This is a genomic window from Algorimicrobium algoritergicola (genome assembly GCF_008086165.1).
Classification (GTDB): domain Bacteria; phylum Bacteroidota; class Bacteroidia; order Flavobacteriales; family Flavobacteriaceae; genus Algorimicrobium; species Algorimicrobium algoritergicola.
The window spans coordinates 115,343-173,013 of the sequence record NZ_VSKL01000005.1; the positions used below are offsets into that span (position 1 = coordinate 115,343).

55 protein-coding genes and 1 tRNA gene (2 of these 56 running past the window's edge) are annotated in these 57,671 nt (G+C 33.6%); 19 read left to right on the forward strand and 37 right to left on the reverse strand.

The window, feature by feature from the left end:
* The 16 genes from ES675_RS12470 to ES675_RS12550 all read right to left on the reverse strand — a co-directional run.
* Positions 1 to 716 carry the 5' portion of an endonuclease gene (locus ES675_RS12470; RefSeq protein ID WP_066253067.1) on the reverse strand. 349 nt of this gene lie to the left of the window's left edge, so 716 of the gene's 1,065 nt are visible here — the first part of the coding sequence; its start codon is at positions 714 to 716; its stop codon lies beyond the left edge, outside the window.
* Between the two features lie 78 nt (positions 717 to 794).
* Positions 795 to 2,447, reverse strand: a complete 1,653-nt coding sequence (locus ES675_RS12475) for a type I restriction-modification system subunit M (protein WP_066253070.1) — start codon at positions 2,445 to 2,447, stop codon at positions 795 to 797.
* A gap of 2 nt (positions 2,448 to 2,449) precedes the next feature.
* Positions 2,450 to 3,616, reverse strand: a complete 1,167-nt coding sequence (locus ES675_RS12480) for an AAA family ATPase (RefSeq protein WP_066253073.1) — start codon at positions 3,614 to 3,616, stop codon at positions 2,450 to 2,452.
* Positions 3,613 to 4,809 carry a restriction endonuclease subunit S gene (locus ES675_RS12485; protein WP_066253076.1) on the reverse strand — a complete coding sequence of 399 codons (1,197 nt, stop codon included), beginning with the start codon at positions 4,807 to 4,809 and terminating at the stop codon, positions 3,613 to 3,615. The genes ES675_RS12480 and ES675_RS12485 overlap by 4 nt, the downstream gene beginning before the upstream one ends.
* Complete coding sequence (locus ES675_RS12490; protein WP_066253079.1) at positions 4,802 to 7,762, reverse strand: type I restriction endonuclease subunit R; 2,961 nt, start codon at positions 7,760 to 7,762, stop codon at positions 4,802 to 4,804. The genes ES675_RS12485 and ES675_RS12490 overlap by 8 nt, the downstream gene beginning before the upstream one ends.
* Positions 7,763 to 7,988: 226 nt before the next feature.
* A complete protein-coding gene (locus tag ES675_RS12495) occupies positions 7,989 to 8,486 on the reverse strand; it encodes a hypothetical protein (protein WP_066253083.1) in 498 nt (165 codons plus the stop codon).
* A gap of 331 nt (positions 8,487 to 8,817) precedes the next feature.
* Positions 8,818 to 10,233 (reverse strand): hypothetical protein, encoded by a 1,416-nt coding sequence (locus tag ES675_RS12505; RefSeq protein ID WP_066253087.1) that lies wholly within the window; start codon positions 10,231 to 10,233, stop codon positions 8,818 to 8,820.
* A 164-nt stretch (positions 10,234 to 10,397) separates the two neighbouring features.
* On the reverse strand, positions 10,398 to 11,072 hold the full coding sequence (locus tag ES675_RS12510) for a hypothetical protein (protein WP_066253091.1): 675 nt from the start codon (positions 11,070 to 11,072) through the stop codon (positions 10,398 to 10,400).
* 154 nt (positions 11,073 to 11,226) lie between these two features.
* A complete protein-coding gene (locus ES675_RS12515; RefSeq protein ID WP_066253093.1) occupies positions 11,227 to 11,886 on the reverse strand; it encodes a hypothetical protein in 660 nt (219 codons plus the stop codon).
* 23 nt (positions 11,887 to 11,909) lie between these two features.
* Entirely contained in the window at positions 11,910 to 12,635 is a 726-nt protein-coding gene (locus ES675_RS12520; RefSeq protein WP_066253097.1) for an ATPase, read from the reverse strand.
* 11 nt (positions 12,636 to 12,646) lie between these two features.
* Positions 12,647 to 13,462 (reverse strand): hypothetical protein, encoded by an 816-nt coding sequence (locus tag ES675_RS12525; RefSeq protein ID WP_066253102.1) that lies wholly within the window; start codon positions 13,460 to 13,462, stop codon positions 12,647 to 12,649.
* A gap of 57 nt (positions 13,463 to 13,519) precedes the next feature.
* A complete protein-coding gene (locus tag ES675_RS12530) occupies positions 13,520 to 13,795 on the reverse strand; it encodes a helix-turn-helix domain-containing protein (protein ID WP_066253104.1) in 276 nt (91 codons plus the stop codon).
* A 218-nt stretch (positions 13,796 to 14,013) separates the two neighbouring features.
* Complete coding sequence (locus ES675_RS12535) at positions 14,014 to 14,859, reverse strand: RteC domain-containing protein (RefSeq protein WP_066253107.1); 846 nt, start codon at positions 14,857 to 14,859, stop codon at positions 14,014 to 14,016.
* 61 nt (positions 14,860 to 14,920) lie between these two features.
* A complete protein-coding gene (locus tag ES675_RS12540) occupies positions 14,921 to 16,219 on the reverse strand; it encodes a site-specific integrase (RefSeq protein WP_066253110.1) in 1,299 nt (432 codons plus the stop codon).
* 223 nt (positions 16,220 to 16,442) lie between these two features.
* Positions 16,443 to 16,516: transfer RNA gene (locus ES675_RS12545), tRNA-Arg, on the reverse strand.
* Between the two features lie 56 nt (positions 16,517 to 16,572).
* Positions 16,573 to 16,725: an SsrA-binding protein gene (locus ES675_RS12550; protein ID WP_066253112.1), complete on the reverse strand. Its 153-nt coding sequence runs from the start codon at positions 16,723 to 16,725 to the stop codon at positions 16,573 to 16,575.
* Between the two features lie 110 nt (positions 16,726 to 16,835).
* Between ES675_RS12550 and ES675_RS12555 the strand changes: the two genes are divergently transcribed.
* Positions 16,836 to 18,800, forward strand: coding sequence for an endonuclease (locus tag ES675_RS12555; RefSeq protein ID WP_066253114.1), 1,965 nt, complete (start codon positions 16,836 to 16,838; stop codon positions 18,798 to 18,800).
* Positions 18,801 to 18,875: 75 nt separating this feature from the next.
* On the opposite strand, the gene ES675_RS12560 is transcribed toward ES675_RS12555, so the two are convergent.
* Together ES675_RS12560 and ES675_RS12565 are read right to left on the reverse strand one after the other, a co-directional pair.
* Positions 18,876 to 20,708: a M56 family metallopeptidase gene (locus ES675_RS12560; protein ID WP_066253117.1), complete on the reverse strand. Its 1,833-nt coding sequence runs from the start codon at positions 20,706 to 20,708 to the stop codon at positions 18,876 to 18,878.
* Positions 20,709 to 20,710: 2 nt separating this feature from the next.
* Positions 20,711 to 21,070, reverse strand: a complete 360-nt coding sequence (locus ES675_RS12565; protein ID WP_066253119.1) for a BlaI/MecI/CopY family transcriptional regulator — start codon at positions 21,068 to 21,070, stop codon at positions 20,711 to 20,713.
* A gap of 195 nt (positions 21,071 to 21,265) precedes the next feature.
* On the opposite strand from ES675_RS12565, the gene ES675_RS12570 reads away from it, so the two are divergent.
* From ES675_RS12570 to ES675_RS12595, 6 genes are all read left to right on the forward strand, one after another.
* Positions 21,266 to 22,225, forward strand: coding sequence for a calcium/sodium antiporter (locus ES675_RS12570; RefSeq protein ID WP_066253122.1), 960 nt, complete (start codon positions 21,266 to 21,268; stop codon positions 22,223 to 22,225).
* 122 nt (positions 22,226 to 22,347) lie between these two features.
* Positions 22,348 to 24,534 carry a glutamine synthetase III family protein gene (locus ES675_RS12575; RefSeq protein WP_066253125.1) on the forward strand — a complete coding sequence of 729 codons (2,187 nt, stop codon included), beginning with the start codon at positions 22,348 to 22,350 and terminating at the stop codon, positions 24,532 to 24,534.
* Positions 24,535 to 25,014: 480 nt separating this feature from the next.
* Positions 25,015 to 25,719 (forward strand): Curli production assembly/transport component CsgG, encoded by a 705-nt coding sequence (locus ES675_RS12580; protein ID WP_231931300.1) that lies wholly within the window; start codon positions 25,015 to 25,017, stop codon positions 25,717 to 25,719.
* Between the two features lie 36 nt (positions 25,720 to 25,755).
* Positions 25,756 to 26,937, forward strand: a complete 1,182-nt coding sequence (locus ES675_RS12585) for an AIR synthase related protein (protein ID WP_066253134.1) — start codon at positions 25,756 to 25,758, stop codon at positions 26,935 to 26,937.
* A 29-nt stretch (positions 26,938 to 26,966) separates the two neighbouring features.
* A complete protein-coding gene (locus tag ES675_RS12590) occupies positions 26,967 to 27,935 on the forward strand; it encodes a DUF3078 domain-containing protein (RefSeq protein ID WP_066253137.1) in 969 nt (322 codons plus the stop codon).
* A 175-nt stretch (positions 27,936 to 28,110) separates the two neighbouring features.
* Positions 28,111 to 30,669, forward strand: coding sequence for an adenosylcobalamin-dependent ribonucleoside-diphosphate reductase (locus ES675_RS12595; protein WP_066253140.1), 2,559 nt, complete (start codon positions 28,111 to 28,113; stop codon positions 30,667 to 30,669).
* 291 nt (positions 30,670 to 30,960) lie between these two features.
* Here the strand turns inward: ES675_RS12595 and ES675_RS12600 are convergent, their stop codons facing one another.
* From ES675_RS12600 to ES675_RS12610, 3 genes are all read right to left on the reverse strand, one after another.
* Positions 30,961 to 31,263 (reverse strand): type II toxin-antitoxin system RelE/ParE family toxin, encoded by a 303-nt coding sequence (locus ES675_RS12600; RefSeq protein ID WP_066253144.1) that lies wholly within the window; start codon positions 31,261 to 31,263, stop codon positions 30,961 to 30,963.
* Positions 31,264 to 31,485, reverse strand: a complete 222-nt coding sequence (locus ES675_RS12605; RefSeq protein ID WP_066253147.1) for a hypothetical protein — start codon at positions 31,483 to 31,485, stop codon at positions 31,264 to 31,266.
* 163 nt (positions 31,486 to 31,648) lie between these two features.
* A complete protein-coding gene (locus ES675_RS12610) occupies positions 31,649 to 32,308 on the reverse strand; it encodes an ATP-binding cassette domain-containing protein (protein WP_066253151.1) in 660 nt (219 codons plus the stop codon).
* A gap of 390 nt (positions 32,309 to 32,698) precedes the next feature.
* On the opposite strand from ES675_RS12610, the gene prfA reads away from it, so the two are divergent.
* From prfA to ES675_RS12630, 4 genes are all read left to right on the forward strand, one after another.
* On the forward strand, positions 32,699 to 33,775 hold the full coding sequence (gene prfA, locus ES675_RS12615; protein WP_066253158.1) for a peptide chain release factor 1: 1,077 nt from the start codon (positions 32,699 to 32,701) through the stop codon (positions 33,773 to 33,775).
* A gap of 60 nt (positions 33,776 to 33,835) precedes the next feature.
* Positions 33,836 to 34,294 (forward strand): SMI1/KNR4 family protein, encoded by a 459-nt coding sequence (locus ES675_RS12620; protein WP_066253162.1) that lies wholly within the window; start codon positions 33,836 to 33,838, stop codon positions 34,292 to 34,294.
* A gap of 105 nt (positions 34,295 to 34,399) precedes the next feature.
* Entirely contained in the window at positions 34,400 to 35,221 is an 822-nt protein-coding gene (gene pyrF, locus ES675_RS12625) for an orotidine-5'-phosphate decarboxylase (protein ID WP_066253165.1), read from the forward strand.
* The gene (locus ES675_RS12630) at positions 35,211 to 36,008 is read left to right on the forward strand and encodes an ABC transporter substrate-binding protein (RefSeq protein ID WP_066253167.1); all 798 of its coding nucleotides are present in this window, start codon (positions 35,211 to 35,213) and stop codon (positions 36,006 to 36,008) included. The genes pyrF and ES675_RS12630 overlap by 11 nt, the downstream gene beginning before the upstream one ends.
* Here ES675_RS12630 and ES675_RS12635 read toward each other — a convergent pair.
* The 3 genes from ES675_RS12635 to ES675_RS12645 all read right to left on the reverse strand — a co-directional run bounded on the left by ES675_RS12635 (position 35,971) and on the right by ES675_RS12645 (position 37,344).
* Positions 35,971 to 36,183, reverse strand: a complete 213-nt coding sequence (locus tag ES675_RS12635) for a Lacal_2735 family protein (protein WP_148367483.1) — start codon at positions 36,181 to 36,183, stop codon at positions 35,971 to 35,973. The two genes, ES675_RS12630 and ES675_RS12635, sit on opposite strands and share 38 nt — an antisense overlap.
* A gap of 75 nt (positions 36,184 to 36,258) precedes the next feature.
* The gene (locus ES675_RS12640) at positions 36,259 to 36,462 is read right to left on the reverse strand and encodes a Lacal_2735 family protein (protein WP_066253249.1); all 204 of its coding nucleotides are present in this window, start codon (positions 36,460 to 36,462) and stop codon (positions 36,259 to 36,261) included.
* Between the two features lie 174 nt (positions 36,463 to 36,636).
* A complete protein-coding gene (locus ES675_RS12645) occupies positions 36,637 to 37,344 on the reverse strand; it encodes a DUF4197 domain-containing protein (RefSeq protein WP_066253170.1) in 708 nt (235 codons plus the stop codon).
* Positions 37,345 to 37,575: 231 nt separating this feature from the next.
* Here ES675_RS12645 and ES675_RS12650 point away from each other — a divergent pair, with 231 nt between their 5' ends.
* On the forward strand, positions 37,576 to 40,992 hold the full coding sequence (locus ES675_RS12650) for a methylmalonyl-CoA mutase family protein (protein WP_066253172.1): 3,417 nt from the start codon (positions 37,576 to 37,578) through the stop codon (positions 40,990 to 40,992).
* A gap of 161 nt (positions 40,993 to 41,153) precedes the next feature.
* On the opposite strand, the gene ES675_RS12655 is transcribed toward ES675_RS12650, so the two are convergent.
* The 4 genes from ES675_RS12655 to ES675_RS12670 all read right to left on the reverse strand — a co-directional run bounded on the left by ES675_RS12655 (position 41,154) and on the right by ES675_RS12670 (position 44,404).
* Positions 41,154 to 42,077: a hypothetical protein gene (locus ES675_RS12655; RefSeq protein WP_066253175.1), complete on the reverse strand. Its 924-nt coding sequence runs from the start codon at positions 42,075 to 42,077 to the stop codon at positions 41,154 to 41,156.
* 405 nt (positions 42,078 to 42,482) lie between these two features.
* Positions 42,483 to 42,965, reverse strand: coding sequence for a hypothetical protein (locus ES675_RS12660; protein WP_066253177.1), 483 nt, complete (start codon positions 42,963 to 42,965; stop codon positions 42,483 to 42,485).
* A gap of 153 nt (positions 42,966 to 43,118) precedes the next feature.
* Complete coding sequence (locus tag ES675_RS12665) at positions 43,119 to 43,877, reverse strand: COG4705 family protein (protein ID WP_066253180.1); 759 nt, start codon at positions 43,875 to 43,877, stop codon at positions 43,119 to 43,121.
* Complete coding sequence (locus ES675_RS12670; protein ID WP_066253182.1) at positions 43,874 to 44,404, reverse strand: DUF1003 domain-containing protein; 531 nt, start codon at positions 44,402 to 44,404, stop codon at positions 43,874 to 43,876. Before ES675_RS12670 ends, ES675_RS12665 begins: the two co-directional genes overlap by 4 nt.
* 398 nt (positions 44,405 to 44,802) lie before the next feature.
* Between ES675_RS12670 and ES675_RS12675 the strand changes: the two genes are divergently transcribed.
* The 3 genes from ES675_RS12675 (at position 44,803) to ES675_RS12685 (ending at position 46,884) form a co-directional block, all read left to right on the forward strand.
* Positions 44,803 to 45,342 (forward strand): sigma-70 family RNA polymerase sigma factor, encoded by a 540-nt coding sequence (locus tag ES675_RS12675; protein ID WP_066253185.1) that lies wholly within the window; start codon positions 44,803 to 44,805, stop codon positions 45,340 to 45,342.
* Positions 45,343 to 45,449: 107 nt separating this feature from the next.
* Positions 45,450 to 46,115 carry an outer membrane beta-barrel protein gene (locus tag ES675_RS12680; protein WP_066253189.1) on the forward strand — a complete coding sequence of 222 codons (666 nt, stop codon included), beginning with the start codon at positions 45,450 to 45,452 and terminating at the stop codon, positions 46,113 to 46,115.
* A 157-nt stretch (positions 46,116 to 46,272) separates the two neighbouring features.
* Positions 46,273 to 46,884 carry a DEAD/DEAH box helicase gene (locus ES675_RS12685; RefSeq protein ID WP_066253192.1) on the forward strand — a complete coding sequence of 204 codons (612 nt, stop codon included), beginning with the start codon at positions 46,273 to 46,275 and terminating at the stop codon, positions 46,882 to 46,884.
* A gap of 5 nt (positions 46,885 to 46,889) precedes the next feature.
* Here ES675_RS12685 and ES675_RS12690 read toward each other — a convergent pair whose 3' ends face one another.
* A complete protein-coding gene (locus ES675_RS12690; protein ID WP_066253197.1) occupies positions 46,890 to 47,285 on the reverse strand; it encodes a hypothetical protein in 396 nt (131 codons plus the stop codon).
* A 117-nt stretch (positions 47,286 to 47,402) separates the two neighbouring features.
* Between ES675_RS12690 and ES675_RS12695 the strand changes: the two genes are divergently transcribed.
* Complete coding sequence (locus tag ES675_RS12695) at positions 47,403 to 47,846, forward strand: Lrp/AsnC family transcriptional regulator (RefSeq protein ID WP_066253200.1); 444 nt, start codon at positions 47,403 to 47,405, stop codon at positions 47,844 to 47,846.
* A 39-nt stretch (positions 47,847 to 47,885) separates the two neighbouring features.
* Here ES675_RS12695 and ES675_RS12700 read toward each other — a convergent pair whose 3' ends face one another.
* A complete protein-coding gene (locus tag ES675_RS12700; RefSeq protein WP_066253203.1) occupies positions 47,886 to 49,097 on the reverse strand; it encodes an MDR family MFS transporter in 1,212 nt (403 codons plus the stop codon).
* 236 nt (positions 49,098 to 49,333) lie between these two features.
* Between ES675_RS12700 and ES675_RS12705 the strand changes: the two genes are divergently transcribed.
* Positions 49,334 to 49,936 (forward strand): DUF1684 domain-containing protein, encoded by a 603-nt coding sequence (locus ES675_RS12705; RefSeq protein WP_066253206.1) that lies wholly within the window; start codon positions 49,334 to 49,336, stop codon positions 49,934 to 49,936.
* 84 nt (positions 49,937 to 50,020) lie between these two features.
* Here the strand turns inward: ES675_RS12705 and ES675_RS16455 are convergent, their stop codons facing one another.
* From ES675_RS16455 to ES675_RS12720, 4 genes are all read right to left on the reverse strand, one after another.
* Positions 50,021 to 50,170, reverse strand: coding sequence for a hypothetical protein (locus tag ES675_RS16455; RefSeq protein WP_157448683.1), 150 nt, complete (start codon positions 50,168 to 50,170; stop codon positions 50,021 to 50,023).
* A gap of 52 nt (positions 50,171 to 50,222) precedes the next feature.
* Positions 50,223 to 50,579: a hypothetical protein gene (locus ES675_RS12710; protein WP_066253210.1), complete on the reverse strand. Its 357-nt coding sequence runs from the start codon at positions 50,577 to 50,579 to the stop codon at positions 50,223 to 50,225.
* Positions 50,580 to 50,977: 398 nt separating this feature from the next.
* Positions 50,978 to 51,343, reverse strand: coding sequence for a fluoride efflux transporter CrcB (crcB, locus tag ES675_RS12715; RefSeq protein ID WP_066253212.1), 366 nt, complete (start codon positions 51,341 to 51,343; stop codon positions 50,978 to 50,980).
* Positions 51,344 to 51,371: 28 nt separating this feature from the next.
* Complete coding sequence (locus tag ES675_RS12720) at positions 51,372 to 52,391, reverse strand: SRPBCC family protein (RefSeq protein WP_066253217.1); 1,020 nt, start codon at positions 52,389 to 52,391, stop codon at positions 51,372 to 51,374.
* 87 nt (positions 52,392 to 52,478) lie between these two features.
* Between ES675_RS12720 and ES675_RS12725 the strand changes: the two genes are divergently transcribed.
* Complete coding sequence (locus ES675_RS12725; protein ID WP_066253221.1) at positions 52,479 to 54,524, forward strand: dipeptidyl-peptidase 3 family protein; 2,046 nt, start codon at positions 52,479 to 52,481, stop codon at positions 54,522 to 54,524.
* A 98-nt stretch (positions 54,525 to 54,622) separates the two neighbouring features.
* On the opposite strand, the gene ES675_RS12730 is transcribed toward ES675_RS12725, so the two are convergent.
* Positions 54,623 to 54,808, reverse strand: coding sequence for a hypothetical protein (locus ES675_RS12730; protein WP_066253224.1), 186 nt, complete (start codon positions 54,806 to 54,808; stop codon positions 54,623 to 54,625).
* Positions 54,809 to 54,939: 131 nt separating this feature from the next.
* Between ES675_RS12730 and ES675_RS12735 the strand changes: the two genes are divergently transcribed.
* Entirely contained in the window at positions 54,940 to 55,329 is a 390-nt protein-coding gene (locus ES675_RS12735; RefSeq protein WP_066253227.1) for a pyrophosphohydrolase domain-containing protein, read from the forward strand.
* A 48-nt stretch (positions 55,330 to 55,377) separates the two neighbouring features.
* Here ES675_RS12735 and ES675_RS12740 read toward each other — a convergent pair whose 3' ends face one another.
* The gene (locus tag ES675_RS12740) at positions 55,378 to 57,036 is read right to left on the reverse strand and encodes a T9SS type A sorting domain-containing protein (RefSeq protein ID WP_066253230.1); all 1,659 of its coding nucleotides are present in this window, start codon (positions 57,034 to 57,036) and stop codon (positions 55,378 to 55,380) included.
* A 232-nt stretch (positions 57,037 to 57,268) separates the two neighbouring features.
* On the reverse strand, positions 57,269 to 57,671 hold the 3' portion of the coding sequence (locus ES675_RS12745; RefSeq protein ID WP_066253233.1) for a branched-chain amino acid aminotransferase. 665 nt of this gene lie beyond the right edge of the window; the window shows 403 of its 1,068 coding nt (coding positions 666–1,068); its start codon lies off the right edge, out of view; the stop codon is at positions 57,269 to 57,271.

Sequence of the window (57,671 nt, forward strand, 5' to 3'; positions counted from 1 at the left end):
TATATGATTTCGTTTCTATCGATTTCGAATTGTGATACGGGGTCTTCGGCATTCCATTTTAAAAACACATCGGGCATATCGCTATAATACGAATGGTTAGCTGTTCCGTGGCCTATATTGACAGCTTCGCATTGATTTGGGTATCTTGTGTACATATACATTATAATGCGCGCTACATCGCCTTTATGTTCGTCGCCGGGATAGAAGTTTCCTAATGATGTTATGTGCGCATTGCCAGTATCATCTTGAAATATGCGATTGCTTCTGGAGGAATTCATTTGACTGTCGCAGCTGCGTAAATTGTGTACGTCTGTTCCGGGGCCTATATAGGATACGTCTAAATTTGGATTTGCTAGTGATCTTGCAAATACGTGTTCGCGATTCCAGAGGCCAATGCAGGAAGAGGTGTGACAGGATAAATCTTTATTTCTTAATCTATCGTTATTGGTTGGGGTGTCATTATCCTCATAGCCATAAATTAGAAGTACCTCATCGCTTGATTGGTTTACTAAATCTGATTGCTTTATGACATCCCATGTGTCTGTATTGTTAGAGGTGTAGGGGAGTGGATTGGTATGGGTGTTGGTAATTAATGTTGTTAGCTGTGATTTTATATTTTCTCCTGATTGTGAGAAATCAATATTGGCGTAATAGGCTGGCGTTTGTGCCAGGATTACAAACGGAAATAAAAAAGCTAAAAGTAGTTTTGCTTTCATAATTGCATACCTTAAGTATTAAAGGTATGCAATTTTATTTATATGGGTTTGGGTTGGTTTGTTAGATGCGTTTAGATTTTAGATTGTATCTAAACCTAATTCTTTTAAAAATGCATTATGCTCTTTTAAGGCTTTAGAAGCTTCCTTTTCTATATCAACTAATTTCTCATTTACTTCTTTTAAATTAATTATAGCTTCAGGTTTTGCAGTGCTTACATACCTTGATATATTTAGGTTAAAATCGTTTTTCTCAATTTCAGCCATTGAAACTCTACGTGCATATCTTTCTATTTTTTCTGGACGCTCGATATAGGTATCTATAATTTTCTTAATATCATTAGGTTCTTTGTCATTCGGCTCGCCATCTATTGTGCCATCACGTAAAACATTTTGACGTTTTTCTTTTTTATAATGCTCACTTGCATTAATAAATAGCACATCATCATCCTTTTTGCATTTCTTTAATACCAATATGCAAACAGGAATTCCGGTAGAAAAGAATAAGTTTGAAGGTAAACCTATAACCGTATCGATGTTACCATCTTTTAGTAATTTTTCTCTAATACGTTGCTCTGCGCCGCCTCTAAACAATACGCCATGTGGTAGAATAATAGCCATTGTGCCTTCATCACTTAAAAAGTGAAAGCCGTGTAGAAGAAACGCAAAATCTGCTGCTGATTTAGGTGCTAAACCATAATTTTTAAAGCGGAAACTTTCGCCCATGGCTTCTGATGCATCCCAACGTAAACTAAATGGTGGGTTTGCGACTATAGCATCAAACACTACTTTTTTAGCTGGGTTCATTTCATTTAAAATATCCCAGTCATTTTTTAGTGTGTCTCCATGAAATATTTCGAATTCTGAACTTTTAACACCATGTAAAAGCATGTTCATTCGCGCCAAGTTGTACGTTGTTACATTTAATTCTTGGCCATATATTCTACTGATTGTACCACCTCCTTTTTCAATTTTATTTTTTACGTTTAACAGTAAGGAACCAGAACCACAAGCGAAATCGAGGACTTTATTAATTTTATTCTTTTTACCTGCTTTTGGGTTTTGACTATCTAAAGTTACTATTTCGGATAGAATGGTAGATAATTGTTGTGGGGTATAAAACTCACCTGCTTTTTTACCTGAACCCGCTGCGAACTGCCCAATTAAATACTCATAAGCATCACCTAACGTATCACTATCAGTAGAAAAGCCAGCAATACCTTCTGCAATTTTTTGAATTATGGTACACAGTTTCTTGTTTCTATCGTCATAGTTTTTGCCTAGCTTTTCAGAGTCTAGATTGATTTCGGAGAATAGGCCTTTAAAAGAACTCTCAAATGATTCATTTTCTATGTACTTAAACCCTTTTTGAAGAGTCAGTAATAAATCGTTATTCTGTGTGCGTGCTAATTCTGAAATACTTCCCCATAAGTAATTTGGTTTTATAACATAATGCACTTTTCTGCGCATTTGTTTTTCAAAAGGTTCAATATCATCTGGATTATCTTCATACCATACAGAAAGTGGTGTGCGTTTGTCTGTTTCCTTTAGTTTTGGATAGTCTGAACCTAATTCTTTTTTTACAGACGTTTCGTAATTGTCTGATAGGTAGCGTAAAAAAAGGAATGAAAGCATATAATCGCGAAAGTCATCCGCATTCATTGCACCTCTTAAATCGTTTGCTATATCCCAAAGGGTTTTACCTAATTCTTCTTGTTTTTGTTTTGCTGTCATTTCTATGCGTGTAAAACGAATTTATACTTATTTTGTATGGCGTCAAATATTTCTAATATTAGTTTTTTGTTATCTGGAACAGGTTCTATAAGTTTATATCTGAATACAGAATTGTGTGCCATAATATTCACTATTTGTGCTAGTTTTTCTGCATTTGAAAAGCCTATTTCTTTTAAAACGTGAGAAAAATTTCTAACGCCAAGAAAAGAGCTAATATTTTCTAATATTTGTCTTAATAAAGCAAAGTGATAAACATATATTTGGTCTTTATCTTTAGCTTCTTGTATGACCCTTAATAATTCTAAATGGTATAAAAACACCTCTTTTCTTGGGCCAACTAATTCAATAGTGCCATTATTGTTTTTTAGTTTATAAATATCAACTTGTTGTTGATAACGTGATGCTTTTTCGCCCCTGGTTAACCAATCTGCTAAAACAGAAAAGAAACCAATATGGTGGGTCGTTATTATTATTTTTCTTTTTTTGAAATGTTTGTCTATTAAATCTATTAAAGATGAAACAGTAACAAATATATTATGGTCGTCAAGACTTGAAACAGGATCGTCTATAAAAAAATGTGTTGATTGCTTCTCGTCTCCAGTCCAACCTTCAACTTCAAATAAAGCTAGGAAGAAACTCCAAACAAATATTTGTTCTTCACCTCTTGAGATTTTTATAGGTATGTCTATTTCTTCATTTTTATTTTCTGTTTTTTGTTCTTCACTTTCTGGTTGCTCGACATCACCTTTATCATCATCTTCATCTTCTTTTTTATTATAAAACCTAATACACTTTATACCATCATTTAAATCTTCAAAGTACTCGAACCGATAATCAAATTTAGGTTGGTAAGAAGCTAGTTTGTTTTGTAGGTTAATTTCATCTAACAAGGGATGGTACTGATTAAGATTACTTTTTGTAAGTTTTAGATTTATATCTGAACCATTGTTTTCTTCATCGTTATCCCAATTGAATAAATCTTCACTATAGGCATTGTAATATACGCCTGAATGACTACCTCCGTTATTGGTTTTAGTAGCATTCTTATACGCTACGGACAATCTTGTTTTACCAGTACCATTAAAAGCATATATAAGGTTTATGTTTTTTTCTAAACCAACTAACTTGTTGGCAATATCACTTATATTTTTATCAAATTTTTTACTCATGCTTCAACATCATTTACATCTGGGAATAATTGCTGAAGTAAGCCTTTTTTGTGTTTTTTTAAAGCTTTTATGTTTTCAGCTTGTGCGGTAATTAATTCATCTAATGAAAATAGACATTGAGCAATCTTTAGCTGCTCTTCAATTTCTGGAATATAAATATTAAAGCTTGTTAAAACTTCTTTTGTAATTGTCTTTATTATACCTCCTGGTGCTTTCTGTTTTTCTATTTCAAATAATATTTGAATAACATAAGCAAAAAACAATTTGTCAATTTGCGTATAGAACTCTTCAAATAAAAGTAAAGTTCTATCAATATAAGCATCATATTGTGTTATTGCAACTCTACCAATGGAACCTTGGATCGTTATTATTACAGTGCCTTTTTTTATATAAACACTTTGTTTAGCTGCTATATCACTAATTTTTCTTTTAGTTTTTGGCTTTAATTTAAGGTTCGTATCAACATCATAAACTTGAACAAAAGGTATTCCATTTTCATCATCATACCATTCAGACCTTCCATAAGGTTGAGGGAAGCTACCTCTTCTGAATTTAGCTACATTACCTAAAGTAGTTTCTTTCCAATCTCCATCATTTTTAAATTTAGGAAAACGATATTGTGGTGTGGTTTCTCCATTGATTGGAAATAGTTGTTGTAATAAGCCTTTTTTGTGGGCTTTTAAATGGGCTAGTTTTGCGGTTTCTGCAGTTATTAGATTATCTATAGATGATATGAAATTAACAATTTTTTCTTGTTCCTCTAATTTAGGAATATATACTTCTATTTTGTCTATTATAATTCGCGACAAACTTGGTACGCCGCCAGCTTCATTGTAGGTAAGCCAATTAATATTTTGAAACAGTAGATAAACAAATTCCGGGGAACAATCTTTAAATGAATGAGTATAAAAAAGAGTGTCTACAGTCCAAAATTTTCCAGAAAGAAGCATAGGTTTATTTATTGTACCTTTTCTACCAATACAAGCACTTTTGCCATCATATAAAAAATCATTTACGGAAAGCATATAACCGCCAGTTCCATATACCGGGATATCACCATTACCTAAATGTTTGTAATCGCGCCCGCATCCAATTTTAAAAAGTTTTGCAAATTGTTTTTTTTTCCATTCTTCTAAATTTTTAAATTCATGAAAACGCAATTCAGGTACTGTCTTTGTTTTCTTGTTATTCATAAGCGTTTAATCCTGATATTTCCCGCCCTTGGGCTAGTTTATTTAATAAAGGCACTAGATCTTCCATTAAAGCCAATTCTTTTATTCTACGGTCTTTCCAGCCTAATTCTAGAGGTGCTAATAAATCTGTAAGCTTTTCGCCGTCAAAAATCATACGGTTCATAATACTATCGATAAAAGCTTTTAAGTTATCTAATTCAATCGTGTGTTTTTGCGCTATTTCACGTAATTCATTTGCTGCTTTTTCTGCTTTAAATATTTCATAGCCTTCACGTATATCTTTTTCGTTTAAACCACTACCCATTTCTAACGTGTTTATATAGGCAATAATATCATCGCGTTCCTCTAATAAATTGGCACTAGAGCTTAATAAGTTTATTAGCTCTTGACGTGTCATTTTATGTTTAGACGGTTTGTCTTGGGTGTATTTAGCAATTAAACCAATAATATAGTCGTAATCTATTATTGCGGAAGAAAATAGTACAAACTCAAAGTCTAATTGCTGTACGTTTTCTGGGGCTTTATCTCCTTTTTTGTTTTGCTGTGCTTGTAAACGTTTTGCTGTATCTAAATAGACCGATTTGAATGAACGTAAATCATCATCGGGTAATAGCGCTTCAATAGTTTCGGTTTGCGTTTCTTGTAGGTCTGTATATTGATCTAGTTGGGTTTTATACCGTTGTACTTCTTTGAATGCATTGATAAAACCTGCGCGTGCCTCATCTCCTTTTAGGTTACTAACCTCGGAAGGCTTACAATTTAAACCTTTGGCCTCCATGAACTGATTTAAATTTGCTACTGCCTCTTTGTATTTTTCGATTACTTTAGGAGCTGCATCTACTAGCCAAATTTCTTTTGCCTTTTCTATTTTAGCGCCAGAGAAGCGTATCATTGCTTTATCTACTTCCTCTTCCTGGTCTCTAAAAACTAAAATGTTTCCGTAAGGCTTGGTATCGTTTATTACACGATTAGTACGTGAATATGCTTGAATTAACCCATGGTATTTTAAATTTTTATCTACGTATAATGTGTTGAGGTATTTAGAGTCGAAGCCTGTTAAAAGCATATCTACTACTATTAAAACGTCTATTTTGTTTTTATGGGGATAATCTGCGTTTGTATATTTTTGGTCCTTTACGCGTTGTTGTACGTCTTGATAGTATAAATCGAATTCGACAATACGGTGGTTTGTTTCGTATTGCTTATTGTAGTCTGAAATGATTGCTGTTAAGGCTTCTTTCTTTTTATTTGGCTCTACCTCATTGTCTGCTTTTTCTTGTGCTAAATCGTCTTGTAGTTGCTGGATGTCTTTATTTCCTTCTGCAGGAGGCGAAAACACGCATGCAATATGTAAGGGTTGATAATCTTCATCTTCGTTTAATTTCTCTGCTTGTAACTTTTTAAACAATTCGTAATACTGAATTGCATCATTTATAGACGATGTTGCTAAAACACCATTGAAACGTTTAGAGTGTGTTGCTTTTAGGTGTTTGCTTAATATTGCGTTGGTAACAGCTAATTTATGTAAATCGTCTCCGACGGTTGCCTTTCCATCGGGCTTAAAATAGTCGATATGGAAACGCAATACATTTTTATCATCTATGGCATTGGTAATCGTGTATGCATGCAATTCTTTTTGAAAAACGTCCTCTGTGGTTTTGTAGGTTGCTTGTTTTCCTTCGATTGTTTTATAGGTTGCATTTTCTTCAAAAATTGGTGTTCCAGTAAAACCAAAGAGTTGTGCTTTAGGAAAAAACTCTACAATGGCCTTATGATTTTCACCAAATTGGGAACGGTGACATTCATCAAAAATAAAGACAACGCGTTTGTTACTTAATGGCTCCAATTGTTCTTTATAATTTCTGTCATTTTTAGAATCTAAAGCTAGTCCTAATTTTTGAATGGTTGTGACGATTACCTTATCGGCATAATCAGCAGATAACATGCGATTAACCAATGTTTTCGTATTGGTGTTTTCCTCTACACTTCCTTCTTGAAATTTATTGAATTCCTCCCTTGTTTGTCTGTCTAAATCTTTTCTATCTACAACGAATAGGCATTTTTCAATATCGTCATTATCTTTTAAAAGTGTTGAAGCTTTAAAAGAGGTTAGTGTTTTTCCACTTCCGGTTGTGTGCCATATATATCCATTTCCGCGATCTTGCTCTATACAATCGACAATGGCTTTAACGGCATACACTTGATATGGCCGCATGACTAATATTTTTTGTTCGGTTTCTACTAAAACCATATAGCGACTAATCATTTCACCTAGCGTGCATTTAGCTAAAAACTTATCGGTGAAATCGTCTAGGTGGTCTATTTTAGAGTTGTCCTCTTTGGCTAACGTGTAGACAGGTAAAAACTGCTCGTCTGCATTAAAAGCAAAGTGCTTATTGTTGTTATTAGAGAAGTAAAAAGTTCTTGTTTTATTACTGACTATAAATAACTGCATAAAACACATTAACGAATTGGTATAGCCGTTACCTGGGTCTTTTTTATAGTCTACAATTTGTTGCATGGCACGATTAGGGCTAATCTGCAAGGTTTTTAATTCTATTTGTACTACGGGTACGCCGTTAATAAGCAAGATAACATCATATCGGTGGTTGCTACTTTCCGTATTCATCCGAAGTTGATTGATAACTTCAAAGTCATTTTTGCACCAATCTTTTATATTTACTAACGTATAGTGTAGGGGTGTGCCATCTTCTCTAGTAAAAGTATTTGTTTTTCTTAAATAATTAGAGGCTTTAAAAACATCTGGATTTATTATTTCCGTTAGTAGTTTTTCAAATTCGGCATCGGTTAATTTCACTCTATTGAGTGCTTCAAACTTTTGTCTGAAATTTAATTCTAGCGCTTCTCTAGATCTTATATCTGTACGATAAGTATATTTTAGGTCTGATAATCTTTCGATTAATTCGTCTTCTATTTGTTGTTCTTTGGTCATTAATTTTTCTTTATCAATGCTTATGCTTTGGTTGGTGTGAATTTAATAATTGACTTGTGGCTATGATATATTTACTAGTTAAGTTGAATTTTAATTCCAATTTACTAAAGTAAAGAACATTTTGGATATAGGGGGTGAAAATGGGTTAAAATGGGGGTAAATGTGAGTGCTTGGAGGGTAGATGCGTTATTTGTTGTGGTTTTTATGTTGGTAAAAAAGTGTTTGGTTAGGTTGGTATTAGTACTGACGTAACCCTTTTTAATAGTTCTAGGTATTCGTTGAAGTCACTTTCTTGAATCAAAGATGGTCTATATTGTTCTGGAGGGAAATGAGAAAGCGCATTTCTTATCTTTCCCCATTCAAGCAATTCATTATAATCCTCTGGCTTTATTTTTCTCGAAACTTTCCTAGTGTAATCAAGTTTTGATTTTAATCCATGCATGTTTTTATTAGGAAAAAACTCCTGCTTTAGAATGCCCTCAAATATTCCTTGTAAACGCCAAATTCCAAAATGCCAAATAAATAAATTGTCGACATAAGCATAGTAATTTAAGTCCGCAATTGCTTCAGAGTCAATTTTTTGAATTTCCAGTTCTTTAGCTTTAATTTCAATTTGTTTATTCCTGTCCTTAATTATTTCATTGATTAGCCTCTTTGTATAGTCATAGTCTGTAATAGATAAGCCGTATATATGCCAATTAGTGTTCTTCAGTTCTTCTCTCACTACATGTCTTATTTTTTAAAAGTTGTGTTAAAATATTTTATATACATAGTTCGAAGCCATCGTTATCCTAGTTTTTTTACACTTTCGACATCAAAATCTTCTTCTGATAATTGGGGAAGGACTGAACGCAATCCTTTCGGAAATTAGATAAGGAACGGAAATATCTGTAGCCTTTTCTTAAAGTACGAAATAGTTCCAATTGTTGTAAAGAGCGATTGGAAAGATGGGTTGCGAACCGCCGTATACGAGACCCGTACGTACGGTGGTGTGAGAGGCGCACCGTGGGCTTATTACTCACGGCCGTCTACTCGATTGTAAACAGTGCTTTCTTTCAGTTAATGGCAATCAATATACTCAATTTTCCAGAACCTTTATTGGTCTCTATTTTAAATGTATAACTCTTAAAATCCCATTCTCGTCCATTCCAATTATTGGATTGTATTAAATCTTTTTCTTTTTCCCATTCAAACTTTTCCTTGAAATATTTATCAGCTCCGAATATTTCTACAGCATTATTAGTTACTAACTCATATTCTCTTATAAAAGTGAAACTGGAATAGTTCTTCGTTTTTCTGTAAAAGTATAAATAGCTTTTACCATCTTCTTGAATGTTATCAATTCTATTGAAAAAGCCTAAATAATTATGAAAGGGTTTAATTGTATTGGTATTTCGATTTATATCGATTGATTTATAAGAATCCACAATAAGACCATTTTTTAAATCATTTAATAATAGTTCAGAAAAAGAATTTTGGTCTTTTTCAACTTTTTCCACAATGAAGTCAAATGAACTTATAAAATCATCAACGTGCATAACTTTTGTGTCAATTTCTAAAAGTTTGTAAAGTGCTCTTGTTTTTTTAAGAAAACCAGCATCATCAGATACTACACAATCGCAGTAAGCTCCATAATAACTATGAATTCCATCATTAAGCATATTATTAAATCTTACGCTTTTTGATGGTTCTTTGCTGATGCCCAATAAGTCAAGTGTAAAATATGCGTTAGTGAAAAAATCATATTTTGATATTTCCTTGTCGCCATTTGGATTAAGGTTACTATTCACATATTCAATAAATGTTTTTTGAAGATATGAATCTTTTAAGTCTTCGTTAAAATTGATTTCGTCATAATCGATTGTGAATTTTCCGTTGTTGAAATGCTTGTCCGTTACGTTTCTTAAACCTTTATATACAGTTTTATCTTCCTGCATATTTTTAAGCATACCCATAAAATGTTCACTCCATTGCATTAAAGACATAGGTTCTTGTCCAAATGGTATTAATTTGGTTAAAGGGTCAGTGATTTCAGAATCAACATCTTTTAATTCGGGAAAATTGAAATCCAATTTAGTATCAGTAAATATTTTCTTTGCAGATTCAATTTTCTCTTTATCTTCAACACTTAAATCGCTTGTGTCGAAATTTAGAATGCTTGAAAAGTCAATTTCGTCAGAATCTTCTTCGACATCGGCAAATGCTTCAAGTGGTCTTGCTAAATAACAAGATGTCTTCTTCTCGATTGCGTGATATGATAAGTAGTTATCATTAACAATAGTATCAATAAATTCTAATTCGGAATATTTAATATTTGTTTTGTCATTTTTTAAATCAAGAAGATGTGCGTGTGAATAACAAAACAAGCTGGCTTTTTGAGTTCTAATTTTATCTAATAATTTGACATATTGACTCTTTTCTCTTTTAAAAAGATGACTGAAAATTTGTTTGTCAAAATATATTCTTACCATTCGGGCAGTTTTTTCAGCATTGTTTACAACGGTTTCGTATAAGAATAGTTGCGGTTTTGTACGCGAGGATTTTCCGAAGGAAAATCAGACGTAACAAAATTGCAACGACCTTTGGTTAAGCACTAATGTAGCAATTATTTTTATACGGTGTTGGGCGTAGTTTTTTAATTCATTATTCCCCAAACTATTCCGATTATTGTGGCAATTCCGACTATCAAAGTTATTATTACGGTGGCTTTACTCCAACTCGATTCTTTAGTCTCTTTCTGATTTCCAATCGATTGATTCTTTATTTTACTCTTTTTATTTATAATTACGTTCTCCGCATTGAATATACTCTTTTTTTGTTCCTTAACTTTCATTTTTTCATTTATCCAATCGATTAATATTTGCTCCAAACTTTCATAGTCAAAGTTCTTCTTTTTTGATTCCTTGCGTTTTTTGACTACAGATAAAATTTGGTATTTAATGTGTTTGTAAAATTCCGTTTTTTCTCCTTTGAAATAGTAAAGATGGTATTCAATGAAACTTGTGCATTTATATAATGGATTAAATCTCTCTAAAAAATCAACAAATTGATTATCTAAAAAATTATTGATTGTTCTGAACTTTTCATTTTCTGAATAGTTTAGTTTATTCGTAGCGTAGAGAATAGATGGATAAAGACTTATTTCAAATTGGTCAGTTTTTGGGTTTTTAGCAGTATAGTTTTTAGTCCATTTTCCATTAGAAACCAAGTGAGCTTCTTCCATCAAAATTTCAGCTAATTCGTCTTCATTTTCTCCGTTATATTGTTTGTTCGGTAAGTGAACTTTATAATAATTATGATGCTTTATCATTCTTATACGATTTTTCTCAAATTACGCCCAACGTGTTATATAAGCACTAATATAATCGTTTTAACCAATTATAGATGGGATATCGATAATTTTGTACCATATTATTCATTTTTCAAAAATTAATTATTTGAATATGAGGAAAGCTTCTAGTTAGTTATTGTGTAATACTAAAAGTTTCAAAATACGATTTCATGTCGTAAGCATTAATTAGGTTGGTGTTTTTTGGATATTGTTTTATTGTTAGGTGATTAATTTTTGAATAGGCTAGATGCTCACCTAAAAGATCTTCTAGCATTATGGTGATAGCTTGTTGTAGAAGTTGTTGTGGGTGCTTCCAGTATTCTGTTAGATAAACTGTGATATCAAACTTTTGAGTTATTGAGCAGTAATTGGTTGGCAGGAAATAGAGGTCGCTAATTTTTATTTTTAGGTTTTGAAACTCGTATAGAGAATCATTTCCGGAGACAATTTTATCGAGGTTTTGTCTTGGTTTTATGGATGCTGTAAATTTCCAACCCGGAAGCTTGGGTGCTTTGCAAATAAGATTTGCTGCATAAAGGATTAGGCTTTTATTGCCATTGGTTGTGATTATTAGTTGCTGTATAGATTTTTTAGCGGAAGGACCGATAAGAACAAAGCTTAAATTGTTGCAGTAGTTGTTGAGGTTTGTTTGGAGGTTATAATACAGTACTTCATTGTCTGTTAATTGTTGTGGTTTTAAGTGATGAGAGCTTGGGGAAATAGGTTTCTGCTGCTGCAGGAATTTGTGTTGGTTTTCTATAAACCAATTCCAGAACGTGTTTGGGTTTTTCATAGTTTTGAATGTGTTAGAATGATTTAAAGGCGCTTATCAGCTGAATTTTTATCAAAAGCCAATAGATTAAACATGGTTCGCATCCTGGAGCGGACGCGGTTTCCATAGCGTTCTTCTATTTCTATGGCGTTGAGGTTTGTGGTAGCGTGGGTTTTGAAATGGTTATGGGGTGTTGATTTTTTTGTAGTTGGGCTAGGGGATCCCCACTTTCGTGAGGATTGGTGACTACGCAGGGATATTTCATACCGGGATAACAAAATTTCGCCCATGACATTGCAATCTTTGCCGTAGTGTCTTCCGGTTGGTTCCACGCCCAGATCGTCAAAACAGTAAAAGTCGTCATTGCCATAATCTTCGATGGTTTTATAGCCCAGGTGATTGAAACTGAAAACCGCATTGCGACATGGAATTATTTTATAAGCGCGACGATGAGGTGTTAGGTGTCGTAAAAGTTTCATTAAACTTGTTTTACCACAACCTACCGGGCCGGTTAGTAAAACACCTTTGTTCGGGTCGATACCGAATTTGGCGCAATAGTCTAAATCTTGAATGGTGTAGATGCAGAGTTTAAACAGAATGGCGTGATCTTCCTTATGAATTTTGAATTGCTGGCCAAACAATAACTTTCCTTTGGCTTCCAGATAGATTAGAATTTTTTGGAAATCGTAATGGATGCAGTTTTTATCTATCTCGCCTAATTGGTAATTGATACCGCCTTCGGTTATGATATTTGGTTTTAGATTTTTCATGCTAATGTGTGTTAAAGCGGTTGGTTGTAGTTTTTATTTTTTGTGGTGTGGAGATTATCGCTTTCGCGAACATTTAGGTTGTCCTTGTTTTGGAGCCTTTCGACTGCGCTCAAGGTGACAGCTTTTTCGTTTTTGATTTCTTCGGCTTTTAGCATCCAGTTTTGAGCTGTTGCTTGCCAATTGACAATTTTAGTTTTTCCACCTAATTTCCAACCGATGCTTTGGTAGTAATTGTAAAATTTTTGGGCTTCGGTAGTGGGCCATTTTTTTGATTTAAAAAATTCAATAACTATTTTTACATTTTTTGGCTCTGTTAGTTTATAGAGTTTATTATTGTTTTCTATTTGTTTATTATGTTTATATATACGTACCAGTGCTTGTACTTGATTTGGGACAGTTAAGTCCACTGCTTGTCCTTGATTTGGGACGGTTAAGTCCACTGCTTGTTTCAGTACTTGTCTTGAATTTGAGACAATTGATTCATTAGGGTATTTCTGCGTATTTTTATCAGAAGCCGCATCAAGTACGGGGTGAAAAATTAGCATGTTAATTTGAGAGCCTTTGAATGGGTTGTGGGAGGGATTGTAAACCAGATATTTATAGTGGTTTAATTCCTTGACACATCTGTGATAGGTGGATTTAGAGCCTATTTTGGATAGATTCATTACTTCTTCCCGATTGACATGGAACTGTTCTGGAAACCGGTTGTGATTCCATAGTTGGAAAAATGCCATATACAAACTGACATGGGTTGGATTTAACCTGTTGTCTTTAGAGAACTGTTGAAATACCGCTTGTAAATGAAGTATGTAATTTACCTTCGTCATTTAGAGAGTGTGTTTTGATTCCACATAATTGCGGATAGAGCGAGAATTAAGGTGTTTTCAGGTTGATTTATTGCTGTTGAGAATGCGAATAATCTCATCGTACTCATACAGTATAATACCACCAATTTTAGTGTAGGGAATGGTTCCGTTAATTCTTAAATTTTGAATGGTACCTGGGCTAATTTGGAGTAATTCCATAACCTCTCCCGATTTGAGGTATTTTTTTATTTGGTTTGGTGTTTGAGCATTTTCATTTAGAAGTTTTTTAAGCTCATTAAATAATTCTAATTTAAAATCGTAGAGATCTTCTGTGGTAATAATTGTTGCTGCCATTGTAAAAGCGTTTTAATGATTAATATTAATCCCTTGTGAATATGGGTTTGATTAAAGGGCTATTAATTTGGTTCGTTTTTTAAATAATAGCACTTGTTTTGATTTGACTTTCGTTTTACAAAGCTGTTAATTATTATTGAGAATACTTCGGTATGCGTTCGGTACTACCGAAAGTGTTTAATGACTAGAAGCGCCTTAAGACTCTGTTTGCTATATAGTTAAAACTGTTCATCTTCTAGTTTTATTTTCTTTACTAGATTGCGCTTTAGTTTGTTTATGAATTTTGTTTGAAGGTTTGCTCTGCCTTTTATTTCGGCATAAACTTTATATGGGCTTCCCAATTTTATATTGAATGTTTTTTCTAGGGCTTGGGTTATTTTACTGATTTCTATATGACCATTACTTATAACTTTAGAGGCATGCAATGCATATATTAATTCTATTAAATCGGTTTTAGACCCCGACCAAAATAAATTAGTAAGCATGGATTGCTCTGATTGTTCAATTCCGTTAGTTTCCAGTTTGGAGAGTGTATTTTTGTAATAATCGGTTAATAAATCAAATGCCACTACTTGCGACATAAGATTGTCGTGATTAGTAGAGAAGTTTGGATTAAGGAAATAATCCGAGTCGTCGAAGTTGAGTTCTAGCTGACTGTTACTCCTTAAAAAATAAATATTGTCGAATGCCGTTTGTTTATGCCTGACGTATCGCCAAAAGTATAAGTTTTTCTTTTTTTGGCTTTCAAGATTACTTAAAGCATCTCGTAGATATTTTTTCTGTTTTCTAATATCTACTTTTGGCCTTTCAAGTTGGTAATTGTGTACTTCGATAAAAAATTTTAGTCTACCAAAAATGAAAGGTTTGGTTCTTTTGAAAAAAAGGATTTCATCTTCTGGACATAAAAAATAGCTTTCTTTTTGAATCAGAATGCAAAGCTGATACAGGGTTTTTTTTGATAAATTGATTCCTATTTTTAAATCTTCTAGGTTCGTAAGGTTTAAATAATCTAAATTTTCAATTTGTTTTACGTAGGTTTTTTTGATTTTATTAATGAATTCCATTGGGGCTGGTTTTTATTAAAATACACTAACAAATTATAGAAGTAATTTAAAATATCAAAATTTATACGTATTTATAGTTGATATTTAATGAGTTACTACTTTTGCTTGGCTCTTTTTGTTTCTCATTATGGCTCTTTGTTTCTAGAATAGATTTTAGCTGATTCATGTCTGAACTTACTTTATTTTCTAGAACACGGGCATATATTTGAGTGGTCGTAATTTTGGTATGTCCCAGTATTTTTGATACCGTTTCAATAGGTACGCCATTTGATAGGGTTATCGTTGTTGCAAAAGTATGGCGCGCCATGTGAAAGGTTAGATTTTTTTTAATTCCGACGAAGTTTGCCACTTCTTTTAAATACATATTTAGCTTTTCGTTTGATAATTTTGGCAGTAAGGATTCGGAGACTACTGTTACCGGGTGGTCTTTGTATTTCTGAATGATTTCTAGTGCTTGGGGTAGTAGTGGTACCTTTACAACAGTATCTGTTTTTTGTCGTTTGGTTATTATCCAATTATTACCATCGATACCCATTACCATATTATCTGGAGTTAATGCCATAACATCCACATAGCTAATGCCGGTATAACAGCTGAAAATGAATAGGTCGCGTACGCGATCTAGTCTATCAGAAATGAATTCTTTTTTCTCTAAATTATATAATTCGTTTTCGGAGAGGAATTCTCTATTGGTTTTTTCAAAGGACATTCTAAAGCGTACAAAAGGATCTTTATCAATCCATTCCATGTGAAAAGCCAAAGTGATCATTTTGCGTAATCGCTGAATGTGTTTCATCACGGTATTATTACCTAATGCTTTTGGGTGTCCAACTGGGTATAAATTGGAAAGATACATTTGGAAGTCAGATAAGAATTGAAAATTGAGCTGCTTTAAATAAATGTCGCTCGTATGTTTCTTTTTCTTTAAAAACTTTTTTACGTAGGACTCGGTAACACCGAAGTTTCTAATAGAACCCGGAGCGAGTGTGTTGGAAATTTTTTGATTGTGATATTCTATAATTTCAATGATGGTTTTGCCTTCATCAATATCGGTATTGGTGTAATGCGACTTTATTAATTGCGCCGTAATAAATTGACCTTTGAACTTTAAGTCCTGGTAAATTTGGAAGAGTTGCGATTTTACTTCCTCTAAATATAAATTTGTTTGTTTGGCATGCGCAGTAGTGCCTTTAACCTTTTTCTTTTTTGAATCCCAAATATTAATAGGGACTCTTTTTTTTAAGCTAAAGTTTACGCGTTTACCATCTACGGTAATTCTGATGTAAATAAGTGCTTCATTATTTACTGTTCTAGTGGTTTGTAGCCAATAGATTGTCGAAAATGTGTGTTTTGTTTGCATAGTTGTCGTCTTTTTAAGTACGAAAGTCAAATCAACCGTGCGCATTCAAGTCTGTAGGTTTTTTCTGAAAGTGTCTGCGATCGCAGACACTTTGAAACAGTGTTAACCGAATCGCAGACACTTTAGATCAAATATAGTGAATTTCTATGAATGTCTGAAAAACAAGAAACCGCGTAAATCCTAGGATTTGCGCGGTTTTGGTGCTTTTTAATAAAGCTTCTAGTGACCTCGACTGGATTCAAACCAGTAACCTCTTGAGCCGTAATCAAGTGCGCTATTCAGTTGCGCCACGAGGCCGTTTTTGTGGGTGCAAATATATTCGTTTTTATATTATATGCCAAATAAAATGTCAATTAATCTAAAGCATTTTTTGTTACATATAATTTCCAGCCAAAAATTGCCATTTGAAATTTACTGGCTTTGCTTAAATCCAAACGTTGTTTCGTGAAACTTGGTAGGATGGCCTTGTTCAATTTAGCTAAAAATTTAAAGATTTGTTTTTTCATAGGTTGGCTAAAGAAATATTATTTATTCAAGATGTTAAATTTAAGAATTTAATAATCTATATAATAATTTATCCTACAGTAGTTGCTTACATTTGCAAAAACCCTTTTTTATGAGATGTAATTTACTTTTTATTTTGCTGTTTTTTATTGGATTCCAATCCTTTAGTCAAATTGTTATTAATGAGCTGGATTGTGATACACCAGGTATTGATGATCAGGAGTTTTTAGAACTTAAATCAGACACGCCAAATTTTGATTTAGATGGTTATGTGGTTGTGTTTTTTAACGGTTCTAATTCAGGTAACAACTCGAGTTATTTTACAGTGGATTTAGATGGTTATACAACAGACGAAAATGGATTATTGCTTATAGGTAGTGATTCGGTAACGCCTTTTCCGCAACTTTTAATTGCGGCAAACACCATTCAAAATGGACCAGATGCAGTGGCCATTTATCTAGGAAGCGATTTTGATTTTCCCGAAGAAACGGTAGCAACCATTGATAATCTAATTGATGTTCTATTATATGATACATCAGATGCTGATGACGACGATATGATTGCCATTTTTAGTGCACATCCAAATTTTACAGACATTCAACAAATAAATGAAGGTCCTGGTAATAATACGAATTCCATTCAACGAAATAATGATGGCACTTACACATCAACAACACCAACACCTCGTGCTTTAAATGATGGTAGTGGAATAATTTTTAATAGTATTGCCATTTCAACGGATGCTGAACAATACCAAGAAGACAATACAATAACGATTACGTTTACAGCCCAAATTAATGTAACGGCAGATGCAACATTTTCTTTTTCTATGGATAATGGCGGATTTAATGCGGCAGATTTTACAGGGAACACTACAGTCACTATTCCTAACGGACAAAACACGGTTTCAACAATTATTTCACTGATTGATGATGGCGTGGACGAAGGTGATGAAGAGCCACTTATTAAATTTGTAAACTTACCTTCACCATACATTCCGTTTAATAATTATATCAAATTGCGGGTTATTGATAACGATTTTACACAAGCTAATTTCGGAACACCCTTAAATTCTACTTTTGGAAACGTTGCAAGTACACAGCCCAACGGTTATTATGATAGTTTAGATAATTTGTCTGATGCCAATTTAAAACAAGCCTTGCAAGATATTATTTCAGATCCTGCTGTCGTGCGTGCACAAACGTACACAGATGTTATTGATATTTTAAAAGAAGCCGATCAGAACCCTGAAAATAGCAATGAAGTGTGGTTGGTGTATAAAGAACAAGGTCGTGCTAAATTGGATTATCAATTAAGTTCAGTAAGCACCGGTAAATGGAATCGTGAGCACACGTTTCCAAGATCTAGAGCTGGTTATTATAGTATTGAAGAAGATGAAGTAGCTGACGGAAAAGACATTTTTTGGACAACTAAAGCCGATTCATTACGTCATGGAAATTCTGATGCACATGCATTACGAGCAGCGGATGGACCTGAAAATAGCTCAAGAGGAAATCAGTTTTATGGCGAGTATACAGGACCTACGGGAACTTTAGGAGGTTTTAAAGGTGATGTAGCTCGAGGTGTATTTTATTTAGCTATTCGTTATAATGGATTGGATATTGTAAATGGTTATCCTGATGGAAACGTTGGGCAATTTGGGGATTTACAAACTCTTTTAGAATGGCACCGAAATGATCCGCCAGACGATTTTGAAATGAATAGAAACAATATAATCTATACATGGCAATATAACAGAAACCCGTTTATAGATCAGCCGGATTTAGTAGAGTATCTTTGGGGAGATAATTTAGGTGAAGCATGGGTTCAGCCTTTGAGTATTGATGAAAACATGTTGGAATCTATTGTGGTTTACCCTAATCCAACTTCAGGACGCGTATATATTAAAGGACTAAATAATAGTGCTAATGCAACGGTTTATTCTATGGATGGAAGAGCATTGTTTACAAAAACAATTGCCAATTCATATCTAGACTTAAATCTATCAAGTGGTATGTATCTATTACAAATTACTTCTGAAGATAAAACAACTATCAAAAAAATTATGGTTGATTAATTATAAAATCAAGCAAAAACGCAAAGCCCAAACAATATCTGTTTGGGCTTTTTTGTGCTTTTAATAAACTCATTATTACTGATTTTTGGTCGTAACAATTATGACACCATGCTTGCCTTTTTCACCATATTTTGCTTTTGCCATTTCTGGTTTTAAAACATTTACATCTTTTATATTATCTGGAGTAATGGCTTCCATGTCTTTTCTTGTGGATTCTTTTCCGTTAATGAGTATTAATACGGTTTCGGGAATCTCCATAAGTTTCGTGTCTGTTTCTCCTGTCGAAATAATAATAACACCATCCTTACCTTTATCACCATATTTTTTAAGTTGATCTTTATTTTTAATAACATTGGTTTTAATAATCGTATTTGGGTCAATTTGATCCATTTCTTTAAGGGTTATTTCCTTGTTATTTAATAGAATGAGAGGTTTGGTTTCAGTAGTAAATGAATTGTTTTTATTAGAATTGGAATCCTTTGCCTCAAAAGTGGTTTTTCCTTCAAAAATAATAACGCCATCTTTTCCATCTTCACCGTAACGTTTTAAACCTTCTGTTTTATTAACAATCGTGACGCTTTCGGCATGATAGGTTTTTTTTATGAAATCACCTTTCTTATATTGTTTGCCATTTATAATGTAAAGCGGGTTTTTACCCAAGCCATCATCTTCGCCAATAATTTTTTTAGACCCTAATCGCGTGGTAGCAGTTTTTCCAAAGGTGATCCGGTCTTTACTCACCCGCGTTGTTTCATCATCAGAAAATTGAAACAGAATATCTTTTTCATCTTCGGAAAGTGCTATTGAAAACGGCTTAATGGTTTCGGACTTGTCAAGTCCAACTGTCATGCGTTTTATAAATTTCGTACCACCATCATGATTCGTTCGGATTGTAACTTCTTTAATGGTGTTATCAATATTTCTTGAAATCGCCGTGAATTTGATTTTTGCCGCTTTATCAGAAAAATAGCTCTCAATATCTTTTAATTCCGAATTGCTTGTGTTTGCTGAAACCGTAAAGGTTTTAAACAAGTTTGTGTTTTGGGAAGCAGTTTCGCTAACATAGACCGTTTTCGTGTTGAAACTCATAAGAAATAAGGCCAAAGCAGGAATGACTAAAGCGTATTTCCATGCTTTAAATGTGTTTGATTTTGATGTGTGTAACATAACGATTCGTTTTTTGATTAATGAATTATAAAAATTATTTGCCATCACCAATTGATGAGTTGGTATGCTTGCCTTAAGTAAAAGACGTTGATAGCTTTGTTTGCAATCGGTTTTCGACTGTATATGTTTGTCTGCAATAAATTCTAAATTTTGCTGAAGTGCTTTTTTGTAAAACCAAACGAGCGGATTAAACCAAAATGCAATACAGGAAAGCTGGGAAATAATAACATCTATAGAATGCCATTGCTTAACATGAATGCGCTCATGATTTAAAATGAGTTGCAGTTCGTCATTTTTAAATGAGTTGGGATTAAAAACAATTTTATTAAAAAATGAAAAAGGCGCAATTGTATCTTCTGTTTCTATATAATGAATACCTGCTATTTTTTTTGAAGACTTATTCCGTATTAATTGGAATAGTGACAAGATATTAATGATGAATTTTCCGAAGAAAAATAAAACACCCAAACTATAAAACCAGAACAATATGCTTTCTAAACTAAAGCTTTCTGAAACAATTTGTTCCGTAATTGGCATGTTTGAAACTAATATCGAATTGAAATTTTGTGGAGCAACTTCTGTATAAATGGGAATAACTAGTAATGGAAATAGTAAAGCGATTATTTGGCCGCTTAATAGAAACCAACGGTTAGAATTAAAGAAGGTTTCGCGTTGTAAAAACAAAGTGTAACCAAAGTAAAATATAGCTAATACAGCGGATGCTTTTAGTAAATAGTCCATGCTTATTTGTTTTTCTCAATTAACGCAATTATTTCTTTCAGCTCATCCACGCTTATTTTTTCTTCTTGGGCAAAAAAGGAAACCACGTTTTTATAAGAGCTATTAAAATAGTTGTCAATAGCCGTATTCATAAATTTCTTCTTGTATTGTTCTTTAGTAACAATAGGGAAGTACTCGTGGGTTTTTCCATACGCTTTATAGCTAACATATCCTTTTTCTTCTAAATTTCTAATAATAGTAGAAAGGGTGTTATAGTGTGGTTTTTCCGTTTCAATTTCGGCTAACACGTCTTTTACAAAGGCTTTTTTAAGCGTCCATAAAATGTGCATAATCTCTTCTTCCTTATTCGTTAATTTTTGCATCAAAAGTTTATTTTAATTTCCGCAATAATGGTCATGCATTATTAGTGAACTCAAATGTATAACTATTTTTATAGTTATACAACTGTAAATATAGTTATTTAACGAATTTTTTAGTTTTGATTATAAAATCATTGGAAATAGTATCTTCGCGTCTCAATACATCAGAAATAAAAAGCTGTTTAAATTTAAGTAAAAATGAGTATAGTTTGGATGCTATTAGGTTTAGTATTATTAGTAGTTGGTGGTGAATTTTTGGTTCGATCTTCGGTAGCACTTTCCTTTAAATTTAATATTTCAAAATTAGTAATCGGTATGACGGTTGTGTCTTTTGCAACTTCAGCTCCCGAATTATTGGTTAGTTTACAAGCTGCTTTAGATGGCTCACCAGATATTGCACTCGGGAATGTTATTGGTTCCAACATAGCAAATATTGGACTTGTGTTAGGTATAACAGCCTTTATTTCACCTTTAACGATTGATAAGGATTTCTATAAATTGAATTGGCCCATGATGATGCTGCTTTCTATAGCATTATATTTCATGTTAAGAAGTGGGTTAATCCTAGACTTTAAAGAAGGTTTAGCATTAATGATTTCGCTTGTCATCTTTTTATTTGTATTAATACGTCGTTCTAGAAAGGCAACTGATATTGCTATGGAAACAGATGAAGTGGACGAAACGTTACAAACCACATCAAACTTTAAAGTAATCGTTTGGTTGCTTATTGGAGCTGTTGCTTTATTTTTTGGGAGTGAATGGTTAGTAGTTGGCGCTAAAGATATGGCATTCAGTTTAGGTGTTAGTGAACGCGTTATTTCTGTAACTATGGTGGCTATTGGAACCAGTGTGCCAGAATTAGCAGCATCCGTTATAGCAGCTATGAAAAAGGAAAAAGCTATTTCATTAGGGAATTTAATTGGCTCTAATATTTTTAATATTGCTTCTGTTTTAGGATTAACAGCTATGATACATCCAATTCCTGTTAATAATCCAAATATATTAAGTCAAGATATTTTTTGGATGTTAGGGTTTGCAGCTGTACTTATACCATTAGCATTTCTTCCAAAACGACTGTCTATAGGTCGCTATAAAGGTGCCTTACTTTTGGGTTCTTACATTCTTTTTGTGTATTTAGCTTTTATGGGTGGTAATTAACAGGGTTGAATCCTTGTAAAGTTGATTTATTTTAATTTGACCCCTAAAAAATTAGGGGTCAATGTTGTTTTTTAAAAAAATAGTTTACTTTTGTACTCTAATTATTTAAAAAAACCACACACATGTCCACATTAAGATTTTATGCTATTAAGGAAACGTTGAGTCGTAAGCCTATTAAAATTGAAGAAAATGAACGGCGTTCCGCTATTTTTGGAGCCAACGTTTTTAATGAAGACACCATGCGTCAATACTTAACGAAAGAAGCGTTTGTTAGTGTTATGGATGCTACTCAGAACGGTTCTAAAATTGATCGTCATGTTGCGGATCATATTTCTACTGGTATGAAAGAATGGGCTATTTCTAAAGGTGCTACGCATTACACACATTGGTTTCAACCATTAACAGGAACAACTGCTGAAAAGCATGATGCGTTTTTTGAGCCAATAGGTAATGGTCGCGCTATTGAAAAATTTGGTGGTGGACAATTAGTACAACAAGAACCAGATGCTTCCAGTTTTCCAAATGGTGGAATTAGAAATACGTTTGAAGCTCGTGGTTACACAGCTTGGGATCCTACATCGCCAGCCTTTATTTATGGAACTACCTTATGTATTCCAACCGTTTTTGTATCGTATACAGGTGAAGCTTTGGATTATAAAACACCTTTATTAAGAGCTTTGCAAGCGGTGGACACAGCGGCTGTAGATGTGTGTAAATATTTTGATAAAAATGTTAAGAAAGTAAATGCATCTCTTGGTTGGGAGCAGGAATACTTTTTAGTTGATAGTGCTTTAGCAGCATCAAGACCAGATATTGTTTTAACAGGTCGGACTATGCTTGGGCATTCGCCAGCAAAAGGACAGCAGTTAGACGACCATTATTTTGGAACCATTCCAACACGCGCTATGCAATTCATGCGTGACTTGGAAACCGAGTGTATGTTATTGGGTATTCCAGCAAAAACACGACATAATGAGGTGGCGCCAAATCAGTTTGAGTTAGCACCTGTTTTTGATGAAGCTAATCTAGCCGTAGATCATAACTCCTTATTAATGGACTTAATGCATAAAGTAGGAGAGCGCCATAATTTTAAAGTACTTTTTCATGAAAAACCATACAAGGGTGTTAATGGTTCTGGAAAGCATAATAATTGGAGTTTAACTACAGATACGGGTGTCAATCTTTTTCAACCAGGTAAAACACCCATGAGTAATTTGCAGTTTTTAACCTTCTTTATCAATGCTATTAAAGCGGTTAATGATCATGAGGAAATTATCCGTGCAGCTATCGCGTCAGCAAGTAATGATCACCGCTTAGGAGCAAATGAAGCGCCTCCGGCTATTGTTTCTGTATTTATAGGTGAACAGTTAACAAACGTGTTAAGCGAGTTGCAAAACGTGACCAACGGCAAATTATCACCAGAAGAAAAAACCGACTTAAAACTAAACGTAGTTGGTAAAATCCCTGAAATTTTATTAGATAATACAGATAGAAATAGAACGTCATCATTCGCATTTACAGGTAATAAATTTGAGTTTAGAGCTGTAGGTTCAAAAGCTAATTGTGCAAATCCAATGACCGTTTTAAATACGATTATGGCTAGACAATTAATAGACTTTAAGATAGAGGTTGATGCTTTAATTAAGAAAGAAAGCCTTAAAAAAGATGAAGCTATTTTTAACGTATTGAGAGAGTATATTAAATTATCTCAAAAGGTATTATTTGAAGGAAATGGTTATGGTGAAGAATGGGAAATTGAAGCCAAAAGACGTGGATTAAGCAACCACAAAACAACACCAGAGGCATTAAAAGCTAAAATATCTGAAAAAGCTATAAAACTTTTTGAAGATCTAGGTGTTATGAATCGTGTAGAGTCTGAAGCACGTTATGAAATAGAAATGGAAGATTATGTCATGCGTATTCAAATTGAAGGACGTGTTTTAGGTGATATTGCTCGAAATCATATTGTTCCTGTTGCAGTGCGATACCAGAATATTTTGATTGAAAACGTAAAAGGCTTAAAAGAAATATACGGTAAAGACTTTAAGAAATTTGGACAAGAACAGTTAAATTTAATAGAAGATATTTCAGAACACATAGCATCCATTAATTCAAATGTAACGCTTATGATTAATGAGCGTAAAATAGCTAACAAAATTGGTGAAATTGATAAAAAAGCAGATGCATATTGCAATAAAGTGAAGCCATTCTTTGATGATATTAGGTATCACTGTGATAAGCTTGAATTATTGGTTGATGATGAAATTTGGCCATTGACGAAATACCGAGAATTATTGTTTACTAAATAACTATAAAAACCTGCTAATACCCTCTAAACGCCTTGCTTATGTAGGGCGTTTTGCATGGTCTAATGGTTCAGATATGTAGTTTGTCTGATATAATTTGTAAGTCAACGAAAATATATTTTAAGATGCAAATCTTTACAAATAAATCGTATTTTTGACATGCTATTAATCATTATAAATTACATTATGAAAAGGCTTATTATAAGTGTTCTTATGCTTATGGCTGCAACCCTGATTTTTTCTCAGGCTAAAGACTCAATCGATGACAATGCGTCAAAGCAAGAAGTAGTTAGTCAAGAATTGTCAACAACATTGGGGTGATATTTGAGTCAGTCACGTTGTTGAATTTACCATATTTAAATTTTAAGTGTTTTAAAATACTTTAAAATTTGAATATGGTTTTTTTATGGCCTTAAATTTCAGTCTGTTGGCCTTATTCTTTGGAGATATTTGTTATATTGCCGCCTTGTTAAAAAGCTAATAATGAGATATCTTATTATAAAATCATCATTTCTGACTCAAATTAGATGGTGTGTTGGTTTATTAATTCCAATCGTATTATTGACTAGTACTAGCAGTCTCGCTCAAAATAATTCGGATAGTACTGAAGATTCACAATTGCCTAAAACTGACTTCTATGATTATCGTGGTACACATGGTGTTTCTACAACGTTGGGTTCAGCTGTAATAAATGGTGATTACGCCAATCCAGAATTCGGTATTTATATGGGTTTTGGTTACAAAAAATCCATTATCCCTCACGTAAATGTTAATCTAACATTTAATAAATTCAATCTCGTATATGAAGACTTGTTCAATAAAGGATTCATGTCATTCGATGTGAATGCGGAAGTTTTAGCTTTTCCACATGAACGTTTTTCACCTTTCATCTTTTTTGGTGGTGGTGCAAATGCCTCTAATTATTTTGAAGCTGTAGACCCCAAAGTGCAAGGAGGTCTTGGTTTGGAGTATATTATTTATGAAGGGTTGAGTTTAAGGATTTTTGGTGATTATAACCACGTTTTTAGTGACGAGCTAGATGGTAAAATTTATGGCGATGCTGATGATGTTTATTGGCGAATGGGTTGTGGTCTAAATTTTTATTTTGGTGGGGCAAAGAAAAAAGCAAAACTATTAAGTACAGTGCCAACTATTATTAAAACTAACCCAATTCCTGCCGATAACTAAATAACAATTCTTATTTTTGTGGCTCAATTTCAGGATATGAGTGAAGAAGTAAGTAAACGATATGCGCAAAGAGGTGTTTCTGCCTCAAAAGAAGATGTGCACAACGCTATAAAAAACATAGATAAAGGCTTGTTCCCTAAAGCTTTTTGTAAAATAGTTCCCGATTATTTAACCAACGATTCAGAGTATTGCCTAATCATGCACGCAGATGGTGCAGGAACAAAATCATCATTAGCTTATATGTATTGGAAAGAAACAGGCGATTTGTCTGTTTGGAAAGGTATTGCACAAGATGCTTTGATTATGAATATCGATGATTTACTTTGTGTAGGTGCAACGGATAACATCATGCTATCTTCAACTATTGGTCGTAATAAAAACAATATCCCTGGGGATGTACTTTCCGCAATTATTAACGGAACTGAAGAACTTATTGCCGATTTAAAAACTTTTGGAGTTACTATTCATTCTACAGGTGGTGAAACAGCTGATGTTGGTGATTTAGTACGAACCATTATTGTCGATTCTACCGTAACTGCTAGAATGAAACGTAAAGATGTAATTGATAATGCCAACATAAAACCTGGAGATGTTATAGTGGGTCTTGAGTCTTTTGGTCAAGCTACTTATGAGAAAAATTACAATGGTGGTATGGGAAGCAATGGTCTAACATCCGCAAGACATGACGTGTTTCATAACTATTTAGCAGAAAAGTATCCAGAAAGTTTTGATGCAGCCGTTCCTAGTGAGCTGGTTTATTCTGGGACTATGAAGTTAACAGATAGTGTGCCAGATTCGCCAATTGATGCCGGCAAATTAGTGTTATCTCCCACACGAACCTATGCACCAATCATTAAAGAAATTCTTGATGAATTTTCCAGTGATACCATTCATGGAATGGTACATTGTAGTGGAGGAGCACAAACAAAAATTTTACATTTTGTTGATAGTCTTCATATTATAAAAGATAATTTATTTCCAGTACCACCGTTGTTTAAGTTGATACAAGAGCAGTCTAAAACGGATTGGAAGGAAATGTATCAAGTATTTAATTGCGGACATCGTATGGAGTTGTATGTAGATCCAAAAGTGGCAGATGCTATTATTAAAATATCTGAATCCTACAATGTTGATGCTAAAATAGTTGGTCGAGTAGAAGCGGCTTCAACGAAAAAACTAACAATAAAAAGTGAATTTGGTGAGTTTGTATATCATTAAGTTTTAAATCTTCCAAAAAAAGTATTTCAATGCATAAAAGTGTTTTTGTTATTTTTATTCTTCTAGTTCAATTTGTAAGTGCGCAACCAGATTCGCTCTATTTTAAACCAGCAACTAATCCTAATTTACCCGTTTGGTCAAACACGAATACGGCTGGATTAGATATTAATGAAGTGGCATTTGTTAACTGGAATTCTGGTGGTAGTAACTCAATTTCAGCGCTAATAGGGCTTAAAAGTATGTTGCGTTACCAATACCGAAATTTTATTTGGGACAGTAATTTGCTTGCGCGATACGGACTAAATAAACAAGAGGAGCAGGAATTTAGAAAAACCGACGATTTACTCGAAATTAGTTCCAGTTTAGGCTTTCGGAAAAATAAGTTAACCAATTGGTATTATTCAGCACGATTTAGTTTTAAAACACAGTTTGCCAAGGGATTTAGTTACCCAAATACATCCAATGAGATTTCAAAATTTATGGCACCTGGATATTTATATCTTGGTGGTGGTGTAGAATACGGTAAGAATATTGATAAATTTTCTCTGTATTTTTCGCCCTTAACCCTGAAAACAACATTTGTTTTTGATACAGCATTATCAGACGCTGGATCATTTGGTGTTAAGCCAGCCGAATATGACTCAAGCGGAAACCTTATTCGTTCGGGAGAGCGTGTTAGAAAGGAATTAGGTGTATTATTAACAAGTGCTTATGAAACCCGGTTATTTGAAAATATATCCATTCATAACCTGATGAGTTTCTATACTGATTATATCAACGATTTTGGAAATGTAGATATCGATTGGGAAATTGTTTTAGATTTTAAAGTGAATAATTTCGTTCGTGCTACTTTAGGTTCGCATTTAAAATACGATAATGATGTTAAAATTCAGGAGGAAATTGTGAATTTAGAAACTGATGAAACGGAGTTTGTTCCGGTAGGTGCGCGGGTTCAATGGAAGCAATTGCTAGGTGTTGGCGTTGTTTATGAGTTTTAGAAAAAAAATAATTATTTGTTAACTTTTTTATGTTGATAAGTAATTAGTTCGCTGACTATCAAATAATTACGTATTTTTTCTGTAAACTTCATGATTTTTATCATGGAATAAGTTTAAAATTTTTCCGTTATTTACAGTTCGTAAAAAGCAATAAAATTTTAAACAAATATAATCCATGCCAACACAAACCAAAACCCTTACAAAACCAAAAACATATACGCAAGAAGAAGCTTTTGAAGCTTCTGTTAAATATTTCAAAGGAGATGATCTTGCTGCGCGTGTTTGGATTAATAAATATGCCCTAAAAGACTCTCAAGGCAATATTTATGAATTAACACCTAACGATATGCATAAGCGTATCGCTAAAGAAATTGCGCGAGTAGAAGTACGGTATCCAAATCCAATGTCTGAACAAGAGATTTTCGATTTAATAAAAGACTTTAAATATATCGTGCCTCAAGGAAGTCCAATGGCTGGAATTGGAAACCCATACCAAACGGGTTCCTTGTCTAATTGTTTTGTAATTGGTAATGATGGCGATTCAGATTCTTATGGAGGAATCATGAAAATAGATCAGGAACAAGTGCAATTAATGAAACGTCGTGGTGGTGTTGGTCACGATTTATCACATATACGTCCAAAGGGATCTCCAGTAAAAAATTCAGCCTTAACATCTACAGGTATTGTACCGTTTATGGAGCGTTATTCTAACTCCACACGTGAGGTTGCTCAAGATGGTCGTCGTGGTGCTTTAATGTTATCAGTTTCAATAAATCATCCGGATTCAGAGGATTTTATCGATGCCAAATTAGAGCAGGGTAAAGTAACTGGTGCTAACGTATCTGTTCGTATTGATGATGCGTTTATGAATGCTGTTAAGAATAATGGTGAGTACACGCAGACCTATCCTATATTTAGTAAAAATCCAAAAGTTTCTAAAACAATTGATGCCAACGGAATTTGGAAAAAAATTGTTCATAATGCATGGAAATCAGCTGAACCAGGAATTCTGTTTTGGGATACCATTATTAATGAATCGGTTCCAGATTGTTATGCCGATTTAGGGTATAAAACGGTGTCTACAAATCCATGTGGCGAAATTCCATTATGTCCTTATGATTCGTGCCGTTTGTTAGCTATCAACTTATTATCTTATGTGGATAATCCATTTTCTAAACAAGCATCTTTTAACTTCGAATTGTTTAAAAAACACGTGGTTGTTGCACAGCGAATAATGGATGACGTTATCGATTTAGAACTCGAAAAAATTGATGCTATTTTAGCGAAAATAGATGCAGATCCAGAACAAGCTGAAATTAAAGCAACAGAGCGTAATTTATGGGTTAACATTCAGAAAAAAGCAGAAGAAGGTAGAAGAACTGGTATTGGCATCACCGCAGAAGGTGATATGTTAGCAGCTTTAGGTATTCAATATGGTAGTGAAACTGGAAATGAATTTTCTGTTGAAGTTCATAAAACATTAGCCATTGAAACCTATCGTGCATCTGTTATGGCAGCGAAAGAACGTGGTGCTTTTGCTATTTTCGATTCAGAACGCGAAAAAAATAATCCGTTTATACTTAGATTAAAAGAAGCAGATGAAAAACTGTACTTTGATATGTTGGAGTATGGCCGTCGTAATATAGCGCTATTAACTATTGCTCCTACAGGAACAACCAGTTTAATGACGCAAACATCATCAGGTATTGAGCCAGTATTCATGCCAGTTTACAAACGTAGACGTAAGGTGAACCCGAATGATAAACATGTACGTATTGATTTCGTTGATGAGGTTGGCGATTCTTGGGAAGAATATGTGGTATTTCACCACAGATTTAAGCAATGGATGGAAGTAAATGGGATTGATTCTTCTAAAAATTTCACACAAGAAGAATTGGATGTACTTATTAAAAAATCACCTTACTATAAAGCAACTTCTAATGATGTGGATTGGTTAAGTAAAGTAACGATGCAAGGTGCTGTACAGAAATGGGTAGATCATTCTATTTCTGTAACCATCAACTTACCAAACGATGTAAGTGAAGAATTGGTAGGCGATTTATATCTAAAAGCATGGGAAGTAGGTTGTAAAGGTGTGACCGTTTATCGTGATGGATCTCGTTCTGGAGTCCTTATTTCAAATGATGAGAAAAAGGAAGAAAATCAAGCCGAAACCCTAACAAATTTCCCTGTAAAACGACCAGAAGTTTTAGAAGCTGATGTGGTACGTTTGCAAAATAAGAAGGAGAAATGGATTGCATTTATCGGTTTAATTGATGGGAAACCTTACGAGATTTTCACCGGTTTAGCTGATGATGAGGATGGAATTTTAATTCCGCGTTGGGTTGAAAGTGGTGTGATTATGAAAAGTAGAAATGAAGATGGCGCTTCCCGATATGATTTCCAATATGAAAATAAACGCGGTTATAAAACAACTATCGAAGGCTTATCTCATAAATTCGATCCGGAGTATTGGAACTATGCGAAATTAATTTCTAGTACATTACGTCATGGAATGCCAATTGATAATATTGTGGAATTAATTAACAGTTTACAATTAGATTCAGAATCTATCAATACGTGGAAAAACGGTGTTGGTCGTGCATTAAAACGTTATGTTGCCGATGGAACGAAAGCCAAAGGACATAGCTGTACAAACTGTGAATCGGAAAATTTAATTTACCAAGAAGGTTGCCTAACCTGTAAAGATTGTGGCTCTTCAAAATGTGGGTAAAACATAAAAGTTATTAAAAATAAAAAACGCTATTTCTAAAGAGATAGCGTTTTTTTTATAATTAGTATCTGTTGTTATTCTAAAGCCTAAATATGAGTTTCTGAAATAAATTCAGAATGGCGTTATATCGTGCTTTGGAAGCCTTTTTTGTTTTTTAAGTTACTCATTAAGGAACCACAGTCAGTTTGCGTGAATTTCATATTATTTCAAAAATGAAATTAGTATCGAGAACATCTTGCTGAAATTTCAAATCCGTAATTAACCATCTTACAATAACTCAAATTATTAATCTCAAATATCTTTATCTAGTTGCTTAGGATCTTGCCTTGTGTCAAATATTGTAACAATATTAATGCGTTCAGAATTATAACGATAATATAGGGTAGTCTGCTTTGTAATTACACATTTTTTTAATCCATTCCCTTTTTTAGATTCAGGGAATATTTCAGGTTGACTTTTAATAATTTCTATCGATGAATCTAATTTTTCCACAAACGTGCTCTTTACCTTCAAAGACCATTTTTCAATTAGATATTCAAAAAGTTTATCCAATTTCCTTTTGGCTGTTTTTGAAATAACAACTTGTCTGTTCAATTATCTGTGTTTTTGAATAAAAGATTCGTAGTCTATCACTTCTCCGTTTTCTATTTCAACAGAAGCTTTGTTAATCTCTTCTCGCTGATGCAGGGGTAAATCATCCCAAAAGTCAGATGATTTTTCTTTCTTGAAGATTTTTTTTATGGATTCAATCACTTTAGGGTTTTCAGTATCCAAAAGCATTTTAACCAATTCTATTTTTTCAGCCTGAATATTCATCACGTTTCATTTATAATCAAAAATAACAATTTAAGTTCGAAATTTTACTATTAGAGAGCGTTTTTAAATGCGCCTTGCGTATCTTGAAAATATAATAGGTGTGGATTTTAACTTAATCAACACTACACCTTAATCTCTTATTTTTTTTCTCTTTTCTCTATTATCACAACATATCCTGACTAATATATCTATAATCTTCTAACGTTTTTAAATCCGTTATTAATTTAGAATGGCCATCTTTTATCAAATATAAATTATCGCTGGTTTCAATAATATCACGATATAAATGATCGGTTATAATGATAATTTTTCGCTGTTTTTCTTCAGAGATAAGTTCTTTTATTTTTTCAATATACAAAGGTGCTACATGCGAAAATGGTTCGTCTAAAAGCACAATTTCGGTCGGGCTTTTTAATAGCATGTATGTTTCCACCACACGACGTTCGCCACCTGAAAGTTGATGGAATTTATAGTTTTTATAGATGGTAAAGGATTCAAAATGCGTAATGAATTCGTTCCAATTTACTTGAAATAATTTGAAAGCTGTTTTTAGTTTTAAGTTGTTGGGAGCAATTGGAAGTTGTGGCAGAAAATGAACGCGTTTGGTTCTGTACAAAGGTTTTAAAATGGGTTTACTATCCAATCGGATTAGCTTATATTTTGGTTTTAAGGTGCCAAAAATAATATTCAGAATACAACTTTTTCCGCAGCCATTGCTACCCAATATTCCGGTAACTTCACCCGTTTGGGCTTTTAGATAAATGCCATTAAGAATGCGTTTTTCTTTAAAATACAGTTCAACATTATCTAATTCTAAAATCATATAAAAACGCCAATCAACTTATAAAATAGGCTGGTTATAAAGATATCAATAATATAAATAATACCGAAAAGTTTAAAGGATGATATACCTAAATTCTTGTAAAAAAGGAGTTTACGTTTGGCTGTTGTTTCAGAAAGGAAATACCACAAAAATCCGGTTAAAAATAGTTTCGCTATGCAAATAACAGCATATTCAGAACCAAGAGAAATTAATAAAATAGTTGCCGCAAATGACCAAATTAGGTAAGGTTTGTAAAATAATAATATGGCTCCGAAACGTTGTATCATGACATAAAAACGGAAAAATAGATTAATTATTTTTAAAGTCATTCATAAAAAATATATCAATTCATAAATTATCGTATTTTTGGGGAACAATTCAAGGAACTAGATGTTAGACAAATTACAGATTATAAAGCAACGTTTTGATGAGGTGAGTGATTTAATCATTCAGCCAGATATTATGACAGATCAGAAACGCTATATTGCTTTAAATAAAGAATACAAGGATTTAAGATTGTTAATGGATAAGCGTGAAGTCTATTTGGAGCTTACCAATAACCTAAAAGAAGCTGAAGAAATATTGGATGATGGCAGCGATCCAGAAATGGTAGAAATGGCCAAAATGCAATATGAAGAAGCCAAAGAAGGGATTCCAAAATTGGAAGACGATATTAAATTCCTACTAATACCGAAGGATCCCCAGGATTCTAAAAATGCGGTTGTAGAACTACGTGCCGGAACTGGTGGTGATGAAGCGAGTATTTTTGCAGGCGATTTATTCCGTATGTATTCCAAATATTGCGAGAGTAAAGGTTGGAAAGTAGATACGGTAGATTATAGCGAAGGCACTAATGGTGGTTTTAAAGAAATTCAGTTTGAAGTTACTGGAGATGATGTGTATGGAACGCTAAAGTTTGAAGCAGGAGTTCACCGTGTTCAGCGTGTTCCACAAACAGAAACGCAAGGTCGTGTGCATACCAGTGCCGCAACCATGATGGTATTTCCGGAAGCTGAAGAATTTGATGTAGAAATTAATCCAAAAGATGTACGTGTTGATTTTTTCTGTTCATCAGGTCCAGGTGGTCAGTCGGTAAATACAACCTATTCGGCGGTACGTTTAACGCATATTCCCACGGGATTAGTAGCGCAATGTCAAGATCAGAAATCCCAACATAAAAACAAGGAAAAAGCTTTTAAAGTATTGCGTTCCCGTTTATATGATATGGAATTAGCCAAGAAGATGGAAGAAGATGCTGCCTTAAGAGGAACGATGGTAACATCTGGTGATAGAAGTGCGAAAATTAGAACGTACAATTATTCACAAGGACGTGTAACCGATCATAGAATTGGATTAACGCTTTACGATTTATCAAATATTGTAAATGGTGATATTCAAAGAATTATTGACGAATTAATGCTGGCTGATAACACCGAGAAGTTGAAGGCTAGTGATGATCATATTTAAATTTAAAGCCTCTATTTTGGAGGCTTTTTTTATGAAGTGCTAATTTAAACTGAACGAAAAATGCCATTTCCAATTGACGAAAAATATATAATTGAAACTGAATCTGAATTGAAAGTGAAATTTCCGACTGAATTTAAAAAACGATTGATGGAATTGAATGGTGGAGAATTAGTGTCGAAAAAATTGGAATTTGAACTTTTTCCTTTTTTTGATAAGTCGGACAATAAAAGAATAAGTCGAACATGTAATCATATTGGACTTGAAACCAAAAATGCACAGAAATGGAATGGCTTTCCAGAAAATGCAATAGCAATTGGTTCAGATGGCTTTGGTAATTTACTTGTATTAACCCACAACGGAAATGGAATTCTGACTGATGAACTTTATTTTTGGAATCATGAAATAGGTCAAATAAAAAAAATAGCAGAATCAATTAATAAGCTTGACATAAAGAAATCTAATTCTAATAATGGATATGATTTATTCTGGAATAAGATTAAATCAAGATTTAATTCATAAGTCAAAACACAATGTAATATAACTTAGACTGTTTTAGTTTAATACTAAAATAAAGAAGCAAAAAACCACAAAACAGTTTCCTCTTCTGGAGGATTAAGAAACCAGATGACTACACAACAACTAACTGAACAAATCCAAAAAAAACAATCCTTTTTATGTATTGGATTGGATGTAGATTTAAATAAAATTCCACCCCATTTACTGCAGGAGGAAGATCCTATTTTTGCGTTCAATAAAGCCATCATTGATGCTACACATCATGTGTGCGTAGCCTACAAACCCAACACAGCATTTTATGAAGCCTATGGTTTAAAAGGTTGGCAAGCACTTGAAAAAACAATTAATTACTTGAATGAAAAGCATCCGGATATTTTCACCATTGCTGATGCGAAGCGAGGTGATATTGGAAACACGAGTAGCATGTACGCCAAAGCTTTTTTCGAGGATTTAGCTTTTGATAGTGTTACCGTAGCGCCTTATATGGGAAAAGATTCGGTTGAACCGTTTTTAGCTTTCAAAAATAAACACACCATTTTATTAGCTTTAACGTCCAATCAAGGTGCTTTCGATTTTCAAACGAAACAGGTTGAAGGTAAAGAGTTGTACAAGCAGGTTTTAGAAACCTCAAAAACCTGGGAGAACTCTGAAAACCTCATGTATGTTGTTGGTGCTACAAAAGCAGAATATTTTGCAGAAATCCGGAAAATTATTCCAAACAGTTTTTTACTCGTTCCTGGTGTTGGCGCGCAAGGTGGTAATTTACAGGATGTTTGTAAATATGGTATGGCTGATAATGTGGGCTTGCTCATTAATTCGTCTCGAGGCATTATTTATGCCTCCAATCAAGCCGATTTTGCGGAAGCAGCAGCCCAAAAAGCGCAAGACATGCAACTAGAAATGGCAAGCATTTTAAAACATGCAGATTAAAGATCAACTTCAAAGACCTATCTATTTAAACAATACGCCAAAACGTATTGTGTGCCTCGTTCCGAGTATTACCGAATTAATTTGCGATTTAGGTTTGGAATCATCACTGGTTGGTGTTACCAAATTTTGCGTTCATCCACGTCATATCTTTACAAACGTTGCAGTTGTTGGTGGAACAAAGCAAGTGCATTATGATAAAATTCGAGATTTAAGTCCGGATATTATTCTGTGTAATAAAGAGGAAAACACGCTGGAAATGATTCGCGAGTTGGAAGCTATTGCAACAGTCCACATTAGCGATATTAATACGGTTGAAGATTGTTTGGAATTGATTGATATGTATGGTGTGGTTTTCAACTGTTCAAGAGAAGCCATAAGTCTTATCTCAAAAATAACAAGGGCTAAAACAGATTTTGAAGACTTTATAAAAACACAACCCAATAGGGAAGTGGCTTATTTTATTTGGAAAGATCCTTGGATGGTTGCCGCAAATGACACCTTTGTTAACTATATGCTTTCGCTAAATAATTTCAAAAACACCTTTCAAAAGGCGTCGCGTTATCCTGAAATTGCTATGGAAAAAGTATATCCAACTGTGGAGCTGGTATTATTATCCAGTGAGCCGTATCCGTTTAAAAATGAACATAAAACCGTCCTTCAACCACAATTTCCAAACGCCAAAATCCTTTTAGTAGATGGCGAAATGTTCTCGTGGTATGGTAGCCGATTGGTATTAGCTTTTGATTACTTTAAAACGTGGCATTGCACTGTTTTGACTTCAGAATAATCTGCTTTATTTTTCGAGCTTCAAAATATAACATATCGCTTAAACTGGCATTTGTCATACTTACATTGTAAGCTTCTTCAATAAAGTTTTTATATGTATTCTCAAGTTCCTTTAAACCTAATATTTGTTTTAAATCGACTTTTACTTTTCCTATTTTACAGAATTGTGCACTCATAATTACTTGTTTTAAAAAGATATACGAGTAAATAGTAAGTAATAGACGTTGGTAAAAGTTAAAGTTAATCTAAAATTAAGACGAAATCGTTCGTTGTGAAGTCTCTCTGTTTAAATACTTTAAACGATTTAATTTATTTAAAAGCTTAATGGCTTTAAATTCTGAAATATCGCTTTGCGCAGAATCTGTTTGCCTTAAATTATAGGCTTGTTCCACGAGTATTTTATAGCGTGATTGCAGTTTTATTTGGGACTGCTTGAGTTTTGAGAGATTTTCCATTTTTTTGCCATATTGAATATTAAATATATTTAAAATATTGATAGAGAGCAAATTAAAATTAGTAATTGTTAATAAAAAAAATCGATTTGTTTCCAAATCGATTTTAAGTTAAACAAATTCTAGTATTCAAAAAAAAGGAATAACGAATTTTGTTCTGTATAGATATTCTAATAATTAATCTTGTAAAGCAAACACTTTTCGTAAAATATCGGTGGTTCTAGAACTTAATTTAGTTCGGATATCTTTCTCTTCCACCGCAATCATTTTATAAACACCTTTTAGTGCTTCTTCCGTTACATAATCTGTTAAATCTGGATTCACATTAGATGTAAATGGAATACTATTATAACGATTAATTAAGTTTGACCAAATTTGATCGGCACCTACTTTTTTAAAGGAATTATTAATAATAGGTTGAAATTCAGCATACAATTCCGATTCTGTTCGGCCCGCTAAATAGCGTGTTGCTGCATCATCGTTTCCTAACAAAATAGATTTAGCATCATTAAACGTAATACCTTTTACAGCATTAATAAAAATAGGCGTTGCCGTTCCAACAGCATCTTCAGCTGCACGATTTAATACTTTTAAACCTTCGTCTGCTAAACTTCCTAAACCAATATCGCGCAAGGCTTTATCTACTTTTTGTAATTCTTCTGGAAGAAGGATTTTTACGAGTTCATTCCTATAAAAACCATCTTGTTTCATAAGAGTGCTCACTTGTTTATCTATTCCCTGATCCAATGCTTGACGTAAACCATTTGCAATATCAGTATTGGAGATGCCAGGTGTGTTTTCAGGTAAATTATCTACTACTTGTTGTAGTTCAGCACAAGCTGTTAGGTTTAAAATAAGGACGAGGGTGATTAAACGTTTTATCATGATTTGTTTTATTCTATTTGGACAAAGATAAATATTCAGAACTTATATCATTTCAAAAGTTTTATTAATTTGTTTCCATTTTAATGTCACATGCGTATTAAAAACCTGAAATTCAATGCTGTTTTTAATATTCTTATCTAAAAAAGCATGTTCAAAGGGCATCTCATGGCTCATCTTTAAATTAATACAGTAATATTCCTTAAATTTGCCATGCTTAAAAAAACAATTTGAATGAAAAATATTGCACCATATAATCCTAAATATAAAGTACGAATCGTAACAGCCGCATCGCTTTTTGATGGCCATGACGCATCCATAAATATTATGCGTCGTATTATCCAAGCTACAGGTGTTGAGGTGATTCATCTTGGACATGACCGAAGTGTTGAAGAGGTTGTAAATACTGCAATTCAAGAAGATGCGAATGCTATTTGTTTAACCAGCTATCAAGGTGGTCATAATGAGTATTTTAAATATATGTATGATTTGCTGACTGAAAAAGGCGCTAATCATATTAAAATCTTCGGTGGAGGAGGTGGTGTTATTTTGCCTTCAGAGATTAAGGAATTAATGGATTATGGTATTACCCGTATTTACTCGCCAGATGATGGTCGTGAAATGGGTTTGCAAGGTATGATTAATGATTTGGTTCAGCAATCTGATTTTGCCATAGGCGACAAATTAGATAATGAAGTTGATGAATTAGCAAGTAAAAACCCGAAGGCTATTGCTCGCGTTATTTCTTCGGCTGAAAACTTTCCAGACGTTGCTAAAGGTGCTTTGGATAAGATTCATGAGAAGAATAAAAACTCAAAAACACCTGTTCTAGGAATTACAGGAACAGGAGGTGCTGGTAAATCATCGTTAGTTGATGAATTAGTAAGACGGTTTTTAATTGATTTTCCTGAAAAAACGGTAGGTCTAGTTTCCGTAGATCCATCCAAGCGTAAAACAGGTGGTGCGCTTTTGGGTGATAGAATTCGTATGAATGCTATAAATAACTCGCGCGTTTATATGCGGAGTTTGGCTACACGTCAGTCTAATTTAGCATTGTCTAAATATGTGCATGAAGCCGTTCAGGTTTTAAAAGCAGCAGAATATGATTTAATTATTTTAGAAACATCGGGAATTGGACAATCGGATACCGAAATCATCGAACATTCAGATGTAGCCTTATATGTTATGACGCCGGAATTTGGTGCGGCAACCCAATTGGAAAAAATTGACATGCTTGATTTTGCCGATTTAGTAGCTATCAATAAATTCGATAAACGTGGATCATTAGATGCGCTTCGTGATGTAAAAAAACAATACATGCGTAACAATCATTTATGGGACACACCACAAGATGAGTTGCCAGTTTACGGAACAATTGCCTCACAATTTAACGATCCAGGCATGAATACGCTTTACAAAGCTATCATGGATAAGTTAGTTGAAAAAGCGAATTCTGAATTAAAATCGACGTTCCATATTTCGGATGAAATGAGCGAGAAGATTTTTGTTATTCCACCATCAAGAACGCGTTACTTATCAGAAATTGCTGAAAGTAATCGTGCCTATGATAAAACAGCCAATGAGCAAGTTGAAGTCGCACAAAGATTATACGGGATTTATAAAACATTAGAATCCGTAATTGGTAATACACCCGAATTAGATAAGGCAGGTATTGATTCCAAGTCTATAAGTTCGAGCACCGTCGAGAATAAAGATTTTGTTAAGCTTTTAGTTGGCGAATTCGACCGCGTTAAATTAAATTTAGATCCTTACAATTGGGAAGTACTTACAGGTTGGGATGACAAAGTAAACAAATATAAAAATCCAATATATTCCTTTAAAGTTCGCGATAAAGAAATTAAAATTGAAACACATACTGAGTCCTTATCACATACGCAAATCCCTAAAGTGGCTTTACCAAAGTATCAAGCTTGGGGCGATATTTTAAGATGGTGTTTACAAGAAAATGTACCTGGTGAATTTCCATATACATCTGGATTATATCCTTTTAAACGAACTGGTGAAGATCCAGCACGTATGTTTGCAGGTGAAGGTGGACCAGAACGTACCAACAGGCGTTTTCATTACGTAAGTGCGGGTTTACCGGCTAAACGTTTATCAACCGCTTTTGATAGTGTTACGCTTTACGGAAATGATCCGGATTTACGTCCAGATATTTATGGGAAAATTGGAAATGCAGGTGTGTCTATTTGCTGTTTAGACGATGCTAAGAAACTCTATTCTGGTTTCGATTTAGCCAATGTCATGACATCGGTTAGTATGACAATTAATGGTCCTGCACCTATGTTATTAGGATTCTTTATGAATGCAGCTATTGATCAGCAATGTGAAATGTATATTCAAGAAAACGGCCTTGAAAAAGAAGTTGAAGCTAAAATAGCTAAACTTTATAAAGGTAAAGTGCGTCCGCAATATCATGGCGATTTACCGGAAAGCAACAACGGTTTAGGCCTTATGTTATTAGGTGTAACAGGCGATCAAGTATTGCCAGCTGATGTGTATGCAGACATTAAAAAGAACACCATTGCGCAAGTTCGTGGAACGGTTCAAGCAGATATTTTAAAGGAAGATCAAGCACAAAATACCTGTATTTTCTCTACCGAATTCGCTTTGCGATTAATGGGAGATGTTCAGGAATACTTTATTGAGAATAATGTGCGTAATTTCTATTCGGTTTCTATTTCTGGATATCATATTGCAGAAGCAGGAGCCAATCCAATTACACAATTGGCATTAACCTTATCTAATGGATTCACTTATGTGGAATATTATTTAAGTCGTGGGATGGACATCAATAAATTTGGTCCAAACTTGTCGTTCTTTTTCTCCAATGGAATTGATCCTGAATATGCGGTAATTGGTCGTGTGGCCCGAAAAATATGGTCTAAAGCCATGAAAAATAAGTATGGTGCTAATGCTAGAGCGCAAATGCTGAAATATCATATCCAAACATCGGGACGTAGTTTGCACGCACAGGAAATCGATTTTAATGATATTAGAACAACGCTTCAAGCTTTATATGCTATTTATGATAACTGTAATTCGTTACACACCAATGCGTATGATGAAGCGATTACCACACCGACAGAAGAATCGGTACGTCGTGCTATGGCCATTCAGTTAATTATTAATAAAGAATTAGGATTAGCCAAGAATGAAAATCCAATTCAAGGTTCTTTTATTATTGAAGAATTAACCGATTTAGTAGAAGAAGCTGTCTTGTTAGAATTTGATAGAATTACGGAACGTGGTGGTGTTTTAGGTGCTATGGAAACCATGTACCAACGTAGTAAAATACAAGAAGAAAGTTTGTATTACGAAACATTGAAGCATAATGGTGAATTCCCAATTATTGGTGTGAATACCTTTTTAAGTTCTCAAGGTTCTCCAACAGTTCAACCTGCGGAAGTTATTCGTGCTACAGAAGCCGAAAAGCAAAATCAGATTACAACACTTAAAAATCTGCATGATGCCAATACTACGGCAGATTTATTAAAAGACCTTCAAAATAGAGCCATTCATAATGAGAATATTTTTGAAGCTTTAATGGATGTTTGTAAAGTGTGTAGTTTAGGTGAAATTACATCTGCTTTATTTGAAGTAGGCGGTCAGTATCGTCGTAATATGTAAGCTAATTATATATTTAATTATAAAAAAAGAGGATAACATTGGTTGTCCTCTTTTTTGTTGGTAAAACTAACATAGTGAGTTTATTCTATTATAAACTTGCTTCTATTATTGACTTTAGCTGTTGTTTTACATCTAGTCGTTTATTTTTTTTAGACTGCTTCTTACTTGATCAGCTGTAATGCTTCACGCTTGGTTTCGTCAGAGCGTTTTTTCTGATCCCAATACGGTTCGTTTATGCTTTTTTTCAATTGCGCTTCCGTTATTAAACCATCACCATTATTTTCTTTCCAACCGCGTATTTTATATGGAAATTGCTTTTCTACATCAATAGTTACTTTTCTATCATAATTCAGGTATTCAATGGCAAAGTGCGTTGTAGAATCTGTTTCTGTTTTACTAATTTCTGCTGTGGTAGCCTCGAGGTTTTTATTAGCAAATCGACTGTATATCGTTGAAAAAATCATGTTGGTTTCTCCCAAAGGAAGTTGCCCTTTATTGAGGCGAATTCGCGTCATCAGTTCCTCTTCTAAAAGCGCTATAGAAATAGCACTTTCAGTATCGCCATCTGTTTCAAAGTATGAGAATTCTTGGAAATGATAATTTGTGTCTTTTAGGTTTAGTTGGGTAAACGTGTGTCCGCACCATTCTTGAATGCTGGTATTTAGCTTTAACGTATTTGGGTGTTCTTGTGAATTTATGGGTGTAAATACGGAAGTGGCAATAGAATAATCGTAGATCCCTGTATTGAATTTTCTAAAACTATTTAGTTTCATAACTGATGCATTATCTGCACCAGCAGCCTGTGGATTGTCTAGTTTCACCTGTTTGCTAAATGAGAATGGTTCTGTTACAAATACGAGCACCACTTCACCGTCACGAATTTCACCATAACGGGATTGCTTTAAAGTATAACTGTTTAGTTCGGCTTTGCCTGTATACCAATATGCTTTAAACTCGTTGTCCACGGCTTCGGGGCTCCATTGTGTTTCTGCCGTTGTTGCCGTATTAGCGGCCTTCTTGTCCTGTTTACAGGCAAGCAACGAAAAGATAGCTAATATGCAGTATGTTTTTAATAGGTGTGTCATTTCTTGTAGGGTTTAATGTGGTGTTCTGTGTGGTGCTTATTCTGGTTTTTGTAGTCTTATTTCAGGACGGGTCAAACTTACATATAACGTTAATGTATAAGGAAAGTTGCGTGTTTGTATGCGAGGATTTTCCGAAGGAAAATCAGAAGCTAGCAAACGAGCAACTACCAAACGTTTAAACTAAAGTAGCAATTTTTTATACACGTCTTAAGTTAGCACACGTTTTTTATTTCACGTTCCAAAGGTCAGTCGCACGTTACAGTTGCGCTTTGCTTTGGTCAAATTAAAATTATTAATTATTAAAATCAAATATTATGTTTAAAATAAATCACAAAAACTTAATTACAATAAATAATTATTGTCGATTGTTTTTTGATTGGATTGGTTTTGTTTTTATGATTTCATTCATATTTTTTCCAGAATTTCTCCTAAAAACCATCCAAGTCCTATGCAAGCACCAATAAGCCACCGATATTGTTTTATAAGATTTACGAATTGTAATTCCTCTGTTAGGTTTCTGATTCGGTCATTTTGCTCTCTAATGGTATGTTGGTATTCAAAATTGTCTTTTTGTAAAACCTTAATTTCTAGGTCTAAATTATCTTTATCTAACATTTTTTGTTTTTCAGATTCAATCGATTCAAGGTGTTTAATCCAACCGCCAGATTTTTGTATGTCAAATCCTTTTTTGGTCAAACCGATGTATGTCCGACTGCGTTTTTCGATTAAACCTTCGCTTTCGGCAATTTTAAAAATCCGTGATAATTCCGCACTATTCTCAATTTCAAATTCTAGTCTAATGTCTAAAGGGTTTACACTTGAAAATTCACCAAATTTTAATAGGCTAATAATGAAATTAATAATTTTATCTTCGTTCGTATGCTCCATATTTGGTCAAATGTGTGGTAACGTTTAGTATATGAAAAGTAGGCGATTTCGAAGCACTATACTTTCGGTTAAGCACAAACTTTGATACAAGCCCAAAGTCTTAAATTTATTACTGTTTCGCCTATTTTTTATATACATTGTTGTAGGGCGTATTTATTTCAGTTCTAATATTTTCATTCTTCTATGTGCTATAACAATTAGGATTGACATTAGAATAATTGAAACAACCGAAGCGTTTAATGTTCCTAAATCTAATCCACCTTTGGCAATTGGTTTTGTTAGAAAATCTCCAAATGTTGCACCAAAAGGTCTTGTGAATATGAAAGCAATCCAAAAGAGTATGATATGATTTATTTTGGTGAAATTATGAAGTAGAAAAACAATGACAATTATTCCTGCTGTTACTAAAGCTCCATTTAAGTAACTTAAACCAACAATGTCGCTTAAATAATCTCCAAAAGCTGTCCCTAAACTATTGGAAAAAAGTACGGCAATCCAATAAAATATTTCTTTATTTTTATCGATAATTGGATTGACATTAAGAGTTTTAAATTTTTTATACCAAAGAAATAAGGTCAAAATTAACCCTGAAAACAAGACTAAACTGCCCAAAGTATACCCTAAATGTAAACTTCTATCCAGAAAATCCGAAATTTCTGTCCCTAATGTAGTTGTAGCAATAATTACTAACCAAAAGAAAATTGGAATATATTTTTTAGCTCCTAATTGTATTAATAAAACAATTAGAAAGAAAACCAAGGTAATTCCAATTCCAACAGCATAGCCGAGATTCAAAGTCATTGAAAGAAAGTCGCCCAAAGTTTCTCCCAATGTTGTGGCTACTATTTTCATAATCCAAAATAACAGGGTTATTTCAGCCACTTTATTTAGTTTTATTGTTGAATTACTCATATTTTGGATTCAATGTTTTTTAGTATTTCCATTTGTTTGGCTTGACTCTCAAATAACACTTTGATTTGTTCTTGTAAAAGCAAGTCTAATTTTTGATTTAGAGACCTAATTTCTAATTCAGCTTTTAAGTTAATTAAATAGTCATTTTCACTTCTCTTTCTGTCTTTTTCTTCTTTTCTATTTTGGCTCATCATTATCACAGGTGCTTGTAAGGCAGCAATACAGGATAAGATTAAATTCATAAGGATAAATGGGTATGGGTCAAATTCGTCTCCTTTTGGAGCAGTAACATTGAAAGTTATCCAAATTGCTAAAATGACAAAGAAAGAAATAATAAACGCCCAGCTTCCACCAAATCTCGCAACCTTATCTGATATTTTTTGTCCTTGATTTAATATTTCTTTAGGTGGATTTAGAAGATTTTGGATAATCAAAGATTCGTCTTCAATTGTTTTCCGAACTATTTCTTGAAGCTTCTTTATGTGGGCATTTTCTGCATCTAATAAATTTGTTATGTCTTTGTCCATTTTGTTTTTTTATATGCCCTACAACAAGCATATATAACCACCTGTTCAGTATTAACTACTAAAATAACATTCTAAAACCAGTAAACAAGCAGAATAATGGGTTAAATTCAATGAGCTATCTATAAAGCGGCGCGTAGTTGTGTTTAAAATTAAAATCATTTTTTGCATCTTTTTTGAGTTATTCCCGTCTATTAAATGAATTTAAAAATTAGATAGTATGAAAAATATAGAATGTACCTGTACCTGTAGTAGTTGCAAAGGTGGTAATTGTGCCGGATGTACTTGTGATAATTGTACCTGTAGTAACTGTAATTGTTAAGGTGTGCTAAAAAGCATGTGAAGCAGAACTAATTTAGTAAATTTATACTAAAATAGTTCTGCTTTTTAATACAGAAACAATGACCACACACGATATATGGAATGCCTATGCTCATGATATTAAATACTTTATTTTAAGTAAAGTAAAAGAGCCTGCCATTGCTGACGATTTGCTTCAAGAAACCTTTATAAAAGTGCATACCAAAAAAGATATGCTGAAAAATGATGAGAAGTTGAAATCTTGGTTATTTAGCATTGCACGCTTTACGGTTATGGATTATTTTAGAGCACAAAAAACCGTGAATAAATTACCTGACACTGAATTAGTTGAACCTGATTTTACGCCCGAGCATACAGAGTATGATTGCCTACGAGGTATTATAAAAAGTTTACCCAAAAAGTATAGAGATCCCTTATTTTTATCTGATATTAAAGGGATGAAGCAAGCGGATATAGCACAACAATTACAGTTAGCATTACCTACGGTAAAGTCGCAAATACAACGCGGCAGAAAGCTAATTACCCAAGGTTTTATGGATTGTTGCGATTTTACACGCAATGAATCGGGTTTTCTAGTAGGTGAAATAAAAGACAAAAAAGATTGTAAAATCTGCCATTAAAATAACTAGGCATAAACTAGTTTGTAAAATTCAACTTCTTATTTTGAGGTGCATAAGTTGTAATAGTATTGATTTAATTATATTTGACGTTTAAAACCAACGATATAATGAAAGAAAACTACTTTACCGTTTACCATAAATTAATAGGCGTGGTATGCTTTTTTATGGCTATTAGCTTTACCCAACGGATTCATGCGCAAGCCTTTGAAATTACACCATCTTATGGGTATCAATTTGGTGCTAAATTAAATTATGGTGGAAACTATATTAAATTTAATGATAGCGACCAATATGGTGTTACCGTAGGATTTGAAACTTTAAATGAATTAATGGTTGAAGTCAGTTATATTCATCATGGTTCAGAAGCCTTAATTAAGGATTTTTTTATTAGTCCTTTTGAAAGTCGTTTGGCAGATTTGTCAGCAGACTGGATATTGATTGGTGGTAATAGATATTTTGGTAATTCGGATAAAGTGAAACCCTTTTTTGGAGGAAATTTAGGTATGGTAATTTTATCATCTAGCAATGAAAATCCACTTTTAACCAACCGATCGTATAGCGAAACAAAATTTGCATTTAGCTTTAAAGGTGGTGTAAATATCATGTTTAATGAGATTGTAGGTTTAAATCTTCAAGCCAACCTTATGATGCCAGTAGAATATGGTGGATTTTATGTTTATGGAGGCTCTGGAGGAATTTCAACAGGTGCTGGTGCAAGTAGTACAATTGCGCTTTTTGGATTTAGTGGAGGTTTAGTATTCAGAATAGAATAAATATTTAAACGGTATAAGTTTAAAGCATTTAAAAAATGACCTCACAAGTTTATGATCTGTGAGGTTTTTTATTGTTATATACTTTACTTTGGAAAAATAAGAATCGGTATTAAAGTTGTAAGTTTGTGCCATTCAATTCAAATAATTAAAGTCCACTATGTCCTTTAAAAAATTCCATCCCATACTTAAAGAAGCTTTACAGGCTCAAAATATGGAAGCGCCATTACCATTTCAGAAAGCCATTTTACCAAAATTAAAAGGTGGTATGGATGTTTATGGAATAGCGCCAGCAGGTGCCGGAAAAACGACTGCTTTTATATTAGCGGCTGTTCATAAATTAAAAGCGGAAGCTTTTGAAGATTCGCCACGTGCTTTAGTTATGGTTAAAGATAAAGAAGCGGCTTTGCATTTAAAAGAGCAGTTTGAGCAGTTTACAAATGAAACCAATTTGCGTATTTATTGCGCCTATGATGAGTATGATTTGGAAAAGCAAAAGGAAGAAATTTATTTTGGAGTCGATATCATGATTGTTACACCAAAACGCTTAAATAAGTTATACTTTTTAAACGGAATTCATTTAGGACAATTGCAATTGTTTATCATGGAGGATGCCGAATTCTTAATGCGAAATAACTATCAGAATGATGTGTTGCGTGTGGCCGAAAGTTTAAAGAAATGCCAATATGTTATTATGGCCGAAAAGCTATCGCCTAAATTAAAAAGTCTTCAGGAAAATATGATGAGTAACGCGCACATTGTAACTGGATAAATACCTTATAATGTTAAGGTCCACGTGTGTTGTAACTGCTTGAATTTTTTCAATTCCGAACGCAATAACGGTAGGTAATCCTTGCCATTACTATTACATTTTTCTAAACGTTTAATGTTTTTATTTAGCAAATAGGTTAACCGTTTTACAGAGGCTATATGCTTGTATTTGTTTTCGGAATATCGCGCTTCTTCAGCTTTTGCTATTTCTGGTGCTAGTGAAACGGATTGCTGCACAATATCTCCTGAAAAATAAATAAATGCATTTTCGGAGCCATCGTCATGTAAGCCTGATAAATCTTGGCTTAAGTAGGTTGAAATGCTTCGCGAAAGCGTAATAATATCCATAGCCTTTTGATATAGAGGTGAATGGAATAAGCTTGAAGAGATGTGGGTAATCATAATGTACTAGCAATTTTATCAAAAATAGCGACAAGTTTTCACAACTTACTTTCGATATTAAAGTAAAATCGTATATTTGATTTAATAATCGACTTATTACTGTTAATTTACCTTAATATGAGTATTGATAGCTTAAATTGGAAAATATTAAAGTGTTTACAACAAAATGCACGGACTTCAAATGCCGAAATTGGTAGGCAAGTTGGTATTAGTTCGCCAGCCGTTTCCGAACGCATAAAAAAAATGGAAGATGCTGGAATTATTCAGCATTATCATACAACCGTTTCACCTTTTGAAGCGGGTTATCAGCTAAAAGCATTAATCACTATTCGTGCTTTTATGGGTATGTTAAAACCGTTTTTAGAGAAAGTAAAAACCTATGATGAGGTTATTAATTGCTACCGAATTACCGGAAATGAGAACATCGTCATGGAAGTGGTTCTGAAAAATCAGAAACATTTGGAGGCTTTTATAGACCAATTAATTGTTTACGGTGAAACAAAAACCCAGATTGTTTTATCCCACGTCGTCAAGCATAATGCTGTGAAACCATTGAAATAATTGATTAAATTTTTAACACCTGTAATAAGAATTTGCCTATTACGAAACCGGTTCATGTTTCTTTAAATACCGCATTAATAGCCATAACAAAGCAATACATAGTATGGATAAAAGTGTCATAACATACCACGTGTTTTCAAAGCCGACTGAATCTGCGAGTTGCATTCCTGCATTATGGCCAAAAATATGTGCAATGGAAAAAGCAATACTATAAAGTGCCATATATTCACCTTGTTTTCCCTTTTTAGCACGCTCCATAGCGAATGCATTTGAGAATGGAAATGTTATCATTTCTCCAACCGTCATAAATAACATACCAATTAGTAAAATACCAATCCAAGGCGTAACATTTAGTACTACAAAACTAATTCCTACCAAAATAGCACCAAAAACCATTAATGTTGTTTTGCTATAACCCGTATTTTCTAACCACTTAATAAGTGGCATTTCTAAAATAAAAATGAATGCACCATTTAAACCTAGAAGAATACCAATTTCTAATTCGGTTAAACCATGTACATCTTTATAGTAAAGCGGCATAGTTGAGAAGTATTGTAAAAATACAATACCAAACATGGTCATGGCAGCCAGAAAAATCCAAAAGGCTTTGTCTTTATAAGCTGATTGTGGATTATCATTAATGATGCTATCTTGCGTTTTTGCTTTTTTAGGATGCAGTACATTAACTAGTAAAATAGTCGCTAAAATACAGGTAATACCATCCACCCAAAAAAGTCCAGAATAACTCACAGTGGTTATAATTATACCTCCTACAGCTGGACCAGTTGAAAACCCCAGGTTTATAGCCAAACGAATAAGCGTCACAGAACGTGTTTTATTTTCAGGTTTACTATAAGCACTTAAGGCTACAAACATAGCAGGACGAAACATATCAGCCACCAACATAACCAAAAATATGCCCAAGCAAATACTAGCAAAGGTGTGTAAAAATTGTAATCCTATAAACAGGATTCCTGTGGCGAGTAAACTTCTTACCATTACTTTATAATAGCCAATTTTATCTGTTAGTTTACCACCAAGCCAGGAACCACAAACGGATCCTAATCCAAAGGCAGTCATAACCCATCCCACTTGTGCAAAGGATAAATTTAAATCTGTAGTCAGGTATAATGACAAAAAAGGAATAACCATGGTGCCAGCACGATTAATTAATGTAATTAATGCCAGCCACCAGATTTCTGGAGACAAACCTCGAAAGGTGTCTATGTAGCTGTTGTAAAGTTTTTTCATGTTAGTTGTTGGTGGTTATATAAACTAAAAAATCCGACGCAATGGTCGGACTTTCATATAATGGTTATGTTCATTTAAAATTATTCACATACATATAGCGTCCAACTCATCAATGATGAGATATGAGATTTTCTATACGTGGTGACTCTTTTTAGCATGATGGTATGTTAATTTGCTTACCAAAGCTAAACAAAATATGAATAAGTTGTACTTTTGAAGTCAAAAAAATAATTCTCATGAAAATAGTTTTTAGTTTTTTAGTGCTTTTCACAGTAATTAGTTGTGCTCAAAAAAAAGAACCATTATTAGGAGAAACAGATTGGCAGCGCCAACAAAATGCCGATTTTAAGGATGCCAGTAAATCGCCACTCAAAGCGAAGGATAGAAAAAATTTTAAAACACTGGATTTCTTTCCTGTAGATTCTTCAGCAATTGTGAAAGCTACATTAAAACGAACTCCAGATTCCGATTGGTTTTTAATGCAAACCACAACCGATCGTGTTTCTAATGAGCGCGTTTATGGAGTTGTAACATTTGAACTTCAGGGAAAAACTTTTGAATTATCCGTTTACCAAGGACAAGATTTAATGACCCAAGAAGGTTTTGAAAATTATTTGTTTTTGCCTTTTATAGACCATACTAATGGTGAAACAACTTATGGTGGTGGCCGTTATATAGATTTAAGAATTCCTGAAAACGATATGATGATTATCGATTTCAATAAAGCTTATAACCCTTATTGTGCCTATGACGAAAAGTATTCCTGTCCAATTGTACCACGAAATAATTATTTAGACATTGAGGTAAAAGCAGGTGTGAAGGATTTTAATAAAAAATAAAGCGCCTAACAAATTTGTCAAACGCCTTAATTGCCACTAATCTAAACTTAATTTTTAATAATCCGTTTGGATATACGTTCTGTTTCAGTGGTTATCTGGATCTATATCTACCAGGATGCCATTTCCAATACCAGGATCGGTATCAAAGAAATACGCAACACTGGCAATATCCGATTGTGCTAACGATACACCAATACAAAAGCAGCCTATTAAAAAGGTATATAAAGCTTTCATAATTTTAGGTGTTTTTAGTTAGTTTTATTAGCGCTTGCTTTTAAGTTCACATTTAAACTTGTACTAGCAGGAACCATATAATTGACATTTCAGTTAAATAAGGTAATTCTGTTGGATAACCTCGTAAGTCGAAATCGTAATATCCATTGTGAATTCCCACATCATTTCCATCTGTACCAGCATCATCTCCAACCGAACTGTTGCTTAAGTTATAATTGTTAGTTGCAGCCCAAAGTGGATTGTTAGCAGGAATACTTACAAAAAATGGATTTTGATTATTGCAATTCCCAGGACCATTTAAATCGGTAATAGTTTGTGTACCATAATGGTATGTTAAAGAGGTGTTATGAATAATTGGCGTACCGCCATTTTGATCAACAATTGCTTGGTTGTTAGCAGTAAATACCAAATATTATTTTGGCACACTAAATTATTAGGATTCAAAAATAGGGTCCATTGTTAAGTTCTGATGCATGACCCATACCTAAAATTGTGACGCCTTTATTAACTGTAATGTTTCCGTAAGACGTGCTGGAAGGGTGAATCATAATGATGTCGCCATTGGAAGCACCTGCAATTGCTGTGGCGTAACGCTTACGATTAGTAAGGCAATACCTGAAATAAATTTTTTCATGAAAATTAGGTTTTAAAGATTATAATTCAAAACCCCAAATTATATGCATGCTAGAACATACGCATAATGTCGTATATTTTATTTACTTTAAAACTTAATAAATTCTTGCTTATTTCAAATGAAAATATAGTGATAAGTTGTTTTTAAAGTTTCAGATTTAAATATGGTATTTTTTATTTTACAAGAAAAATCCCCAGGAATACAGCAAGAAAACCAAGAGCAAAACTAGCAATTGTATACGTAGCGAAACTCATAAAATCACCAGATTTTAAAAACACATGATTTTCATAAGCAAACGCGGAGAAGGTGGTAAAGCCACCACAAAAACCAGTAGCGAGTAACGCAATATGATTTTCGGACAACGAATTGTTTTTAGCTGCCATACCCAATATGATACCAATAAGTAGGCTTCCTATAATATTTGCTAGAAACGTGCCATAAGGAATTCCTGTTTCAGGATTGTTTAAAAATTTACCGACTAAAAAGCGCAATACACTTCCAAAACCACCTCCAATAAATACCAATAGGATTTGTTTCATATTTATTTCCCCTGAAAAGGGAATCTATTTAGTTAATAGCTATGTAAATTTCAGTAATCCAATTGCCTGGATTTGGTTTATTATTAGGCTCTGTTAAATAAACCTCCAACATAGGTCCTGCTTCTGAAGTCTCCATGTTATATTGCCCAATATAACTCCTTGTGGCGTCTCGAGCTTCTTTTAAGTTGGTGTAATTTCCTTTTAAAGTAGTTTTAACCGCTTTAAATGGCTCCAATTGTCCCGTTAAAATATCACTCTGTGTTGTTATCACCTGCGTGGTTGTTGGAATACAAACGGAGAACATAACGGCATTATTAGGCTCATCCCAAGTATGATAATATATAAATGGAGCGCCTGCCATGGCAATGTTATTTTTTATGGTGTAACTTTTTACACTTGGCATAACCTTACTTATTGTTGTTTGTATGTCTGAAATTTTACTAGATGTTGATTTGTAAATATAAAAACCACCACCATGTTGCGCAATCCCATCAACCTTAACACTGTAAACGTCCATGGCAGCAATGACCATGTTATTCAGTTTATCCAAACCACGTTCTAAATTAGAACTCATCATTTTTTCGTGCCCACCATTTATTAGGGCATATCCTTTTTCGTAAAATGATAAATTATCAGAATACAGAGTCCAGGATACTTCAGTTTCCTTGGCTGTAATTTGCTTGAATTCCCAATTTACTTGAATTGGCGCAGATTCATTTAAAAACAATTCCTGATTGATAGTTTGAAACGGAATAGCTTCAACGGTTTTTATATGTCCCTTTTCATCACTGTTTTCCCAACTATACGTGCTGCCAATTGCCGCAGTAGTGTCCGATAGAACCGTTTTTGTTTCGGGATCATTTTCAACCCAAGGAGACAGGGCGTCCCAATTTTTATAATCGATTACATGGTTATATATAACTTGTGATGGAGCCGCAATTGTTCGTGTTCGCGTCACATTAAAATCATTAGGTTGTACAGCTACATATATAGACATACCAATAATTAGAATGAGTATAAAGAACAGGATGTATTGAATTGTTTTCATGAATGATTGGGTTATAAATCAAAGATAAACAATTTTATGAGTTAATAATTAATGTTACATTTGTGAATACTAAAAACACTTAAACAAATGAAATTAAAACTAATATTAGGGATGGCATTAATGGCTCCTTTTTTCTACGCTTGTAATAATGACAAGTCGGAACCAAAAGCCGAAATGGTTGAAACTGAAACTAAAGTGGAAACTGATTTCGATTTTAATGTAGAACAATTTGCAGACATTAAAATCCTACGTTATCAAATTCCAGGTTGGGAAAATTTAACGCTTAAAGAACAAAAACTGGTTTACTATTTAGGGCAAGCTGGTTTAGCTGGTCGTGATATTTCTTGGGATCAGAATTACAGACACAATTTAACCATTAGAAAAGCTTTTGAAAATGTGTACACCACATATTCAGGTGATAAATCATCAGCAGATTGGGAAGCTTTCGAAACGTACTTAAAGCGTGTTTGGTTTAGTAATGGTATTCACCATCATTATTCCAATGATAAAATGAAACCAGAATTTTCAAAAGACTATTTAGTTGGTTTATTAAAAGAAACGAATACAACTTTAGAAGGCGAAGCTTTAGAGGTTTTATTTAATGATAAAGATTCTAAAAAAGTAAATCAGGCTAAAGATGTGGATAATGTATTATTATCAGCTGTTAATTTCTATGGTCCGAATGTGACTATGGCCGAAGTAGAAGCGTTTTATAAAACGAAAAAATCTCCTGATGCTAAAAAGCCACTATCTTTTGGATTAAATTCTAAATTGGTAAAAGAAAATGGAAAAATTGTTGAACAGGTATATAAGTCAGGTGGCTTATATGGTGCAGCTATTGATAACATTATTCCTTGGTTAGAAAAAGCACAAGGTGTTGCTGAAAACAAAGCGCAAGGTGATGCTATTGCCTTATTAATTACATACTACCAAACAGGTGACTTGCAAACTTGGGATGACTACAATGTAGCATGGACAGCAGCAACCGAAGGTAATATTGATTATATAAACAGTTTTATTGAAGTATATAATGATCCATTAGGCTACACAGGAAGTTACGAAACCATTGTGCAAATTAAGGATTTTGATATGTCTGAAAAAATGTCTGTTTTATCAGAAAACGCGCAATGGTTTGAAGATAATTCACCACTAATGGAAGACCATAAAAAGAAAAACGTTGTAGGTGTTTCTTACAAGGTAGTAAATGTTGCTGCTGAAGCTGGTGACGCGTCTCCAAGCACACCAATTGGTGTTAATTTACCAAATGCTAACTGGATTCGTGCAGCAGTAGGAAGTAAATCGGTTTCTTTAGGAAATATAATCCATGCTTATAATAATGCAGGAAGTACAGGTCGTTTAAAAGAGTTTGCAAACGATGAAGAAGAAATTGAGTTAGAAGAAAAATATGGTCAAACTGCTGATAAATTGCACACAGCATTGCATGAAGTTATTGGTCATGCTTCTGGACAATTAAATCCAGGTGTTGGTGAAACGAAAGAAACGCTTAAAACCTATGCGTCTACTTTAGAAGAAGGTCGTGCAGATTTAGTAGGTCTTTACTATTTATACAATCCAAAACTTCAAGAATTAGGTTTAGTGGACGATTGGAAATCTATAGGAAAAGCAGCTTATGATGGTTATATTAGAAACGGTTTAATGACACAATTAATTCGTTTAAATATAGGTGATGAGGTTGAAGAAGCGCACATGCGTAACAGACAGTGGGTGAGTGCTTGGGTTTTTGAAAAAGGACAAGAAGCAAATGTTATTGAAAAAGTAACACGCGACGGTAAAACCTATTTCAATATTACCGATTATGATAAATTGCATGATTTATTCGGACAATTATTACGTGAAACACAACGTATTAAATCTGAAGGTGATTTTGCAGCTGTTCAAGCTTTGGTTGAAGATTATGGTGTAAAAGTAGATCAAGAAATTCACGCTGAAGTTTTAAAGCGAAACGCACAATTTGAATCTGCTCCATATAGTGGATTTGTAAATCCCATGTTGGTTCCAGAAATGGATGATAATGGCGAAATCACTAAAATTAATGTGGTTCAACCAGAATCGTTTCCAAAGCAAATGTTAGACTATAGTGGGAAATATAATTTCTTGCCAGCCGTTAATTAAATATAAACTTATAATATTGAAAAAGCCTCAACGCTATTGTGTTGAGGCTTTTTATTTATACTAAATTTATTTAGAAAAAGTAGCTATGTTATAATGGATTATTGAAACAACCATTTTATAGACAGAATAAAAAGAACAAAGCAAATAAAAGCAATCAACACCCAAACCGTTCCTTTGTAATGTTTTCTATGCAACGCTAAATCCTTTCTATATGCATAGATTAAAATTAATACAAAAGCGACTGCAAATAAGCCTCCAAAAATCATTTGTCCAGTAGTAAACATGTCGTTTTTTTTTGCAAATTTAAGAAAACAAACCCATAACCAAATTTTTATTCAGTTGAATTAATAAGGAATCGAAAATTAATTGTGGTTTTAAAATTGTTACTTTTGAATGAACAAAGAAAAACCAAACCATGAAAAATAAAATTGAAGCCGTAAAAGCATTTCATACTGCCTTTAAAATTGGACATCGTGAAACCCCAAAAGCTGATTTAGGTTCTGATAAAAACATGTTGCGTTATAAATTAATGCGTGAAGAAAATGAAGAGTATCTAGAAGCTGTAACTAATAATGATTTAGTTGAGGTTGCAGATGCTCTAGGTGATATGCTTTATATTTTATGCGGAACTATAATAGAACACGGATTACAGCATAAAATAGAGGATGTTTTTAACGAAATTCAACGTAGCAACATGAGTAAGTTAGGCGAAGATGGCGAACCTATTTATCGTGAAGATGGGAAGGTTTTAAAAGGGCCAAATTACTTTAAGCCTAATATTAAAACTATATTAGAACAAAAATAAAAAACCTCCATTTTACAGGAGGTTTTGAGAAATATATAAATGTAATTTTTATTTTTTAATTAGTTTTTTAATTCGTGTTTTGCCACCAATTTTAAAATGCATCAAATAAATGCCACTCTGGAAATCAGATATGTCAAGTTTGGTATTCGAGTTACTTATTTGCGATTCATGGATTCTTTTTCCAAGCATATCATATATTATTAAGCTTACTTCCATGTTTACTTCCGGTAATATCATGGTGATAAATGTGTCAGCAGGATTTGGATACATGTTTACCATCGTGCCTAAACTCGTATCATCAAGACTTAAGGTTCCTCCAACATCAACTGTAATTCCTGATCTTGTAATTATAAAGCCTGGAACATCAGCATTTGTTATTTCGCAAGAATAGACACCACTATCAATACCTTGTGCATTGACTATGGTATAACTAGATGAGTTTGCACCACTTATTAAAACATCATCTTTAAACCATTGATAACTATTCCCAGACATGCGATTTGCACTATGTCTATTTGTTCCCGGAACATCTGTTAGCGTTAATATAATATCTTCTCCAAAATCAGACTCTACATCTTCAGGAGGATCAACGGTATACTGTGGGTTAAAAACAAAGTTTGGTATGTTGGTTTGATAAGTAGTAAACTCATCAGCAATATCTTCGAATTCAAAGAAGTTATTCTTCATATCTAACACCTCTAAAGGTAGTGCTGTTAAGTCGGGAAAGTCGCCGCTAAATGAACTGCTACTCCATTCGGAATTAGGATCAACGGAACCTCTTAAATGAAGCTCTTTAAGGTTGACAAGATTTTGAAATGACGTTGGAATACTTCCAGATAACCCATTTTGGTTTAACCAAAGTACTTCCAGATTTATAAGGTTTCCAATTTCAGTTGGAATAGTTCCTGAAAACGTATTAGGCGATAAATCTAAATTTTTCAATTTGGTAAGGTTTCCAATTTCGGGCGGAATATTTCCTGTTAATTGATTGGACCATAATTGAAGTGAAGTTAATTCTGGGAAACTGCCAATTTCCATTGGTAAAGCGCCTGCTAAATTATTGCTTCCTAAATTGATCTCAGAAACATGACCAATACCACCAATATTTGTTGTTCTTATGCCTTGCCAGTTTCCAACAAGTTCGGCCGTATTCCAATTTGTATTGTCAACCCAATTATCGCCATTTGTGCTGTTGTAAAGAGCAATTAGCGCATCTCGTTCACTTGCAACGACAGGTATTACTGGTGTTGATTGAAAAGAAATGTTTGATAAGGTGTTTGCTGCCGCACGATAAACTAGAATATAATAATTTGTTCCTTGTACTATATCTAAATACGTGCTAGATAGAAAACCACAAGCAGATGCAATAGTTAATTCCGATTCATCCATTGCGTTTAAATGTGGTGCCGTAAATATTATGGCAAAAGAATTTCCTACAACGGAGCTGTTGGAATCTTCAATAAAAACTTCAAATTGAGAATCTTCCGTAGTTGTAAATTTGTAATAAACAAGATTATAATTTCCTAACGGGCAGCCTGTTGGTGAAATACCACTCGCAGTTGCTAAATCTAATCTCACATTATTGTCTGTATGAGGAAAGGAATTAATTAAGGTCGCGTTTTCAATAAGATTATTTACTGGAACTTGCCCAAACGTTGTTAAGCTAGTAAAGAATAATACTGTAAGATAAAGTATTGTATTTTTCATGCTTTATTGTGTTGATTAATAACATTAGTAAAGCTATTACGAATATATATTCTTCACAATACTCAATTTTGAGTATCTAACAACACGTGTAAAAATCATAAAGCATTCATTTTTAGTTAATTAAAGTTTTTTGTGTTTTAAACTGGAGATTGGTAGTGTTGTAACGTACAGGAATATTACGCACAAAAAAAACCCCAATTATGGGGATTTTAATAGTATGTTTAATTGGTTATTAGACCTCAAAACGCCATCCGTGTTTATCTTCAGAAAGATTGTGTTGAATGTTTAATAATTTCGTTTTAAATACTGTTGCATACGAATCTGTAGCATCTGGAATTTCAAAAACTTCTTCAGAATGCTCAAAAGCCGAAATAGGACTAATTACAGCCGCAGTTCCTGTTCCAAAAATTTCTTTTAGACTACCATTTCGAGCAGCTTCTTTTATTTCGCTTACGGTAACACGTCTTACTTCTACTGGGATCTTGTTATCTTCCGCTAATTGTAAAATACTTTTTCTAGTAATACCATCCAATATACGATCACTTGTTGGTGCTGTTACCAATGTATCATTAATTCGGAAAAAGATGTTCATGGTACCAGCTTCTTCTAGATATTCATGTGTACTAGCATCGGTC

Bases quoted from the DNA above. Each gene is read 5' to 3' on its own strand.
- ES675_RS12475 (WP_066253070.1), bottom strand. From the start codon at position 2,447: ATGACAGCAAAACAAAAACAAGAAGAATTAGGTAAAACCCTTTGGGAT.
- ES675_RS12480 (WP_066253073.1), bottom strand. From the start codon at position 3,616: ATGAGTAAAAAATTTGATAAAAATATAAGTGATATTGCCAACAAGTTA.
- ES675_RS12485 (WP_066253076.1), bottom strand. From the start codon at position 4,809: ATGAATAACAAGAAAACAAAGACAGTACCTGAATTGCGTTTTCATGAA.
- ES675_RS12490 (WP_066253079.1), bottom strand. From the start codon at position 7,762: ATGACCAAAGAACAACAAATAGAAGACGAATTAATCGAAAGATTATCA.
- ES675_RS12505 (WP_066253087.1), bottom strand. From the start codon at position 10,233: ATGGTAAGAATATATTTTGACAAACAAATTTTCAGTCATCTTTTTAAA.
- ES675_RS12510 (WP_066253091.1), bottom strand. From the start codon at position 11,072: ATGATAAAGCATCATAATTATTATAAAGTTCACTTACCGAACAAACAA.
- ES675_RS12515 (WP_066253093.1), bottom strand. From the start codon at position 11,886: ATGAAAAACCCAAACACGTTCTGGAATTGGTTTATAGAAAACCAACAC.
- ES675_RS12520 (WP_066253097.1), bottom strand. From the start codon at position 12,635: ATGAAAAATCTAAAACCAAATATCATAACCGAAGGCGGTATCAATTAC.
- ES675_RS12525 (WP_066253102.1), bottom strand. From the start codon at position 13,462: ATGACGAAGGTAAATTACATACTTCATTTACAAGCGGTATTTCAACAG.
- ES675_RS12530 (WP_066253104.1), bottom strand. From the start codon at position 13,795: ATGGCAGCAACAATTATTACCACAGAAGATCTCTACGATTTTAAATTA.
- ES675_RS12535 (WP_066253107.1), bottom strand. From the start codon at position 14,859: ATGGAATTCATTAATAAAATCAAAAAAACCTACGTAAAACAAATTGAA.
- ES675_RS12540 (WP_066253110.1), bottom strand. From the start codon at position 16,219: ATGCAAACAAAACACACATTTTCGACAATCTATTGGCTACAAACCACT.
- ES675_RS12550 (WP_066253112.1), bottom strand. From the start codon at position 16,725: ATGAAAAAACAAATCTTTAAATTTTTAGCTAAATTGAACAAGGCCATC.
- ES675_RS12555 (WP_066253114.1), top strand. From the start codon at position 16,836: ATGAGATGTAATTTACTTTTTATTTTGCTGTTTTTTATTGGATTCCAA.
- ES675_RS12560 (WP_066253117.1), bottom strand. From the start codon at position 20,708: ATGGACTATTTACTAAAAGCATCCGCTGTATTAGCTATATTTTACTTT.
- ES675_RS12565 (WP_066253119.1), bottom strand. From the start codon at position 21,070: ATGCAAAAATTAACGAATAAGGAAGAAGAGATTATGCACATTTTATGG.
- ES675_RS12570 (WP_066253122.1), top strand. From the start codon at position 21,266: ATGAGTATAGTTTGGATGCTATTAGGTTTAGTATTATTAGTAGTTGGT.
- ES675_RS12575 (WP_066253125.1), top strand. From the start codon at position 22,348: ATGTCCACATTAAGATTTTATGCTATTAAGGAAACGTTGAGTCGTAAG.
- ES675_RS12580 (WP_231931300.1), top strand. From the start codon at position 25,015: ATGAGATATCTTATTATAAAATCATCATTTCTGACTCAAATTAGATGG.
- ES675_RS12585 (WP_066253134.1), top strand. From the start codon at position 25,756: ATGAGTGAAGAAGTAAGTAAACGATATGCGCAAAGAGGTGTTTCTGCC.
- ES675_RS12590 (WP_066253137.1), top strand. From the start codon at position 26,967: ATGCATAAAAGTGTTTTTGTTATTTTTATTCTTCTAGTTCAATTTGTA.
- ES675_RS12595 (WP_066253140.1), top strand. From the start codon at position 28,111: ATGCCAACACAAACCAAAACCCTTACAAAACCAAAAACATATACGCAA.
- ES675_RS12605 (WP_066253147.1), bottom strand. From the start codon at position 31,485: ATGAATATTCAGGCTGAAAAAATAGAATTGGTTAAAATGCTTTTGGAT.
- ES675_RS12610 (WP_066253151.1), bottom strand. From the start codon at position 32,308: ATGATTTTAGAATTAGATAATGTTGAACTGTATTTTAAAGAAAAACGC.
- prfA (WP_066253158.1), top strand. From the start codon at position 32,699: ATGTTAGACAAATTACAGATTATAAAGCAACGTTTTGATGAGGTGAGT.
- ES675_RS12620 (WP_066253162.1), top strand. From the start codon at position 33,836: ATGCCATTTCCAATTGACGAAAAATATATAATTGAAACTGAATCTGAA.
- pyrF (WP_066253165.1), top strand. From the start codon at position 34,400: ATGACTACACAACAACTAACTGAACAAATCCAAAAAAAACAATCCTTT.
- ES675_RS12630 (WP_066253167.1), top strand. From the start codon at position 35,211: ATGCAGATTAAAGATCAACTTCAAAGACCTATCTATTTAAACAATACG.
- ES675_RS12635 (WP_148367483.1), bottom strand. From the start codon at position 36,183: ATGAGTGCACAATTCTGTAAAATAGGAAAAGTAAAAGTCGATTTAAAA.
- ES675_RS12640 (WP_066253249.1), bottom strand. From the start codon at position 36,462: ATGGAAAATCTCTCAAAACTCAAGCAGTCCCAAATAAAACTGCAATCA.
- ES675_RS12645 (WP_066253170.1), bottom strand. From the start codon at position 37,344: ATGATAAAACGTTTAATCACCCTCGTCCTTATTTTAAACCTAACAGCT.
- ES675_RS12650 (WP_066253172.1), top strand. From the start codon at position 37,576: ATGAAAAATATTGCACCATATAATCCTAAATATAAAGTACGAATCGTA.
- ES675_RS12655 (WP_066253175.1), bottom strand. From the start codon at position 42,077: ATGACACACCTATTAAAAACATACTGCATATTAGCTATCTTTTCGTTG.
- ES675_RS12660 (WP_066253177.1), bottom strand. From the start codon at position 42,965: ATGGAGCATACGAACGAAGATAAAATTATTAATTTCATTATTAGCCTA.
- ES675_RS12665 (WP_066253180.1), bottom strand. From the start codon at position 43,877: ATGAGTAATTCAACAATAAAACTAAATAAAGTGGCTGAAATAACCCTG.
- ES675_RS12670 (WP_066253182.1), bottom strand. From the start codon at position 44,404: ATGGACAAAGACATAACAAATTTATTAGATGCAGAAAATGCCCACATA.
- ES675_RS12675 (WP_066253185.1), top strand. From the start codon at position 44,803: ATGACCACACACGATATATGGAATGCCTATGCTCATGATATTAAATAC.
- ES675_RS12680 (WP_066253189.1), top strand. From the start codon at position 45,450: ATGAAAGAAAACTACTTTACCGTTTACCATAAATTAATAGGCGTGGTA.
- ES675_RS12685 (WP_066253192.1), top strand. From the start codon at position 46,273: ATGTCCTTTAAAAAATTCCATCCCATACTTAAAGAAGCTTTACAGGCT.
- ES675_RS12690 (WP_066253197.1), bottom strand. From the start codon at position 47,285: ATGATTACCCACATCTCTTCAAGCTTATTCCATTCACCTCTATATCAA.
- ES675_RS12695 (WP_066253200.1), top strand. From the start codon at position 47,403: ATGAGTATTGATAGCTTAAATTGGAAAATATTAAAGTGTTTACAACAA.
- ES675_RS12700 (WP_066253203.1), bottom strand. From the start codon at position 49,097: ATGAAAAAACTTTACAACAGCTACATAGACACCTTTCGAGGTTTGTCT.
- ES675_RS12705 (WP_066253206.1), top strand. From the start codon at position 49,334: ATGAAAATAGTTTTTAGTTTTTTAGTGCTTTTCACAGTAATTAGTTGT.
- ES675_RS16455 (WP_157448683.1), bottom strand. From the start codon at position 50,170: ATGAAAGCTTTATATACCTTTTTAATAGGCTGCTTTTGTATTGGTGTA.
- crcB (WP_066253212.1), bottom strand. From the start codon at position 51,343: ATGAAACAAATCCTATTGGTATTTATTGGAGGTGGTTTTGGAAGTGTA.
- ES675_RS12720 (WP_066253217.1), bottom strand. From the start codon at position 52,391: ATGAAAACAATTCAATACATCCTGTTCTTTATACTCATTCTAATTATT.
- ES675_RS12725 (WP_066253221.1), top strand. From the start codon at position 52,479: ATGAAATTAAAACTAATATTAGGGATGGCATTAATGGCTCCTTTTTTC.
- ES675_RS12730 (WP_066253224.1), bottom strand. From the start codon at position 54,808: ATGTTTACTACTGGACAAATGATTTTTGGAGGCTTATTTGCAGTCGCT.
- ES675_RS12735 (WP_066253227.1), top strand. From the start codon at position 54,940: ATGAAAAATAAAATTGAAGCCGTAAAAGCATTTCATACTGCCTTTAAA.
- ES675_RS12740 (WP_066253230.1), bottom strand. From the start codon at position 57,036: ATGAAAAATACAATACTTTATCTTACAGTATTATTCTTTACTAGCTTA.